This is a genomic window from Nonomuraea sp. NPDC023979 (genome assembly GCF_040639085.1).
Lineage (GTDB): Bacteria > Actinomycetota > Actinomycetes > Streptosporangiales > Streptosporangiaceae > Nonomuraea > Nonomuraea ceibae.
In genome coordinates this window covers 19,769-75,557 of the sequence record NZ_JBEZZG010000042.1, presented here as the reverse complement: position 1 = coordinate 75,557, position 55,789 = coordinate 19,769, and the positions used below count along the sequence as shown (strand labels likewise).

Annotated in this window: 55 protein-coding genes (1 of these 55 only partly in view); 25 read left to right on the top strand and 30 right to left on the bottom strand. The window is 73.0% G+C overall.

Annotated elements, in window-relative coordinates:
• The 7 genes from trpC to AB0G11_RS43145 form a co-directional block, all read right to left on the bottom strand.
• Positions 1-184 carry the 5' end (the start) of an indole-3-glycerol phosphate synthase TrpC gene (trpC, locus tag AB0G11_RS43175; protein WP_219502450.1) on the bottom strand. It extends 656 nt beyond the left edge of the window, so only the first 184 of its 840 coding nucleotides appear in the window; it begins with the start codon at positions 182-184; its stop codon lies beyond the left edge, outside the window.
• 121 nt (positions 185-305) lie between these two features.
• The gene (locus AB0G11_RS43170; protein WP_219502447.1) at positions 306-737 is read right to left on the bottom strand and encodes a DUF2752 domain-containing protein; all 432 of its coding nucleotides are present in this window, start codon (positions 735-737) and stop codon (positions 306-308) included.
• 2 nt (positions 738-739) lie between these two features.
• Complete coding sequence (locus AB0G11_RS43165; RefSeq protein WP_219502445.1) at positions 740-1,285, bottom strand: CD225/dispanin family protein; 546 nt, start codon at positions 1,283-1,285, stop codon at positions 740-742.
• Between the two features lie 156 nt (positions 1,286-1,441).
• Positions 1,442-2,059, bottom strand: a complete 618-nt coding sequence (locus AB0G11_RS43160; RefSeq protein WP_357592672.1) for a DUF4190 domain-containing protein — start codon at positions 2,057-2,059, stop codon at positions 1,442-1,444.
• 62 nt (positions 2,060-2,121) lie between these two features.
• On the bottom strand, positions 2,122-2,826 hold the full coding sequence (locus AB0G11_RS43155) for a Trp biosynthesis-associated membrane protein (RefSeq protein WP_357592670.1): 705 nt from the start codon (positions 2,824-2,826) through the stop codon (positions 2,122-2,124).
• Positions 2,826-3,182: a phosphoribosyl-AMP cyclohydrolase gene (hisI, locus tag AB0G11_RS43150; protein WP_219502418.1), complete on the bottom strand. Its 357-nt coding sequence runs from the start codon at positions 3,180-3,182 to the stop codon at positions 2,826-2,828. Before hisI ends, AB0G11_RS43155 begins: the two co-directional genes overlap by 1 nt.
• Positions 3,183-3,223: 41 nt before the next feature.
• A complete protein-coding gene (locus AB0G11_RS43145; RefSeq protein ID WP_219502415.1) occupies positions 3,224-3,559 on the bottom strand; it encodes an STAS domain-containing protein in 336 nt (111 codons plus the stop codon).
• Positions 3,560-3,709: 150 nt separating this feature from the next.
• Between AB0G11_RS43145 and AB0G11_RS43140 the strand changes: the two genes are divergently transcribed.
• The gene (locus tag AB0G11_RS43140; RefSeq protein ID WP_219502412.1) at positions 3,710-4,540 is read left to right on the top strand and encodes an MEDS domain-containing protein; all 831 of its coding nucleotides are present in this window, start codon (positions 3,710-3,712) and stop codon (positions 4,538-4,540) included.
• The gene (locus tag AB0G11_RS43135; RefSeq protein WP_357592668.1) at positions 4,533-4,919 is read left to right on the top strand and encodes an ATP-binding protein; all 387 of its coding nucleotides are present in this window, start codon (positions 4,533-4,535) and stop codon (positions 4,917-4,919) included. Before AB0G11_RS43140 ends, AB0G11_RS43135 begins: the two co-directional genes overlap by 8 nt.
• 9 nt (positions 4,920-4,928) lie before the next feature.
• On the opposite strand, the gene AB0G11_RS43130 is transcribed toward AB0G11_RS43135, so the two are convergent.
• Positions 4,929-6,731 (bottom strand): ABC transporter ATP-binding protein, encoded by a 1,803-nt coding sequence (locus AB0G11_RS43130; protein ID WP_357592666.1) that lies wholly within the window; start codon positions 6,729-6,731, stop codon positions 4,929-4,931.
• Positions 6,728-8,536, bottom strand: coding sequence for an ABC transporter ATP-binding protein (locus tag AB0G11_RS43125; RefSeq protein ID WP_357592678.1), 1,809 nt, complete (start codon positions 8,534-8,536; stop codon positions 6,728-6,730). The genes AB0G11_RS43130 and AB0G11_RS43125 overlap by 4 nt, the downstream gene beginning before the upstream one ends.
• A gap of 117 nt (positions 8,537-8,653) precedes the next feature.
• Between AB0G11_RS43125 and AB0G11_RS43120 the strand changes: the two genes are divergently transcribed.
• Positions 8,654-9,295, top strand: a complete 642-nt coding sequence (locus AB0G11_RS43120; RefSeq protein WP_357592664.1) for a TIGR03085 family metal-binding protein — start codon at positions 8,654-8,656, stop codon at positions 9,293-9,295.
• A gap of 22 nt (positions 9,296-9,317) precedes the next feature.
• On the opposite strand, the gene AB0G11_RS43115 is transcribed toward AB0G11_RS43120, so the two are convergent.
• The gene (locus AB0G11_RS43115; RefSeq protein ID WP_357592676.1) at positions 9,318-9,950 is read right to left on the bottom strand and encodes a MerR family transcriptional regulator; all 633 of its coding nucleotides are present in this window, start codon (positions 9,948-9,950) and stop codon (positions 9,318-9,320) included.
• Between the two features lie 258 nt (positions 9,951-10,208).
• Between AB0G11_RS43115 and AB0G11_RS43110 the strand changes: the two genes are divergently transcribed.
• Together AB0G11_RS43110 and AB0G11_RS43105 are read left to right on the top strand one after the other, a co-directional pair.
• Positions 10,209-10,370: a hypothetical protein gene (locus tag AB0G11_RS43110; protein WP_197094029.1), complete on the top strand. Its 162-nt coding sequence runs from the start codon at positions 10,209-10,211 to the stop codon at positions 10,368-10,370.
• 62 nt (positions 10,371-10,432) lie between these two features.
• Complete coding sequence (locus tag AB0G11_RS43105; protein WP_357592662.1) at positions 10,433-11,806, top strand: glutamine synthetase family protein; 1,374 nt, start codon at positions 10,433-10,435, stop codon at positions 11,804-11,806.
• On the opposite strand, the gene hisF is transcribed toward AB0G11_RS43105, so the two are convergent.
• The 9 genes from hisF to hisD are packed head-to-tail and all read right to left on the bottom strand — an operon-like array spanning position 11,803 to position 17,775.
• Complete coding sequence (hisF, locus tag AB0G11_RS43100; RefSeq protein ID WP_219502399.1) at positions 11,803-12,564, bottom strand: imidazole glycerol phosphate synthase subunit HisF; 762 nt, start codon at positions 12,562-12,564, stop codon at positions 11,803-11,805. The genes AB0G11_RS43105 and hisF overlap by 4 nt on opposite strands.
• Entirely contained in the window at positions 12,561-12,956 is a 396-nt protein-coding gene (locus AB0G11_RS43095) for a Rid family hydrolase (protein ID WP_246644356.1), read from the bottom strand. The genes hisF and AB0G11_RS43095 overlap by 4 nt, the downstream gene beginning before the upstream one ends.
• Before the next feature lie 29 nt (positions 12,957-12,985).
• Positions 12,986-13,708 (bottom strand): bifunctional 1-(5-phosphoribosyl)-5-((5-phosphoribosylamino)methylideneamino)imidazole-4-carboxamide isomerase/phosphoribosylanthranilate isomerase PriA, encoded by a 723-nt coding sequence (gene priA, locus AB0G11_RS43090; protein ID WP_219502393.1) that lies wholly within the window; start codon positions 13,706-13,708, stop codon positions 12,986-12,988.
• Entirely contained in the window at positions 13,708-14,037 is a 330-nt protein-coding gene (locus tag AB0G11_RS43085) for a hypothetical protein (RefSeq protein ID WP_219502390.1), read from the bottom strand. Before AB0G11_RS43085 ends, priA begins: the two co-directional genes overlap by 1 nt.
• Positions 14,030-14,665: an imidazole glycerol phosphate synthase subunit HisH gene (hisH, locus tag AB0G11_RS43080; RefSeq protein WP_219502387.1), complete on the bottom strand. Its 636-nt coding sequence runs from the start codon at positions 14,663-14,665 to the stop codon at positions 14,030-14,032. The genes AB0G11_RS43085 and hisH overlap by 8 nt, the downstream gene beginning before the upstream one ends.
• Positions 14,659-14,814: a hypothetical protein gene (locus tag AB0G11_RS43075; RefSeq protein WP_219502385.1), complete on the bottom strand. Its 156-nt coding sequence runs from the start codon at positions 14,812-14,814 to the stop codon at positions 14,659-14,661. Before AB0G11_RS43075 ends, hisH begins: the two co-directional genes overlap by 7 nt.
• A complete protein-coding gene (gene hisB / locus AB0G11_RS43070) occupies positions 14,811-15,404 on the bottom strand; it encodes an imidazoleglycerol-phosphate dehydratase HisB (RefSeq protein WP_219502383.1) in 594 nt (197 codons plus the stop codon). Before hisB ends, AB0G11_RS43075 begins: the two co-directional genes overlap by 4 nt.
• Positions 15,401-16,471, bottom strand: coding sequence for a histidinol-phosphate transaminase (locus tag AB0G11_RS43065; RefSeq protein WP_219502381.1), 1,071 nt, complete (start codon positions 16,469-16,471; stop codon positions 15,401-15,403). Before AB0G11_RS43065 ends, hisB begins: the two co-directional genes overlap by 4 nt.
• A complete protein-coding gene (gene hisD / locus AB0G11_RS43060; RefSeq protein ID WP_219502379.1) occupies positions 16,468-17,775 on the bottom strand; it encodes a histidinol dehydrogenase in 1,308 nt (435 codons plus the stop codon). Before hisD ends, AB0G11_RS43065 begins: the two co-directional genes overlap by 4 nt.
• Before the next feature lie 370 nt (positions 17,776-18,145).
• Between hisD and AB0G11_RS43055 the strand changes: the two genes are divergently transcribed.
• Both AB0G11_RS43055 and ligD read left to right on the top strand, forming a co-directional pair.
• Entirely contained in the window at positions 18,146-18,340 is a 195-nt protein-coding gene (locus AB0G11_RS43055; RefSeq protein WP_219502377.1) for a hypothetical protein, read from the top strand.
• A gap of 58 nt (positions 18,341-18,398) precedes the next feature.
• Positions 18,399-19,400, top strand: a complete 1,002-nt coding sequence (ligD, locus tag AB0G11_RS43050) for a non-homologous end-joining DNA ligase (RefSeq protein WP_357592660.1) — start codon at positions 18,399-18,401, stop codon at positions 19,398-19,400.
• Positions 19,401-19,404: 4 nt separating this feature from the next.
• Here the strand turns inward: ligD and AB0G11_RS43045 are convergent, their stop codons facing one another.
• Positions 19,405-20,562: an MFS transporter gene (locus tag AB0G11_RS43045; protein WP_357592658.1), complete on the bottom strand. Its 1,158-nt coding sequence runs from the start codon at positions 20,560-20,562 to the stop codon at positions 19,405-19,407.
• Between the two features lie 58 nt (positions 20,563-20,620).
• On the opposite strand from AB0G11_RS43045, the gene AB0G11_RS43040 reads away from it, so the two are divergent.
• The 4 genes from AB0G11_RS43040 to AB0G11_RS43025 all read left to right on the top strand — a co-directional run bounded on the left by AB0G11_RS43040 (position 20,621) and on the right by AB0G11_RS43025 (position 24,768).
• Positions 20,621-21,427: a helix-turn-helix transcriptional regulator gene (locus AB0G11_RS43040; protein WP_219502373.1), complete on the top strand. Its 807-nt coding sequence runs from the start codon at positions 20,621-20,623 to the stop codon at positions 21,425-21,427.
• A gap of 20 nt (positions 21,428-21,447) precedes the next feature.
• On the top strand, positions 21,448-21,942 hold the full coding sequence (ybaK, locus tag AB0G11_RS43035) for a Cys-tRNA(Pro) deacylase (RefSeq protein ID WP_308125672.1): 495 nt from the start codon (positions 21,448-21,450) through the stop codon (positions 21,940-21,942).
• A 106-nt stretch (positions 21,943-22,048) separates the two neighbouring features.
• Positions 22,049-23,314 (top strand): MFS transporter, encoded by a 1,266-nt coding sequence (locus tag AB0G11_RS43030; RefSeq protein ID WP_357592656.1) that lies wholly within the window; start codon positions 22,049-22,051, stop codon positions 23,312-23,314.
• Positions 23,311-24,768 carry an amidohydrolase family protein gene (locus AB0G11_RS43025; RefSeq protein WP_357592654.1) on the top strand — a complete coding sequence of 486 codons (1,458 nt, stop codon included), beginning with the start codon at positions 23,311-23,313 and terminating at the stop codon, positions 24,766-24,768. The genes AB0G11_RS43030 and AB0G11_RS43025 overlap by 4 nt, the downstream gene beginning before the upstream one ends.
• A gap of 57 nt (positions 24,769-24,825) precedes the next feature.
• Here the strand turns inward: AB0G11_RS43025 and AB0G11_RS43020 are convergent, their stop codons facing one another.
• Together AB0G11_RS43020 and murA are read right to left on the bottom strand one after the other, a co-directional pair.
• Positions 24,826-27,162: a transglycosylase domain-containing protein gene (locus AB0G11_RS43020; protein WP_357592652.1), complete on the bottom strand. Its 2,337-nt coding sequence runs from the start codon at positions 27,160-27,162 to the stop codon at positions 24,826-24,828.
• A 52-nt stretch (positions 27,163-27,214) separates the two neighbouring features.
• The gene (gene murA, locus AB0G11_RS43015; RefSeq protein WP_357592650.1) at positions 27,215-28,525 is read right to left on the bottom strand and encodes a UDP-N-acetylglucosamine 1-carboxyvinyltransferase; all 1,311 of its coding nucleotides are present in this window, start codon (positions 28,523-28,525) and stop codon (positions 27,215-27,217) included.
• Positions 28,526-28,589: 64 nt separating this feature from the next.
• Here murA and AB0G11_RS43010 point away from each other — a divergent pair, with 64 nt between their 5' ends.
• Complete coding sequence (locus AB0G11_RS43010) at positions 28,590-29,123, top strand: hypothetical protein (RefSeq protein ID WP_357592648.1); 534 nt, start codon at positions 28,590-28,592, stop codon at positions 29,121-29,123.
• A gap of 11 nt (positions 29,124-29,134) precedes the next feature.
• Here the strand turns inward: AB0G11_RS43010 and AB0G11_RS43005 are convergent, their stop codons facing one another.
• On the bottom strand, positions 29,135-30,556 hold the full coding sequence (locus AB0G11_RS43005) for an amidase (RefSeq protein WP_357592646.1): 1,422 nt from the start codon (positions 30,554-30,556) through the stop codon (positions 29,135-29,137).
• Between the two features lie 16 nt (positions 30,557-30,572).
• On the opposite strand from AB0G11_RS43005, the gene AB0G11_RS43000 reads away from it, so the two are divergent.
• The gene (locus AB0G11_RS43000; protein WP_219502345.1) at positions 30,573-31,229 is read left to right on the top strand and encodes a class I SAM-dependent methyltransferase; all 657 of its coding nucleotides are present in this window, start codon (positions 30,573-30,575) and stop codon (positions 31,227-31,229) included.
• A 116-nt stretch (positions 31,230-31,345) separates the two neighbouring features.
• On the opposite strand, the gene AB0G11_RS42995 is transcribed toward AB0G11_RS43000, so the two are convergent.
• Positions 31,346-31,966 (bottom strand): TIGR03086 family metal-binding protein, encoded by a 621-nt coding sequence (locus tag AB0G11_RS42995; RefSeq protein WP_357592644.1) that lies wholly within the window; start codon positions 31,964-31,966, stop codon positions 31,346-31,348.
• Positions 31,967-32,092: 126 nt separating this feature from the next.
• Positions 32,093-35,620 carry a DNA polymerase III subunit alpha gene (gene dnaE, locus AB0G11_RS42990; protein ID WP_219502344.1) on the bottom strand — a complete coding sequence of 1,176 codons (3,528 nt, stop codon included), beginning with the start codon at positions 35,618-35,620 and terminating at the stop codon, positions 32,093-32,095.
• Positions 35,621-35,767: 147 nt separating this feature from the next.
• On the opposite strand from dnaE, the gene AB0G11_RS42985 reads away from it, so the two are divergent.
• Positions 35,768-37,138, top strand: a complete 1,371-nt coding sequence (locus AB0G11_RS42985; RefSeq protein ID WP_219502343.1) for an amino acid permease — start codon at positions 35,768-35,770, stop codon at positions 37,136-37,138.
• Between the two features lie 7 nt (positions 37,139-37,145).
• Here the strand turns inward: AB0G11_RS42985 and AB0G11_RS42980 are convergent, their stop codons facing one another.
• The gene (locus AB0G11_RS42980; protein WP_357592642.1) at positions 37,146-38,051 is read right to left on the bottom strand and encodes an RNA polymerase sigma-70 factor; all 906 of its coding nucleotides are present in this window, start codon (positions 38,049-38,051) and stop codon (positions 37,146-37,148) included.
• A 191-nt stretch (positions 38,052-38,242) separates the two neighbouring features.
• On the opposite strand from AB0G11_RS42980, the gene AB0G11_RS42975 reads away from it, so the two are divergent.
• Both AB0G11_RS42975 and AB0G11_RS42970 read left to right on the top strand, forming a co-directional pair.
• Positions 38,243-39,094 (top strand): SDR family NAD(P)-dependent oxidoreductase, encoded by an 852-nt coding sequence (locus AB0G11_RS42975; RefSeq protein WP_357592640.1) that lies wholly within the window; start codon positions 38,243-38,245, stop codon positions 39,092-39,094.
• Between the two features lie 175 nt (positions 39,095-39,269).
• Positions 39,270-40,271, top strand: coding sequence for an SGNH/GDSL hydrolase family protein (locus tag AB0G11_RS42970; protein WP_357592638.1), 1,002 nt, complete (start codon positions 39,270-39,272; stop codon positions 40,269-40,271).
• 16 nt (positions 40,272-40,287) lie between these two features.
• Here the strand turns inward: AB0G11_RS42970 and AB0G11_RS42965 are convergent, their stop codons facing one another.
• Entirely contained in the window at positions 40,288-41,190 is a 903-nt protein-coding gene (locus AB0G11_RS42965; protein ID WP_219502336.1) for a chorismate mutase, read from the bottom strand.
• A gap of 286 nt (positions 41,191-41,476) precedes the next feature.
• Here AB0G11_RS42965 and AB0G11_RS42960 point away from each other — a divergent pair, with 286 nt between their 5' ends.
• Genes AB0G11_RS42960 through AB0G11_RS42935 form a run of 6 tightly spaced genes read left to right on the top strand, consistent with a single transcriptional unit; the run spans position 41,477 to position 48,610 of the window.
• Positions 41,477-43,429: a protein kinase gene (locus AB0G11_RS42960; protein WP_357592636.1), complete on the top strand. Its 1,953-nt coding sequence runs from the start codon at positions 41,477-41,479 to the stop codon at positions 43,427-43,429.
• Positions 43,430-43,439: 10 nt separating this feature from the next.
• A complete protein-coding gene (locus tag AB0G11_RS42955) occupies positions 43,440-45,365 on the top strand; it encodes a protein kinase (RefSeq protein WP_357592634.1) in 1,926 nt (641 codons plus the stop codon).
• Positions 45,362-46,192, top strand: coding sequence for an AraC family transcriptional regulator (locus AB0G11_RS42950; protein WP_308125668.1), 831 nt, complete (start codon positions 45,362-45,364; stop codon positions 46,190-46,192). The genes AB0G11_RS42955 and AB0G11_RS42950 overlap by 4 nt, the downstream gene beginning before the upstream one ends.
• Before the next feature lie 22 nt (positions 46,193-46,214).
• Positions 46,215-46,877 (top strand): AzlC family ABC transporter permease, encoded by a 663-nt coding sequence (locus tag AB0G11_RS42945; RefSeq protein WP_219502332.1) that lies wholly within the window; start codon positions 46,215-46,217, stop codon positions 46,875-46,877.
• Entirely contained in the window at positions 46,874-47,185 is a 312-nt protein-coding gene (locus AB0G11_RS42940) for an AzlD domain-containing protein (RefSeq protein WP_219502330.1), read from the top strand. Before AB0G11_RS42945 ends, AB0G11_RS42940 begins: the two co-directional genes overlap by 4 nt.
• Positions 47,186-47,194: 9 nt before the next feature.
• Positions 47,195-48,610, top strand: a complete 1,416-nt coding sequence (locus AB0G11_RS42935) for a protein kinase (RefSeq protein ID WP_357592632.1) — start codon at positions 47,195-47,197, stop codon at positions 48,608-48,610.
• A gap of 4 nt (positions 48,611-48,614) precedes the next feature.
• Here AB0G11_RS42935 and AB0G11_RS42930 read toward each other — a convergent pair whose 3' ends face one another.
• From AB0G11_RS42930 to AB0G11_RS42920, 3 genes are read right to left on the bottom strand one after another with little or no spacing between them, the layout of a single operon-like run.
• Positions 48,615-49,544, bottom strand: a complete 930-nt coding sequence (locus AB0G11_RS42930; RefSeq protein WP_219502325.1) for an RluA family pseudouridine synthase — start codon at positions 49,542-49,544, stop codon at positions 48,615-48,617.
• Positions 49,528-50,118, bottom strand: a complete 591-nt coding sequence (lspA, locus tag AB0G11_RS42925) for a signal peptidase II (RefSeq protein ID WP_308125667.1) — start codon at positions 50,116-50,118, stop codon at positions 49,528-49,530. The genes AB0G11_RS42930 and lspA overlap by 17 nt, the downstream gene beginning before the upstream one ends.
• Complete coding sequence (locus AB0G11_RS42920; protein WP_246644367.1) at positions 50,082-50,486, bottom strand: TraR/DksA C4-type zinc finger protein; 405 nt, start codon at positions 50,484-50,486, stop codon at positions 50,082-50,084. The genes lspA and AB0G11_RS42920 overlap by 37 nt, the downstream gene beginning before the upstream one ends.
• Positions 50,487-50,906: 420 nt before the next feature.
• On the opposite strand from AB0G11_RS42920, the gene ileS reads away from it, so the two are divergent.
• From ileS to AB0G11_RS42905, 3 genes are all read left to right on the top strand, one after another.
• Positions 50,907-54,056 (top strand): isoleucine--tRNA ligase, encoded by a 3,150-nt coding sequence (ileS, locus tag AB0G11_RS42915; RefSeq protein ID WP_357592630.1) that lies wholly within the window; start codon positions 50,907-50,909, stop codon positions 54,054-54,056.
• Between the two features lie 137 nt (positions 54,057-54,193).
• Positions 54,194-55,036 (top strand): alpha/beta hydrolase, encoded by an 843-nt coding sequence (locus AB0G11_RS42910; protein WP_357592628.1) that lies wholly within the window; start codon positions 54,194-54,196, stop codon positions 55,034-55,036.
• On the top strand, positions 55,033-55,647 hold the full coding sequence (locus AB0G11_RS42905) for a TetR/AcrR family transcriptional regulator (protein WP_357592626.1): 615 nt from the start codon (positions 55,033-55,035) through the stop codon (positions 55,645-55,647). Before AB0G11_RS42910 ends, AB0G11_RS42905 begins: the two co-directional genes overlap by 4 nt.
• The last annotated feature ends 142 nt before the right edge of the window (positions 55,648-55,789 follow it).

Sequence of the window (55,789 nt, the reverse complement as noted above, 5' to 3'; positions counted from 1 at the left end):
CCTCGGCGATCACCGAGACGCGGTCGCCGCCGAGCGCGGCGAGCGCGTCACGCGACGCGGGGGCCCGCTCGGCCCGCTGCTTGAGCTCGTCAAGCGGCACGGCCTGCTGACGTGTGGCGAGGTCGGCGCGCACCCCGTCGAGGATGTCGTCGAGGACACTCGGTCCTTCGGTCCGCTCACTCACGCGCTTGGGGTCCCTCCGGTCGGCAGTGGGGGTGGAGGCCGGGAGTTCGCTTCGCGTCCGCTCCCTGCCTTGTCTTGCGATGGTATCGGCCCGGCGGGCCCACATCGTCACAGGGCTCGCCTTACGGGGCCAGGAACGCCCCGAACGGAAGGTTGCGGACCACCCAGTAGACCAGCACGACCGCCAGGAACGCCCACAGCCAGGCGGGATGCGCCAGCGTGGTGCGTCTCGGCCTGCCCTGCCAGGAGCGCACCAGCCACCGCCCCCACCAGAACAGCAGGAACGGCACCATGGCCAGCGCGAGCGGGTTGAGCCCCGCCGCCGCCACCGGGTCGAGGTGCGCCAGCGCGTGGATCGTCCGCAGCGTCCCGCATCCCGGGCAGTACAGGCCGGTCGCCCACAGGAACGGGCAGGTCGGATAGTGCCCCGGTTCGTTGGGGTCGATCAGGCCCACGACGCCGAACACGGCTCCCGCCGCGGCCGCCACGCCGAGCGGCGCGAGCACGGACCTGAGCCGGTCGGTGCCGCGCCGCTCGATGTTCGCGTCAGGCATGGTCATCCGTAGTAGCTGCTGCTGGTGCTGGCAACGAGGACGACGAAGAACAGGACGTACGCCACCACGATGAGCACCTCGGCGATGAGGCCGAAGATCAGCGCGCGCTTCCACCACGTCTTGGCCTCCTCGGAGGCCTCCACCGCACCCTGGTAGTCGCCGGCCGCCCACTTCTGGTTGACCTGCGACGACTTGACGATCGAGACGATGCCGAGCGGGAGGCAGCAGAAGATGGTGGTCAGGATGGCCGCCACCAGGTGGTTGTCCGGCGGCGTCTGCGGTGCGCCGTAGCCGCCCGCGCCGTAGCCGCCACCGCTCGGGGGCTGCTGACCGTAACCGCCGTAGCCGCCGCTGGGCGGCTGCTGGCCATAGCCACCCCCGCTCGGGGGCTGCTGACCGTAACCGCCGCCGCTCGGCGGCTGCTGGCCATAGCCGCCACCGCTGGGGGGCTGCTGGCCATAGCCGCCACCGCTCGGCGGCTGCTGACCGTAGCCGCCGCCCGGGGGCTGGGCGCCGTAACCGCCTTCGCCCTGATTTCCGTAACTCATCCTTAGAACTCCTCATGTCGTCATGTTCGCGGCGACTTGCGCGCGGCAGCCTAGCGACAAACCATCGGCGACATGCAACAACGTTCACCTTGCGGACAACTTGTAATCTGCCTGCATTCGTGGCGTTACCGCAAGTTATTCCAGGTCAGGCGGTCGTCAACTGGCGTAGGAGGCGGACGAGGCGATCCCGAGGAACGCCAGCCACATCCCGCCGAAGAAGATCCACAGGATCAGCCACAGCACGATCGTGATGTAGGAGGTGATCAGGCCGGCCACCGCCATGCCCTGACCCTGCTCCCCGGTGCGCTTGATGCGCGCCATCGCGATGTGGCCGACGATGGCGCCCGGGATGCTCGTCAGGCCGCAGAAGAGCAGGCCCACGATGCCGAGCACCAGCGACGTGACCGCCATCCCGTTCGTCGGCCGCGGCGCGTACGGCGGCGGGTAGCCCGGGCCGGGCGGCGGCTGCTGGCCGTAGCCGTACGAGCCGCTCGGGGGCTGCTGACCATAGCTGTACGGGCCGCCGCTGGGCGGCTGCTGACCGTATCCGCCGCTGTAGGGCTGCTGACCGTACCCGCCCCCGCTCGGCGGCTGCTGACCGTAGCCCCCGCTGGGCGGCTGCTGACCGTAACCGCCTCCGCTGGGCGGCTGCTGGCCATAACCGCCTCCGCTGGGCGGCTGCTGGCCGTATCCGCCCCCGGTGGGGGGCTGCTGACCGTAACCACCGCCGGGCGGCTGAGCTCCGTAGCCGCTGCCCTGGTCCCCGTAGCTCATCCGTCCGACTCCTCGTGTGGTCGCCCCGCGGCGACGAATCCGACCATCAAACGAACGCAAACCTAGCGCGATTCGGTCGGATCGTCTCCACGGTCGAGCGCATCCCACAGAGCTCTGTCGCCGTCGGCAGCACGGGGCGCGCGGCCCGGGTCGCGCTCGTAGCGGGCGGACATCCCGGCCCACCGGCCGCCACGCACCACGACGGCCAGCCCGCCGGCGAGCACCAGCGCGGCGCCGAGCCCGCACAGCACCGGCCACACCACCACGTCGTCCCACGTCAGCCCGGCCGTCCCGGCGAGCACGTTGCGCTCCCGCAGCCAGTCCACCACCCCGTCGGCGCCCGTGGCCGCCCACGTCGCGGCGCCGGCGGCCAGCCCGCACAGCGCGAGCAGCGCGCCCATCAGGCGGCGGCCCGCCCCCTTCGTGGCCAGCACGGCCACCACGCCGGCCAGCCCGGCCAGCGCGAGCGGCGTCAACGCCGGCCCCAGGTCCCCGCCGGTCGGCGCCACGAGCTCCGCCGCCGCCCCGGCCTCCCGCACCCCTGCGGCCCACGGGCGGCTGGCGGCCAGCAGCACCAGCAGGCACCCGCCCGCCGCCACGGCCAGCCACACCCACCGCTCCCGGACGGCGCCACCCGTCACAGGGGACGCGGCCCGTACGGCGTCACCCGCCGCAGGGGACCCCGCCGGCACGCCCGGTCCCTCAGGGGACGGCGAGCTCGTGGGGGCGGAGGGGCGGTCCGGGGTGGGGTGGTCGGGGGTGGCCATCAGGTCGCCTGGGGCTCGGCGACGGGCAGGGGGGCGGCGTCGAAGCAGGTGCGGTCGCCCGTGTGGCAGGCGGCGCCGACCTGGTCGACCTGGAGCAGCACGGTGTCGCCGTCGCAGTCGAGGGCGGCGGACTTGACGTGCTGGACGTGGCCGGAGGTGTCGCCCTTGACCCAGTAGGCGGCGCGGCTGCGGGACCAGTAGGTGGCCCTGCCGGTGGTCAGGGTGCGGTGCAGCGCCTCGTCGTCCATCCAGGCGAGCATGAGCACCTCGCCGGTGTCGTACTGCTGGACGATCGCGGGCACCAGCCCGTCGCCGTTGCGCTTGAGCCGCGCGGCGATGGTGGGGTCAAGGGACATGCCCTCATTCAACCAGGCGTCCGCCGCGGTCCCGGCGGCGGTCAGGCGAGGGCCTGCGACAGCGTGTCGTAGATGGGGAACAGCGGCGCCAGGTTGGTGCGGCGCAGCCGGCGCAGCACCTGGCCGTCGGGGGCGACGAGCGCCATGGTGCCGTCGCGGTCGCGCAGGCTGGCGAGCTGGCGCACGAGGACGCCGAGCCCGGTGGTGTCGATGAAGGTGAGCTTGCTGAGGTCGACGACGAGGCGCGGCCCGTGGGTCCGGACGGCCTGGTCGAGGCATTCGCGCACCTCGGTCACGTTGTCGGCGTCGACCTCTCCGGCGAGGCTGACGACCACCATCTCGCCGTGCCGCCGACGGGTCATCTGCAGAATGTCCAACGCCATGCTCCTCACGCCCCGCCGTAAGGCGGCCCGCGATGAAGGTACACCTTACCGCGCGCCGTCACCGTGTGTTTTACACAGAACGCGGTACGTGATGACGCTCCGGAGAGTAGTTTCAGGGCGACCTACGGTAGGGGGTGCGCCATCGTGTCACCGGGCTCCGTTCTCGATCCCGAGCTGGGCGATCATGTGTGCCTGCCGTTGCGCGGTGAGGGCGAGCGGCGGGCGGCGGCCCGGCTGTTCACGCTCAACGGGCTGCGCCGCCGGGCGAAGGTGCTGCTGATCACGCATGCCGACTCGCCGGGGCTGACGCGGGAGTGGCTGGGGCCGCTGGTGCCGGGGTTCGCGGCGGCGGAGTCGTCGGGGCGGATCGAGATCCTGGACGGGGCGGGCACGCACTTCACCGACGGGCGGCTCGATCCGGGCAAGGCGCTGGGCGGGCTGGCGGCGGCGGTGGAGCTGGCGGGCAAGCAGGGCTGCCGGGGGCTCTACGCGCTGGTGGACGCGTCGTGGGGGGCCTGCGACCCGCCGGGGCAGGTGGCGCTGGAGTCGGCGGCCAACGCGCTGTTCGGGCGGCATCGGATGGCTCTGGTGTGCCAGTACGACCGGCGGGTGTTCACGCGGGAGGCGGTGGAGCGGGCGGCTTCGGCCCATCCGATCACGCCGGGGCAGGCGGCGCTGCGTTATGCGGCGCCGGGCGGGGCGGCGGCGCTGCGGCTGTGGGGCGACGTCGATCTGACGAACCGGCAGGCGTTCGCGTCGGTGCTGGAGCCGTTGCGGGAGGAGCCGGGTGAGGTGGTGATCGACGCGGCGGGGCTGGCGTTCGCCGACGCGGGCTCGGCGCGGCTTCTGGTGGCGATGGCGGTGCGCAGGCCGCCGGGGCGGACGGTGGTGGTGTGCGGGGCGCGGCTGGCCAGGCTGCTGCAGCTCATCAAGGGGGACGAGGTCGTCACCGTCCGCCGGGTCGGCGATGTGTAGACAGGTGCTGTGCGCCTCGTTCGCCCGGGGGCGCATCACGGCGCTGCGCCGCACGCTGGCCGAGCGGGTGGCGGGTGAGGGGCTGGGCGGGCGCCGCCTGGAGGACTTCGTGGTGGCGGTCAACGAGGTGATCACGAACGCGGTGCTGCACGGCGGGGGCGGCGGGACGGTGCGCGTGTGGTGGCAGCACGGGCGGCTGTGGTGCGAGGTGGCCGACGAGGGGCCGGGCATGGGGAGCTGGAGCAGCGCCCTGCCGCCGCCGTCGGGGTTCGAGGCGGGCGGCAGGGGGCTGTGGCTGGTGCGGCTGCTGTGCGAGCACGTGACGATCGTGTCGGGGCCGGTCGGCACGACGGTGACCTTCAGCGTCACGCGGGGGTGAGCCCGCGGGTCACGAGCGGGCGGCCGACACCCAGGAGGCGTGCAGGTCGGCGTAGACGCCGGCTTCGGTCACGAGCTCGGCGTGCGGGCCGCGCTGGACGAGCCGGCCGCCGTCGAACACGAACACCTCGTCGGCGTTCTCGGCCGTCGACAGGCGGTGCGCGATCGACACGGCGGTGCGCCCGCGTGTGACGCCTTCGAGGGCGCGGGCCAGCCGCACCTCGGTGGCGGGGTCGACGGCGGAGGTGGCCTCGTCGAGCAGCAGCAGGTCGGGGTCGGCCAGGTAGGCGCGGGCCAGCGCGACGAGCTGCCGCTCCCCCGCCGACAGCGACTCGCCGCGCTGCCCGACGGGCGTGTCGAGGCCGGCGGGCAGGCCGTCGAGCCAGTCGGCCAGGCCCAGCTCCGTCAGCGCGAGCAGGATCTCCTCACGGGTGGCGTCCGGCTTGCCGTACCGGATGTTGTCCTCCAGCGTGCCGTCGAACAGGAACCCGTCCTGCGGGACCATCACGATCCGCTCGCGCAGCGAGGAGAAGCGGATGTCGCGCAGGTCGTGACCGTCGACGGTGACGCGCCCGCCGACGGGGTCCATGAGCCGGGTGAGGAGCTTGGCGAACGTGGTCTTGCCGGAGCCGGTCTCGCCGACGACGGCGACGCGCGAGCGCGGCGGGATCTCCACCGACAGCTCGCGCAGCACGGGCGGGCCGCCGGGGTAGGCGAAGTGGACGTCCTCGAAGGCGACGGAGATGGGGCCGCGCGGCAGCTCGACGCCGTTCTCGCCGGGGTCGGCGACGTCGGCGGGGGTGTCGATGACGCCGAGGATGCGCCGCCAGCCGGCGACGGCGTTCTGCGCCTCGTTGAGCACCTCGGTGGCGGTCTGCATGGGTGAGACGAACAGCGTGATGAGGAACAGGAACGCGATCAGCCGCCCCTGCGTGATGTCGCCGGACAGGCCGAGCCGGACGCCGAGGAGCACGATGCCGGCGATGGCCAGGGCGGCGACGATCTCGGTCAGCGGGAAGACGAACCCGACGATGGTCTGCGCCTTGACCTGGGCGGCGCGGTTGGCGTTCACGGCCTTGTCGATGCGCTCGGCGGTGCGCCGCTCGGTGGCGTACGCCCGGATGACGGCCGCGCCGACGACGGACTCGCTGACGGCGGCGAGCATGTCGCCGGTGCGCTCGCGGACGGTGGTGTACGCGCGCGACAGCCAGCGCTGGAAGCGCGGCAGCGCGATCATCAGCGGGACGAAGCACAGCCACACGAGCAGGGTGAGCTCCCAGGAGTAGACGAGCATGAGCACGCTGGCGACCAGGAGCTGGCCGAGCGCGACGATGATCATCAGCCCGCCCCACTGCATGAACGTGCTGATCTGGTCGATGTCGTTGGTGACGCGGGAGACGAGCGCGCCGCGCCGCTCGGTGTTCTGGGTGAGCACCGACAGGTCGTGGACGTGGCGGAAGCCGCGCACCCGCAGCGTCGCCAGCGACGCCTCGGTGGCCTTGTAGAGGCGGACGTTCATGATGTACGCGGCCAGCGCGGTCAGCAGCACGGCGGCGGCGCACAGGGCGACGGTCCGGTAGATGTAGGGCAGGTCGGGGACGCCGTCCTTGAGCCCGGTGTCGATCGTCTGCTGGACGGCGATCGGCACGATGATCTTGCCGATGGTGGCGACGACGGCGAGGGCGAGCGTGACCGCCAGCCCCTGGCGGAACTCGGGGGTGAGCGAGAGCCCCCGGCGGATGGTCGCCCAGGCGGAGCTGTCGGCGTTCGCGCCGATGCCCTGGCGCACGTTCTCGGCGGTCTCGGCGGTCACGCGCTGACCCCTTCCTCTTCGGCGTCGGTGCCGAGTTGAGTGCTGCCGTCGAGGTCGAGGGCGGCCCGTTCGGCCTCCTCGCGCTCGTAGGCCGTCACCAGGTTGCGGTAGCCCTCGCACCGCTTGATCAGTTCGTCGTGGGTCCCGCGGTCGGCGACGCGGCCGTGCTCCAGGAAGACGACCTCGTCGGCGAGGGCGATGGTGGCCATCCGGTAGGCGACGACCACGACGGTCGAGGCCTGTGCCCGGTCCCGGAGCCCGTACAGGATCTTGGCCTCGACCTGCGGGTCCACGCTGGAGGTGGCGTCGTCGAGGATGAGCAGGCGGGGGCGTCGGACGACGGCGCGGGCCAGCGCGAGGCGCTGGCGCTGGCCGCCGGACAGGGAGGCGCCGCGCTCGCCGACGCGGGTGTCGAGCCCGTCGCCGAGGCGGGTGACGAAGCCGTCGGCCTGGGCGACGCGCAGCGCGCCCCACACCTCGTCGTCGTCGAGGGGCAGGTCGAGCGCGACGTTGCCGCGTACGGAGTCGTCGAACAGGAACGTCTGCTGCGGCACCAGCGCGACCGACTCGGCGAGCTTGCCGTACGCGAGGTCGCGCAGGTCGACGCCGTCGAGCGCGACGCGGCCCGAGTCGGGGTCGACGAGGCGGACGAGCAGCTGGACGAGCGTGGACTTGCCGGAGCCTGTGGGGCCGACGAGCGCGACGGTGCGCCCGGCGGGCACGTCGAAGGTGACGTCGTGCAGCACCTCGGCGTCGCCGTAGGAGTAGGAGACGCCGGAGACGGCCAGGGCGGCGGGCTCGTCGCGGTCGGCGGCGGCCTGGCCGTAGTCCATCGAGCCCTCGGCGTCGAGCACGGCCTGGACGCGGGTCCAGCCGACGACGCTGCGCGGCAGCTCGGCCAGCACCCAGCCGAGCGCCCGGATCGGGAACGACAGCAGCGTGAACAGGTAGGCGACCTGGACGAGCTGGCCGGCCTCGATGGAGCCGGTGGACAGCCGCAGCGCGCCGACGGCCAGGACGGCGAGCACGCCGAGCGTGGGCAGCGCCTCCAGCAACGGGTCGAACAGGCCGCGCACCTTGCCGACGGCGATGTTGGCGTCGCGCAGCTCGTGGGCGCGGCGGCGGAAGCGGTCGGTCTCCAGGTCCTCGCGGCCGAGCGTCTTGACGACGAGGGCGCCGTCGAAGCTCTCGTGCGCGATCTCGCTGACCTCGGCGCGCAACTGCTGGGCCCGGGTGGCGAGCGGGCTGAGCCTGCGCTGGTAGACGAGGTTGAGCACGGCGATGGCCGGGAAGATGAGGAAGCCGACCAGGGCGAGCATGAGGTCGGTGAGCAGCATGCCGACGGCCGCGGTGAGCAGCATGACGACGACGCCGACGGCCATCGGCAGCGGCGCGAGCGGCGCCCAGGCGGCCTCGGCGTCGGCGCTGGCGTTGGACAGCAGCTGGCCGGTGGGGTGGCGGTGGTGCCAGGCGAGCGGCAGCCGCAGATACTGCTTGGTGACGTCGCGGCGGGAGCGGGCCTGCATCCGGTACTGGATGACACCGGCCAGGATGCGCCGCCCGGCCACGCCGATGGACTTGAGCAGGGCGGTGCCGAGGATGAGCAGCACGCCGGTCCACATCGCGCCCGCCGCGGTCTCGCCGGCGGTGAACGCGGGCATCACGACGTGCTCCGTGGCCCACCCGAGTGCCCATGCCGAGGCGACGGTCATGCCGCCGTAGAGCGCGCTCGCCACGACCGCGGCGGCGAACATCGCCTTCTCCGTACGAATGGCCACCCCAAGGACACGCAGCCCTTGACGCATGACGGCCGAGGTGACCTTGTTCGCCACTCCTGAAGCTTCCCTTCACTGCCCGCTATAACTACGTAAGTCAGTATCACGTCTGATCATCCCGTTATTCCCCTGGCGTAAGGTTGGCATGTGACTCATGCTCGTGACGAACGCGCGGCGCTCTGCGATCTGTTCGACCGGCTCGGCCCCGGCGCCCCGACGCTCTGCGCGGGATGGGACTCCTACGACCTGGCCGCCCACCTGGTGTTGCGCGAGCGCAGGCTCGACGCGCTGCCCGGCATCGCGATCCGGGCGCTGTCGGGCCGCACGGCCTCGGTGCAGCAGTCGCTGAAGGACCGCCACCCCTTCCCCGAGCTGGTCGCCCTCGTCCGGAAGCCCGGCGGCGTCTACGGGCTGGCGCCCTTCCTCGACTCGGCCGTCAACACGCTGGAGTACTTCGTCCACCACGAGGACGTGCGCCGCGCCCAGCCCTCCTGGGAGCCGCGCGAGCTGCCCGCGGACTTCGACGACCACATCTGGAAGCGGCTGTCGGCCATGGCCAAGCTGATGCTGCGCCGCGCCCCCGTGGGCGTGGTGCTGCACCGGCGCGGCTCCGGCGGGGCGCGCTCGGTGCTGCTCGGCGGCGCGGGCGAGGGCCCCAAGGTCGAGGTGACGGGCGACGCGGGCGAGCTGCTGCTGTTCTGCTTCGGCCGCCAGGCGCACGCCAGGGTCGACCTGACCGGCGACCCTGGCGCCGTCGAGCGGCTGCGCAGCGCCCGCCTGGGCGTCTAGTCCCCCGTACGTCTAGCTACGTCTAGCTCTGGTACGTGTCCTCCGCCAGGCGGGCCTGGGCGAGCCTGCGCAGGGCGGCGATGAGCGTGTCGCCGAGCAGGGTGCCGAGCGCCACGACCTCGACCGCCCGCTCCCGGTCGGTCACGTCCCCCAGGATGCGCACGTCGGCCGAGGCCGCCGCCTCGGCAGCTCCGGCGTAGTCGTCCAGCCCCTCGAGCACGTCGTCGAGCCCCAGCTCCAGGAGGCTCGCCACGACGCCGGTGAGCGTGGCCGCCGACGGATGATCCGCCAGGCCGTCCCAGCCCTTCCTGGCCAGCAGGGTGGCCACCTGGTCCCGCGCCCGCTCCGCCGCGGCGCCGGAGCCGGAGGCGGGGCCTGGCTCCTGGGGCGCGGCCACGGCGGGCTGCGCCTCGGCCAGCAGCTCGCCCGCGCTCACGCCCGGGTCGTCCAGGTGGCGCACCAGCCCGGCGATCGCGGCGATGCTCAGCCCGCCGTAGTCGGCCAGCGCCCGGACCAGCTTCAGCCGCCGCACGTGCACGGGCCCGTACTCGGCCTGGTTGCGGGCCAGCGGCCGGCCGGGCGCCAGCAGCCCCTCCCTCAGGTAGTACTTGATCGTCGGCACCGGCACCCCGGTGGCGGCGCTCAGACCGGCCATGCGCACGCTCGCGGCTCCCTTCTCGCGGATTGCGGAAAGTCTAGCCATTGGAGAGTGTCGCTATCCATCCAGGGTCTGTCGCTCCCGTCACATCACCGAACCACCGGCCCGTATGGCGCCCCCGCCACGCCCGCAGGCCGTACGATGACACAGGAAACAAGCCCCCCGGTTAGGATCATGAACATCTTCACAGAAGATGCCTAGTGACCGCCCAGATCCGGGTATATACGGCTGGGAATGGACTGCAGGAGGCCCCCCATGCAGGTCAAGAAGGTGATCACGTACGTGGCCGTCGCGTTCGTGATCTTCTACCTGTTCACCCGGCCGGCCGAAGCCGCCGCCGCGGTCAACGGTGTGTTCGATGGGATCGTCCAAGGAGCCAATCAACTGGCTGTCTTCTTCAGCAGTGTTTTGACCTGAAGCGCGGTCCTGTCTGCGTCAATTGGCTTCCCCGCGCTGCCAAGTCGTGTTACGCAGACAGGATGAGAGATCGCCCAGCCGTTGCCAAGCCCGTCCAGCCTGACCCCGCGGTCAGGCGGATCCTCGAGCGCACCGAGCTCGAGGGCGTCGAGCTGATCCGGTTCCTGTACGCCGACCACGGCGGCGTCATCCGGGGCAAGGCCGCCTCGCGGTCGCGCCTCGCGGAACGGCTCAACACGGGCATCGGGCACACGGTGGCCATGATGGCGATGAACATGCTCGACCAGTTGCAGGAGGTCGAGCACCTGGGTCCGGTGGGCGAGGTCCGCATCGTCCCCGACCCCTCGACGTACGTCCCGCTCCCCCACGCGCCGGGGGCCGCGGCCATGCTGTCGGATCTGCGCCTTCCCGACGGCTCGCCCTGGGCCGCCTGCCCGCGCACCTTCCTCAAGGACGCGATCGCGCTGCTCGCCGGCGAGGGCTACACGCTGCTGGCCGCGTTCGAGCCGGAGTTCACGCTGGGGCGGCGGCTGCCCGACCCGTCCGGCGGGCCCGACCGGCTGGTGCCGCTCGACGACTCGCTGTGCTACGCCGGTCACGGCTTCGACACCGCCCACGACTACACGATCAAGCTGGTCCGCGCCCTGGAGACGCAGGGGCTGCGGGTCGAGCACTACCATCCGGAGCTCGGCCCCGGCCAGCAGGAGCTGACCGTGCGGCACGCGCCCGCGCTGCGGGCCGCCGACAACCACGTCCTCTACCGCGAGACCGTGCGCGGCGTGGCGCTGCGCATGTCCATGTGGGCGTCGCTGGCCCCCAAGCCGCTGGCCGACCAGGCGGGCAACGGCGCGCACCTGCACCTGTCCCTGTGGCGCGAATCCCGTAACCTCTTCGACGGTGACAGTGGCGGCGAGGGAGCTGTGCGTGACTGGTTCGTCGGCGGGCTGCTCGCCCACCTGCCCGCGCTGACCGCGCTCACCTGCGGCAGCGTCAACAGCTTCCGCCGCCTGGCGCCGCGCATGTGGGCCGGCGCCTACGCCGTGCACGGCCCCGACAACCGCGAGGCCGCCGTACGGATCTGCTCCCCGCTCGGCGAGAGCGGCGAGCCCAACCTGGAGCTGAAGCCCTCCGACTCCTCGGCCAACCCCTACCTGGCCCTCGGCGCGGTCATCCACGCCGGGCTCGACGGCGTCCGCCGCAGGCTCGACCCGGGCGAGGCCGTGGACGTCGACCCCGACACCCGGCCCGGCCGCTACCCGCGGCTGCCGTCGTCGCTGACCGAGGCCCTCGACGCGCTGGAGGCCGACCCGGTGCTCATGGAGGCGCTCGGGCCGCTGCGCGCCTCCGCCTACCTGGCCGTCAAACGGTCCGAGGCGGCGGCGTTCGCCGCCCGCGACGCCTCCTACGAGCTGTTCCAGCACATGCGGGTCTTCTAGCGGACCGGGTGGCCCGCCGTCCGCAGCGTCTCCTTCACCTCGCCGATCTTCAGCGTGCCGAAGTGGAAGACGCTGGCCGCCAGCACCGCGTCGGCGCCCGCGGCGACGGCCGGCGGGAAGTCCTCCAGCCGCCCCGCGCCACCGCTGGCGATCACCGGCACCCGCACGGCGGCCCGCACCGCGCGCAGCATCTCCAGGTCGTAGCCGTCGAGCGTGCCGTCGCCGTCCATGGAGTTGAGCAGGATCTCGCCCACGCCCAGCTCCTCGCCCCGGGCGGCCCACTCCACCGCGTCGATGCCGGTGCCGCGCCGGCCACCGTGGGTGGTCACCTCGAAGCCGCTCGCCGTGCCCGGCGCCCGCCGCGCGTCGACCGACAGCACCACGCACTGCGCGCCGAAGCGCCGCGACGCCTCGGTCAGCAGCTCCGGCCTGGCGATCGCGGCGGTGTTGAGCGACACCTTGTCGGCCCCGGCCCGCAGCAGCCGGTTGACGTCGTCGACCGAACGCACCCCGCCGCCGACGGTCAGCGGGATGAACACCTGCTCGGCGGTGCGGCGCACCACGTCGAGCATGGTCTCGCGCTCGCCCGACGAGGCGGTGATGTCGAGGAAGGTGAGCTCGTCCGCGCCCTCCTCGTCATAGCGCCTGGCCAGCTCGACCGGGTCGCCCGCGTCACGCAGGTTCGCGAAGTTGACGCCCTTGACGACCCTGCCGGCGTCGACGTCCAGGCAGGGGATCACCCTCACGGCTACGGTCATGCTCGGTGTGCCTCTATCTCGATCTCGACAAGCATCCGCGGGTCCACCAGCCCGGCCACCCGCACCCCGGTGCAGGCGGGCCGCACGTCGCCGAACGACTCGGCGATGGCCTGGCCGGCCAGGTCGAAGTGACGGTGCTCGACCACGTAGTAGCGGACCATGACGACGTCCTGGCGGGACAGCCCGCCCATCTCCACGGCCTCCAGCGCGATCTGGATCGCGGTGCGGCTCTGCCGGTAGGCGTCGCCGACGTGACGGACCTCGCCGTCGACGGTGGAGGTGCAGCCCGAGACGATGACCCGGTTGCCCACGACCACCGCGCGCGCGTAACCGTACTTCTCCTCCCAGACGCCTCCGGAGAACACCCGCATGCCGGTGCTTTCCATGCTCATGGTGCCCATCACGCCCCCTCCCGGCGTCACTACTCGCCCACCGCGGCCAGCGCGCTTTCCAGCGTGAACGCCCGGGCGTACAGGGCCCTGCCCACGATGGCACCTTCCACGCCGACGGGAACGAGAGAAGACAGTGCCACCAGATCGTCGAGAGACGAGACTCCGCCGCTGGCCACGACGGGTTTGTCGGTGCGCGAGCACACCTCCCGCAGCAGGTCGAGGTTGGGGCCGCGCAGGGTGCCGTCCTTGGTGACGTCGGTGACCACGTAGCGCTGGCAGCCGTCGGCCTCCAGCCGCTCCAGCACCTCCCACAGGTCGCCGGCGTCCTCGGTCCAGCCCCGGGCGGCGAGCGTGGTGCCGCGCACGTCCAGGCCGACCGCGATCTTGTCGCCGTGCTCGGCGATGATCCGGCGGCACCACTCGGGGTTCTCCAGCGCGGCCGTGCCGATGTTGACGCGGCGGCAGCCGGTCGCCAGCGCCGCGGCGAGCGAGGCGTCGTCGCGGATGCCGCCGGACAGCTCCACGTTCACGTCCAGCCGGCCGATCAGGTCGGTGATCAGCTCACGGTTGGAGCCCCGGCCGAACGCGGCGTCGAGGTCGACCAGATGGATCCACTCGGCGCCCGCCTCCTGCCAGGCCAGCGCGGCGGCCAGCGGCTCGCCGTAGCCGGTCTCGGTGCCGGCCTCACCCTGGACGAGGCGTACGGCCTGGCCGTCGGCCACGTCCACGGCGGGGAGCAAAACGAGCGACATCAGGTCCTCCGGTCGAAAGCGAGGGTCACGAGCACGGGAAAGAGCAGCAGTGAGAAGACGAGGACGCCGAAGCTCAGCAACGGCGAGCCCCACAGCAGCCAGGCGAGCGCCTGGACGAGCAGGAAAGCGAGCGCGACGACCGCGTTCTGCGCGCGGTGGCGGCGGGCGAGCAGGCCGCCCTGGCGGGCCACCCGCACCGGGCGTGGGACGAGCCGGGTCAGGCGGGCGCGGCGGCGCGCCCGGCGGGCCTGGCGCTCCTCGTTGATCCGCATGGCCCGGGCCCGTTCGGCCTCACGCTCGGCGCGGCGGCGCGCCCGCTCCTTACTCAAGGGTGCCGAGCCAGTTGGCCAGCAGCGCGGCCCCGGCGTCGCCGGACTTCTCCGGGTGGAACTGGGTGGCCATGAGCGGGCCGTTCTCGACGGCGGCGACGAACGGCACGCCGTGCTCGGCCCAGGTCACCACCGGCTCGGCGAACCCGTCGCCGGGTCGCAGCTCCCACTCGCGCACGCCGTAGGAGTGCACGAAGTAGAAGCGGGTGGCGGCGTCGAGGCCGGCGAACAGCACGCTGCCCTGGGGGGCCTTGACGGTGTTCCAGCCCATGTGGGGCAGCACCGGCGCCTCCAGGCGCTCGACCGCGCCGGGCCACTCACCGCAGCCCTCGGTCTCCACGCCGTGCTCGACGCCGCGGGCGAACAGGATCTGCATGCCGACGCAGATGCCGAGCACGGGCCGGCCGCCGGCCAGCCGCCTGCCGATGATCTGCTCGCCGCGCACGCCCTTGAGCCCGGCCATGCAGGCGGCGAACGCGCCGACGCCGGGCACGACGAGGCCGTCGGCCTCCAGCGCGGCGTCGAAGTCGGCGGTGACCGTGACGTCGGCGCCGACCCTGGCCAGCGCACGCTCAGCCGAGCGCAGGTTGCCCGACCCGTAGTCGAGCACGACGACGCGGCTCACCACCACATCACCCCCGCGGTGATCGCCATGGCGGCGCCGACGCCGCAGATCGCGGCGCCGATCTTGAGCCCCTGCTTGTACAGCGAGACCACGCCGCCGACCAGGAACATGCCGAGGAACACCATGACGACGGCTATCACGTTGCCGGTCACAGCACGCCCTTGGTGCTGGGCACGCCGGTGGCGCGCGGGTCGCGCTCGGAGGCGGCCCGCAGTGCCCTGGCCAGCGCCTTGAACTGGGCCTCGACGATGTGGTGCGCGTTGCGCCCGTAGGGGACGCGCACGTGCAGGCAGATCGCCGCCTGGGCGACGAACGACTCCAGGATGTGGCGGGTCATGGTCGTGTCGTAGTCGGGCCCGATCATCGGCGCCATGCCCTCGGGCTCGGAGTGCACCAGGTAGGGGCGGCCGGACAGGTCGACGGTGACCTCGGCGAGCGACTCGTCGAGCGGGCACGACGCATTGCCGAACCGCCTGATGCCCGACTTGTCGCCCAGCGCCTCGCGGAACGCCGCCCCCAGGGCCAGCGCGGTGTCCTCGATCGTGTGGTGGGAGTCGATGTGCAGGTCGCCCTCGGTCTTGACCGTCAGGTCGAACAGCCCGTGCTTGCCCAGCTGGGCCAGCATGTGGTCGTAGAAGCCGACCCCGGTCGACACGTCCACCGTGCCGGTGCCGTCGAGACCCACCTCGACCAGGACCGACGTCTCCTTCGTCGTACGCTCGACGCGGCCTACGCGACTCACAGGACTCCCTCCAGGGCGGCGCGGAAGGCCGCCATCTCCTCGCCGGTGCCGATCGACACCCGAAGCCATTGTGGCGGGCCCACCTCACGGATGAGCACGCCCCGGGCCAGCAGCCCCTCCCACACCGCGCGCCGGTCGGGGAAGCGCCCGAACAGCACGAAGTTGGCGTCGGAGTCGGCGACCGCCAGCCCCTTGGACCGCAGCCACGCCACCGTGTCGTCACGCTCGCGGCGCAGCGCGTCGACGGTGCCGAGCAGCTCGGCCCGGTGCCGCAGCGCCACCCGCGCCGCCGTCTGCGTGAGCGCCGACAGATGGTACGGCAGCCGCACCAGCAGCAGCGCCTCCACCACGGCCGGGTGGGCGGCCAGGTAGCCCAGCCGGGTGCCCGCCATGGCGAACGCCTTGGACATCGTCCGGGTGACGATCAGCCGGGGGTGACGCGGCAGCAGGGTGAGCGCCGACGGCGTGCCCTCGCGGGCGAACTCGGCGTAGGCCTCGTCGACCACCACCATGCCGGGGGCGGCCTCCAGGATCGCCTCGATCACCGCCAGCGGCTGCGCGGTGCCGGTCGGGTTGTTGGGCGAGGCCAGGAAGACGACGTCGGGCCGGTGCTCGCCGATCGCCGCGACGGCCTTGCCGGGGTCGAGCGAGAAGTCGTCCTCGCGCGCCGCCCTGATCCACTCGGTGTTGGTGCCGGTCGTGATGATCGGGTGCATCGAGTAGGACGGCTCGAAGCCGAGCGCGGTGCGGCCGTGGCCGCCGAACGCCTGGAGGATCTGCTGGATGATCTCGTTGGAGCCGTTGGCCGCCCACACCTGCTCGGTGGTCAGGCCGTGGCCCAGGTAGGCGGCCAGCCCGGCGCGCAGCTCGACGGCGTCGCGGTCGGGGTAGCGGTTGAGGCCGCCCGCCACCCGCCCGACCTCCTCGGCCAGGTCGGCGACCAGCTCGGGAGAGGGCGGGTAGGGGTTCTCGTTGGTGTTGAGCCGGACCGGGACGTCGATCTGCGGCGCGCCGTAGGGCGACTTGCCGCGCAGGTCGTCGCGGATGGGCAGGTCGGAGAGGTTCACGACGGCACCTGCCCGTCGAAGCGGGCGCGCACGGCGGCGCCGTGCGCGGGCAGGTCCTCGGCGTCGGCCAGCACCGACACGTGCGCGGCCGCGCCGGCCAGCGCCTCGCGGGTGTAGTCGACGACGTGGATGCCGCGCAGGAACGACTGCACCGACAGGCCGCTGGAGTGGCAGGCGCAGCCGCCGGTGGGCAGCACGTGGTTGGACCCGGCGAGGTAGTCGCCGAGCGAGACCGGCGACCAGGGGCCGACGAAGATCGCGCCGGCGTTGCGCACCCGGGCGGCCACCGCGGCGGCGTCGGCGGTGTGGATCTCCAGGTGCTCGGCGGCGTAGGCGTCGACGACCTTGAGCCCGTCGTCGAGGCTGTCGACGAGCACGATGCCCGACTGGCGGCCGGCCAGCGCCTCGGTGATGCGCTCGGAGTGGCGGGTGGCCGCCACCTGGCCGGGCAGCTCCTTCTCGACCGCGTCGGCGAGCTCGGGGCTGGTGGTGACCAGGACGGCGGCGGCGATCACGTCGTGCTCGGCCTGGCTGATCAGGTCGGCCGCCACGTGGACGGGGTCGGCCGTCTCGTCGGCCAGGATCGCGATCTCGGTGGGGCCGGCCTCGGAGTCGATGCCGATGCGGCCCTTGAGCAGCCGCTTGGCCGCGGCGACCCAGATGTTGCCGGGCCCGGTGACCATGGTGGCGGGCTCGCACTCCTCGGTGCCGTAGGCGAACATGGCCACGGCCTGGGCGCCGCCCGCCGAGTAGACCTCGTCGACGCCGAGCAGCGCGCACGCGGCCAGGATCGTCGGGTGCGGCAGGCCGTCGTGCTCCTTCTGGGCGGGGCTGGTGACGGCCAGCGAGGCCACCCCGGCCTCCTGCGCGGGCACGACGTTCATGACCACGCTCGACGGGTAGACGGCGCGTCCGCCGGGGACGTAGAGGCCGACCCGGTCGACGGGCACCCACCGCTCGGTGACGGTGCCGCCGGGCACGACCTCGGTGGTGACGTCGCTGCGCCGCTGGTCGCGGTGGACGAGCCTGGCCCGCCTGATCGACTCCTCCAGCGCCGCCCGGACCGCGGGGTCCAGCTCGTCCAGCGCGCGGGCGATGGCCTCGGCGGGGACGCGGGTGGTGGCGATCTCGACTCCGTCGAACCTGGCGGTCAGCTCCCGTACGGCTGCCGCCCCGCGATGGCGCACGTCCTCGCAGATGGGCCGCACCTTCTCCAGGGCGGCCTCGACGTCGAGCTCGGCGCGGGGCAGCACGTCGCGCAGGTTCGCCGGCAGGGAACCGCGCATGTCGATACGGGAAATCACCCTGACAGTCTACGGAGTCCGATCCCCGGATCCGGATCTGTCCACACTACGGACAGTCGCGTGGCGCGACGGGGACGGGACAGTGGCGGCACGGGGGTGGCGCAGGGGTGACGCGGGTGGCCCGGTCGTGAGGTCGCGACGGGGGCACGCGACCTCACGACCGTTTCCGCCCTGGCCCGGGCCGAGCGCCAGTGCGGGGCGCCGTGGGCGGTGGATCCACGGCTGGGGTGAAGCTTGGGCCGGGTGCTGCCCGGCGGGGTCGCGGGCAAACACGTCCACGGTTTGGCCAGGGTTTTTCCCTGGCCCGGGACACTTGAAACGTACTTTGACATTACTTGTCCTTTATGTTCCCTCCCGTACGCTTGCCCGCATGGGAATCTGGCGTGGGCCCGACGGCGTCGTCGTCGAGGCCATCGTGCTCGGCGACCGGCCGGTGCTCCGGGTCTCTCACCAGGTCGGCGGGCGCGCCTACCTCCAGGGCTACTGCTCGTCCGTCGACGAGCTCGGCCGGCACGGCGTCGACCTGGCCCAGCTCGTCGAGGAGAAGCCCGACCCCGTGGCTTGACCATCTGTAAACCCCCGGCGATCACTGGCGGCGCGCGCGCCGGGGTATGCCTGGGTGCATGGCGCCGCTGCCCACCTACGCGCCGATGCTCGCCCAGCTCGGTTCCCTGCCCACCACCGACGAGGACGACTGGGCCGTCGAGATGAAGTGGGACGGCGTCCGCGCCCTCGCCTACGTCGACGGCGGCGCCGTCCGCCTCATGTCGCGCAACGCCAAGGACATCACCGCCGCCTACCCCGAGCTCCAGCTCATGGCCGGGGCCACCGGCGGCCGGCCCGCCGTGGTCGACGGCGAGATCGTCGCCTTCGACGAGGCGGGCAGGCCCAGCTTCGGCGCCCTGCAGCCGCGCATGCACCAGCGCAACCCGCTGAGCGTCGCCGAGCTCGCCCGCACCGTCCCCGTCACGTTCCTGGCCTTCGACATCCTGCACCTCGGCGACGACCCCGCCATCGCCCTCCCCTACACCGCCCGGCGCGACCTGCTGGAGAGCACGCTCACGCCCGGCTTCCGCTGGCAGGTCCCGGTCTGGTTCCATGACCACGCCGAGGACGCCTTCGCCTCCTCCCGCCGCCTCGGCCTCGAAGGCGTCGTGTGCAAACGGCTCACCTCCCCCTACCGGCCCGGCCGGCGCACCGCCGAGTGGACCAAGGTCAAGAACGTCAGCGCCGTCGAGGTCGTCGTCGGCGGCTGGAAGCCGGGCGCCGGCCGCCGGGCCGGGACGATCGGGTCGCTGCTGCTCGGCTCCTACGACGACGGCGGCAGACTGCTGTTCGTCGGGCACGTCGGCACCGGCTTCACCCAGGCCATGCTCCGCGACCTGCACCGCAGGCTCGCCCCGCTGGAACGGCCCGACCCGCCCTTCGACGAGCCCGTCCCGCGCGAGCACGCCCGCGACGCGCACTGGGTCAGCCCCGTCCTGGTCGGCGAGGTGCAGTACGCCGAGATGACCGGCGACAACCGGCTGCGCCACCCGTCCTGGCGCGGTCTGCGCCCCGACCGCGAGCCCCGTGAGGTCCGCGCGCCCGGCGGCGAGAGCCCGGGCGCGTCCGCGACAGGCTGACCGGTCAGCGCTGATCGGCGGCAGGGGCGCCGGCAGGGGCGTCGGCCCGGACCGGCTCGGCCAGCGTGAGCGACAGCAGCCACGCCAGCACCGGGAACGCGATCAGGCAGCCCAGCGCCAGCCGCAGCGACGTCGCCTCCGCCACCGCCCCCACCAGCGGGCTCGCCAGCCCGCCGACGCTCACCGCCAGCCCCAGCGTCACCCCGCTCGCCGTGCCCACGCGGCGCGGCAGGAAGTCCTGGCCCAGCGTCACGTGCAGGGAGAAGGGCGCGTACAGGGTGATCGACGCCGCCGCCACGAACACGTACGCGGCCGGTCCGGGCGCCAGCACCACGCCCGCCACCGCCGGGACGCTCAGCGCGTACGCGAGCCGCATCGCCCGCACCCGCCCCATCCGCGCCGCCAGCCTGCCGCCCAGCACCGTGCCCACCGCGCCGCCCGCGAACAGCACGAACAGCGCCACCGCGCCCGCCGCCCCGCCCCCCAGGTACAGGGCCACGAACGCGCTCAGCCCCACGTACACCACCGACCGGAACACGATCACCAGCGTCAGCCGGGCGAACGACGGCCAGTCGTCACACCCCCGCGCCGGCCCGGCCGCGCGCCCCCGCTCCCCCGGCCCCGCCAGCGAGCGCATCACCACCAGCGTCAGCACCGCCCCGGCCACGCCCGGCACCACCAGGAACGGCGACGCCGCCAGCCCGCCCGCCGCCAGCAGCGGCGTCACCAGGATCGGCGCCGAGGCGAACCCCAGCGTGCCGCCCAGCGAGAACCAGCTCATCCGCACGTCGCTGCCCTCGCTGGCGATCCGCGCCAGCCGCGCCGACTCCGGATGGTAGGCCGCCACCCCCAGCCCCGACAGCGCCACCGCCAGCCACGTCAGCGGGTACGACTCCGACACCCCGCTCAACGCCACGCCGAGCCCTGCCGTCGTCATGCTGACCGGGATCAGCCACGGCATCCGCCACCGGTCCGTCAGCGCCCCGAACACCGGCTGCACGATCGACGACAGCAGCGTCGCCGCCAGCACCACCCCCGACGCGGCCACGTACCCGTAACCCCGCTCGGCCACCAGGAACGGCACCATCGCCGGAACCGCGCCCTGATACACGTCCACGCCCGCATGCCCGGCGGCCAGCACCGCGACCCTGTTCACCCGCACGCCCCCGATCGTGCCGCCGGGCGGTCGTGGCCCGCTTCCGATAAAATGCCAATCAGTCATGAAAATCCGCCATCTGTCGCGTGCGCCCACCGGCATCCGCCCGCTCGCGGCCGGCGCGGGCATCGACGCCCACCGGCACGACACCCACCAGATCGTGTACGCGCGCCACGGCGTCCTGTCGGTCACCACCGACGCCGGCACCTGGGTCGCCCCGGCCAACCGGGCGATCTGGATCCCGGCCGGGACCGTCCACGAGCACCGCGCTCACGGCAGCACGGACCTGCGGCTGATCGGGCTCACCGGCAACCCGCCCGGCCTGACGCGCCCCGCCGTGCTCGCGGTCGGGCCGCTGCTGCGCGAGCTGATCATCGCCTACACCGACCTGCCGGACGACGACGCCGCCGCGACCGGGGACACCGCGGACGAAGGCCCCGCGGACAAAGGCTTCACGGCAGGAGGCTTCACGGCAGGAGGGGAGCGGGCGAGATTGCTGGCCGTGCTGGTCGATCAGCTCCGGCGGGCGCCCGAGCAGCCGTTCCACCTGCCGACCCCGCGTGACGCGCGGCTGGCGGCCGTGTGCGCGGCGCTGCACGCCGACCCGGCCGACAACCGGACGCTGGCCAGGCTCGCCGCCCACGCAGGCACCAGCGACCGGACGCTGGCCCGGCTGTTCCGGGCCGAGCTGGGCATGACGTTCCCGCAGTGGCGCACCCAGCTCCGGCTGCACCACGCGCTGCTGCTGCTCGCCGACGGGGTGAGCGTCACAACCGTGGCGCACCGGTGCGGCTGGGCGTCGGCCAGCGCGTTCATCGACGCGTTCCGGCGGGCGCTCGGGTACACCCCGGGCCGCGCCTTTACAATGTAGATTCGCTACACTGGGTCTCCGTGAGCAAGAAGAGCAAGGGCGGCGGCACGCCGGCCACCGTGGCGCTCGACAAGGCCAAGGCGGAGTTCACCCTCCACCCCTACGAGCACGACGCCTCGGCGCAGGCCTACGGCGAGGAGGCGGCCGACGCGCTCGGCGTCCCCCACGAGCGGATCTTCAAGACGCTGGTCGCCGAGGTCGAGAGCGGCCTGGCCGTGGCCGTGGTGCCCGTGGCCGGCAAGCTCGACCTCAAGGCGCTGGCCGCCGCCACCGGCAGCAAGCGGGCCGCGATGGCCGACGCCGCCAAGGTCGAGCGCGTCACCGGCTACGTCGTCGGCGGCATCAGCCCGCTCGGGCAGCGCAAGCTCCTGCCCACCGTGGTCGACTCCTCGGCGCTGGAGTTCGACACGATCTACTTCTCGGCGGGCAAGCGCGGGCTGCAGATCGAGACCGCCCCCGCCAACCTGATCGCGCTGACCCGGGCGGTGACCGCGCCCATCGGAAAGACGGGCTGACCTCGTCGCAGCGCACAACACCTGGGCCGACTTTCGTCCGGACGCACCAAGCGGTCGCGGCGTTTCCGTATGAACAATGCAGAAACGCCGCAACACCGGAGACCGTATGGGACTGGCCGAAAACACCCCGGCAACCACCTGGACGCCCGCCAAGATCCGCAAGACCGCCACGCTGACCATCGCGCTGCTCGCCGGCGTGTGGGTGATCGACTACGTCGACCGCGTCATGATGGCGGTCGCGCTGCCGTTCATCGGCGCGGAGTTCGCGCTCACCAAGACCGAGCAGGGCTGGCTGATCACCGTCTTCTCGCTGGTCTACCTGCTGTGCCAGATCCCCGGCGGCATGCTCGCCGACCGGTTCGGGGCGCGCCGGCTGCTCGTCGCCTCCCTGCTGCTGTGGTCGGCGTTCACCGCGCTGACCGGGCTCGCGTGGGGGCTGGCCGCGCTGCTGGTGATCCGGGCGCTGTTCGGCGTCGGCCAGGGACTGTTCCCCGGCGCGTCGTTCAAGGCCATCGCCGAACGCACCACGCCCGAGCGGCGGGCCACCGCCGCCGGCGCGATGCTCGCCTCCAACGTGCTCGGCGGCGGGCTCGCCCCGCTGATCGCCGCGCCGCTGCTGCTGGTGTTCGGCTGGCGTGACACGTTCCTCGTGGCGGCCGTGGCCGGCGTCGCGATCGGCGTGCTGCTGTGGTCGCTGCTCCCCCGCGCGCTGCCCGCCCACCTCACCGGCGCCGCCCAGGACACCGGCCCCGCCGCCCGGCCCGTCATCCCGCTCGCGGCCGTGCTGCGCTCGGCCGCCGTGTGGAAGTTCGCCGCGCTGTTCTGCGCCACGAACATGCTCGGCTACGGCATGATCACCTGGGTGCCCAGCTACCTCATGGAGGCCCGCGGCATCTCCCTGCTCAACACCGGCTTCCTCGCCGCGCTCCCCCAGCTCGTCATGACCGCGACGACGCTGCTCGGCGGCTGGCTGTTCGACCGCTACTTCCACGACCGGGCCAGGCTGTACGTGATCCCGCTGCTGCTGTGCACCGCCGTGCTGCTGCTCGTCATGATCAACGCCGAGACCGCCGCCGGGTTCACGCTCTTCCAGACGCTGGCGATGGCCGTGGCCGGGCTGTCCACCATGGGCATCCTCGGCATGCCGGTCCGCGCCCTGCCGCCCGAGGTGATCGGCTCCGGCATGGGCGTCGTCAACGTCGGCGGGCAGCTCGCCGGCGTGATCGCGCCGGTGCTCATGGGCTGGCTCGTCGACCAGTACTCCTACAGCGCCGCGTTCGGGCTGCTCATCGGCACCACCGTGCTCGGCGCGCTGATCGCGCTCATCGTGCCGCAGCGCGCCGACCGCTTCACCCTCGGGAGGGCCTCGTGACCACGTACGACCTGGTGATCTCCCGGGGGCGGGTGATCGACCCCGAGACCGGGCTCGACGGGATCCGCGACGTCGGCGTCAGCGGCGGCACGATCCGGGAGGTGTCGGCCGGACCGCTGCACGGCGTCACCCGCGTCGACGCCACCGGGCTGACCGTCTGCCCCGGCTTCGTCGACCTGCACAGCCACAGCGCCGACCTCGCCGGGCACCGGCTCCAGGCGCTCGACGGCGTCACCACCGTGCTGGAGCTGGAGGCCGGCAGCCTGCCCGTGTCGGCCGCCTACCGCGCCGCCGCCGAGGAGGGACGGCCGCTCAACTACGGCTTCGCCACCTCGTGGGCGGCCGCCCGGATGGCCGTGCTCGCCGGCGTCGAGCCCACCGGCAGGCTGGAGACGCTGTTCGCCAACATCGCCGTCGACGCCTGGCAGCGGCCCGCGACCCCTGAGCAGGTCGCGCGGATCGTCGGCCTCCTTGAGGCCGACCTCGCCGACGGCGCCCTCGGCATCGGCGTCCTCGTCGGCTACGCGCCCCGCACCGGGCCGGACGAGTATCTGGCCGTCGCCGCGCTCGCCGCCCGCGCCGGACGGCCCACGTACACCCATGCCCGCGAGCTCGTCGAGATGGACGCCGGCACGCCCGTCGACGGCGCCGAGGAGATCGTCCGCGCCGCCGTCGAGACCGGCGCGCACATGCACTACTGCCACGTCAACAGCACCTCCATCCGGCACGTCGACCGCGTCCTCGCCCTGGTCGAACGCGTGCGCGCCGAAGGGGCGCGGGTCACCACCGAGGCGTACCCGTACGGCGCCGGCATGACCGGCGTCGGCGCCGCCTTCCTCGCGCCCGAGCTGCTGCACCGGCGCGGGCTCACCCCGCACTCCATCGGGCTGCTGTCCACCGGGCGGCGCATGGCCGACGCCGCCGAGCTCCGCCGCGTCCGGCAGGAGGAGCCCGGGTCGGCGGCGTTCGTGCACCTGCTGGACGAGGACTCGCCCGCCGAGTTCGCCTACATCCGGCGGGCGCTCGACTTCGAGGACGCGGCGGTCGCCACCGACGCCGTGCCGCTGCTGTGGCGCGAGGGCGGCGACCCGGCGCGGCGGCTGGAATGGCCGCTGCCGCCGGACGCCGTCACCCACCCGCGCACCGCCGGCACGTACGGGCGCACCCTGCGGCTCGTGCGCGAGCAGGGGATGCTCGGGCTCGCCGAGGCCGTGCGGCGGTGCACGCTCGTGCCCGCCCAGGTCGCCGGGCTGGCGCGCAAGGGGCGGGTCCAGCCGGGGGCCGACGCCGACCTCACGGTCTTCGACCCGGACACGGTCACCGACCGGGCCACCTACGCGGCCACGGCGCTCCCCTCCACGGGGTTCCGGCACGTGCTGGTGGGCGGCGTCCCGGTCGTCCAGGACGGCGCCCTCCTCCCGGACGCCCGGCCCGGCCGCCCCGTCCGCGCCTGACCTCCACCGGGTGACGGCCCGCCACCGGGCGCGGCCCCGACCCCCTGAGCGGGCAGGTCAGTGGCGGTCGCGGCGGTGCCGGGGGGCGGCGTCGCGGCGGTGGCCGTCACCGTGGCGGCGGCGGGCCTCCGGCGGGCGGCCCTCACGGAGCGGGCCCTCGTACGGGCGCGACTCGTGGGGGCGCGACTCGTGGGCGCGCGACTCGTGGGGGCGGGCGCCGTGGCCGAAGAGCCAGCGGAGAAGCTTGCGGTGGCGCTTGGCGTACGCGCGGTGCCGGCCACGGCGGCCGTTCTCCTCGCCTGCTTCCTCCTCGCCCTCCTCCAGGCCCGGCGTGTTGCCGCCGCCGAAGCGGCTCATGTCGGGCCCCGGGAACCCCTTGGCCTCGGTGTGGCGCAGGGCGGCGCGCATGGAGTCCACCCAGATGGGCCCCGGCAGCGAGGCGCCCTGGACGGAGCCGTAGTACTGGTCGCCGATGCGCACGTCGGTGAGCGGGTGCTTGTAGGAGCCGCGGATGTCGCCGACGCTCACCGCCGCCGCCAGATGGGGCGTGTAGCCGGCGAACCAGGCGGAGGTGTAGCCGTTGTTGGTGCCGGTCTTGCCGGCGGCGGGCCGGTCCAGGTCCTGGCCCTTCATCGTGCCCTTGTCGAACACGCCGGTGAGCACCCAGTTGACAGCGTCGGCCACCTGCCGGTCGATCACCTGCTCGCAGGCGGGCGAGACGTGGGTGCGCCGCCCGTCGCGGTCGACGATCTCGGTGATGGCGAGCGGCTCGCAGTAGCGCCCCCGGGCGGCGAAGGCGGCGAACGACGCGGCCACGGTGAGCGGGTCCATCTCGTTGACGCCGAGCGTGAAGGTCGGCACCTCGCGCAGCGGCGTCCCGTCGGCGCGGGTCACGCCGAGCGCCTTGGCGGTCTTGACCACGTTGCAGAGCCCGACCTTGCGCTCCAGCATCATGTAGAAGATGTTGACGGACTTCCAGGTGCCGGTGGAGATGCTGTGCGGGCCGCCCTTGCCCTCGCCGCTGGCGTTGTGGATCTCGGTGCCGGGGTCGTTGACGGGCCGTCCCGAGCAGTCGCGGTAGCCCTGTGCCGGGGTCATCACGCCGGGGGTGTCGAAGCCGTCGTCGAAGCGCCAGCCCTGCTGGAGCGCCGTGGCGAGGGTGAACACCTTGAACGTGGAGCCCGCCTGGAGTCCCTGGCCGCCGCCGTGCCGCACGTCGGCGACGAGGTTGAACGTGGTCCTCGGCCCGTTCTTCTTGTTGCCGGGGTTGCGGCCGAACCGCTTGCTGGCGGCCATCGCCTTGATCCAGCCGGTGCCGGGCTCGATCATGGCCTCGGCGGCCACCTCGGTGTCCTCGGCGGAGACCCGCTGGCGGATGGCCTGGTCGGCGGCCCGTTGCGCGCGCGGGTCGAGGCTGGTCCTGACGACGAGGCCGCCTCGGGCGAGCCGCGCCCGGCGCACGTCCGCCGTGGCGCCGAACACCTCGTTCGTCATCAGCTCGCGGTGCACGTACAGGCAGTAGTAGGGGTGGTCGCTCTGCGCGCAGCCGCCGGGCTCGGGGCGCAGGCGGATGTTCAGCGGGCTGGCCTTGGCCTCGGCCGCCTGCGCCTGGGTGATGAGCTTGAGCCCGGCCATCCGGTCGAGGACGAGGTCGCGGCGCATCTTCAGGCGGGCGCGGTGCTCCTGGCCGATGGACGGGTCGGTGGAGTACGGGGCGCGGACGGCGCCGGCGAGGGTGGCCGCCTGGGTGAGCGTCAGCTCGGCGGCCGTGGTGGAGAAGAACCGCCTGGCCGCGGCCTCGACGCCGTGGGCGCCCGCGCCGAAGTAGGCGATGTTGAGGTACTTCTCCAGGATCTCGTCCTTGCGGTACTTGCGTTCCAGGGCGAGCGCCAGCCGCAGCTCGGTGATCTTGCGGGCGAGGTTGGGGGCGCGGGCCCTGTCGCGTTCCGCCTCGGTGCGGGCGCTCTCGACGAGGATGTTCTTGACGAGCTGCTGGGTGAGCGAGGAGCCGCCCTGCTTGATGCCGCCCGCCTGGGTGTTGGTGATCAGCGCCCGGAGCGTGCCGATGACGTCGAGGCCGCCGTGCTCGTAGAAGCGGGCGTCCTCGATGGCGACGATGGCGCGGCGCATCACCGCCGACACCTTGTCCAGCGGGACGACGGTGCGGTTGGCCTCGTAGAACTGGGCGAACGTCCGGCCGGTGCGGTCGACCAGCCGGGTGACCTGCGACAGCGGCTCCTCCCGGGGTGCGGGCGGCAGGTCGTTGAAGGTGTCGGCGACGCTCTTGGCGCCGATCCCGGCTCCGCTCACGACGGGCGCGGCCAGTGCCGCGACCAGCACCCCGCTGAGCGCCCCCGCCGCCCCGAGCCTGGTGATGGATTTGAGCACAGTCACGCAGATGATCTGCTACCACCCGATCACCGGCAAACGACCCGCTCTTAACTCTTTACTCTCCTCTGCGGATGTTCAGACCAAGCGACTCGAACTGCTCGAACGGGCGGTGGTAGCCGCGCTCGATGTGGTGCACGCCGCGCAGCGTCGACTGCCCGTCGGCCACGGCCGCCGCCAGCACCGCGGAGAAGCCGGCCCGGATGTCGGGCAGCACCACGTCGGCGCCCTTGAGCTGCGACACGCCGCGCACCACGGCCGAGTGGCGGGCGTTGGTGTCGTGGTAGCGGCAGGCGGGACCGCCCAGGCACTGGTCGAACACCTCGATCTCGCAGCCCATGCTCTGCAGCGCGGGCACGTACACGAGCCTGTTCTCGAAGACCGTCTCGTGCAGCACCGACATGCCCTGGCTCTGCGTGAACAGCACCATGAGCGGCGTCTGCCAGTCGGTCATGAAGCCGGGGTGGGTGTCGGTCTGCACCGCCGCCGCGCGCAGCCCCTCGGGCGGGGCGGTCGCGCACACGTACTCGTCGTTGATGTCGAACTGGGCGCCCATCCGGGCCAGCGTGGTGATCGCGGTGACCAGCCGGTCCTGCGGGCAGCCGTGCACGCGCACCTCGCCGCCCGTCACGAGCCCGGCGGCCAGGTACGAGAACGCCTCGATGCGGTCGCCGGCCAGCCAGGTGGAGGCGCCGCGCAGCCGTTCGACGCCCTCGATGACGATGCGCCGGTCGGGCGACAGCTCGATGCGGGCGCCCATCCGCTGCAGGAACAGCGCCAGCTCCACGACCTCGGGCTCCATCGCGGCGTTCTTCACCACGGTCTTGCCCTCGGCCAGCACCGCCGACATGAGGATCGTCTCGGTCGCGCCGACGCTCGGGTACGGCAGCTCCAGCCGGGTGCCGTTGAGCCGCTTGGCCTTGGCGTAGATGCCGGTGTCGCCGACCTCCACCTCGGCGCCCATCGCGCGCAGCGCCTCCACGTGGAAGTTGACCGGCCGCCGCCCGATCGGGTCGCCGCCCACCAGCGGCACGAACGCCTCGCCCGCCAGGTGCAGCAGCGGGCCGAGCATGAGGATCGGGATGCGGTTCAGTCCGGTGAACGCGTCGGGCACCCGGGGCCTGATCTCCGGGCCGCGCCCGATGCGGATCTCCGTCCGGCCGATCTCCACGCTGATGCCCAGGGCGCGCAGCATGTCGGCGGTGATGCCGACCTCGCCCACCTCGGGGGCGTTGTGGATGCTGCTCTCGCCGCTGCCCAGCATGGCGGCGACCATGTGCTTGGACACGCCGTTCTTGGAGCCGCGCACGACGACGTCGCCCCGGAGCGGGCCGGAGGGTTCGATGAGCCAGACCTTCTCTTCAATCACGAAGTGAGCCTAACCGGGAGATACCATCGGTCTGGCAGAGACTCAGAACGCGAAGGGGAGTGGCGTGGCGAGGGAAGTACGCGTTTTCGCGGTCACTGTCCTCTCCCTCGCCGCACTGGGGGTGCCCGCCGGGCTGGTGTGGTCGGCCCTGTCACCCCGGCCGCCGTACCTGGTCACCCAGGAGGCGACCGTGCTCGCCGACCCGTCCACGCAGGCGCTGATCGCCGCCGACGGCTGGTTCGCCACCGTGACCGGCGCGCTCGGGCTCGCGTGCGGGGCCCTCGCCTGGTTCCTGAGCCGCCGCCGCCAGCTCGCGGCGCTGCTCGGGCTCTGCGCGGGCGGGGTCCTGGGCGCGTACGTGACGCTCTGGGTGGGGTCGGCGTTCACGATCGGCGTGGTCACGGTGGAGGCCGCGGCGGCGCCGGGCGCGCAGCTGACGCCGGGGCCGCTGCACCTGACGGCCAAGGGCGTGCTGGTGTTCTGGCCGCTGCTGGCGGTGGGGCTGTTCGGGCTGCTGGAGGGCATGCACGGCTACCGCGACTCGCCGCTGCGGCGGCCGTACGGGCTGGCGCCGCCGCTGCCGCCGCCGGACCGCTGACCGCCTGCTCCTCAGAGCGGCGGGCGGCGCAGGCCGTGGCCGGTGGCCTGCTCGAACGCCCCGGCCACCCGCAGGACCTTGGCGTCCTCGAACGGCGCCCCCACGATCTGCACCCCGACCGGCAGCCCCTCCGGCGTGAACCCGGCGGGCACGGACGCGGCGGGCGCGTGCAGCACGCTCACCCAGTACGCCGACCGCATCCAGGTCAGGTAGTCGGGCAGCTCGATCCCGTTGATCTCGCGCACGTACGGGTCCTCGACCGGGAACGGCGGCACCTGGCTGACGGGCGCGATCAGCACGTCGTGGTCGTCGAAGAAGGCGGCCATCCGCTGGTAGAGGCGGCTGCGGGCGCGCTCGGCGCGGGCCAGGTCGGCGCCGGTCACCGTGCGGCCCTGCTCGACGTTCCACGCGGTGTTGGCGCCCAGCCCGTCGAGGTCGCCGTAGGCGAGCGCGTAGAACCAGGCCCGGTAGGTGCGGAAGGCGTCGTCGGCGTCGCTCAGGTCGAGCTCCACCTGCTCCACCCGCGCGCCGAGCCGTTCGAGCACGGCGGGCGCGGTCGCGGTGACCGCCGCCGTCGCGGCGTCGACCGGCAGCCCGCCGAGGTCCGGGCTCCACGCCACCCGCAGCCCGGCGACGCCCTCCTCGGGGTCGGGGGTGAAAGGCTCCCTGATCGCGTACGGTGACCGCCGATCGAATCCCGAAATGACCGACATCATCAGGGTGAGGTCGTCGACCGTCCTGGCCATCGGCCCCGGCACCGACAGCGTGTACCAGGCGGCGATCTCGGACGGGCTCGGCACCCGGCCCGGCGTCGGCCGCAGCCCCACCACGTTGCAGAACGACGCCGGGTTGCGCAGCGACCCGCCCATGTCGGAGCCGTCCGCCAGCGGCGTCATCCCGCAGGCGAGCGCCGCCGCCGCGCCCCCGCTGCTCCCCCCGGCCGACCGGCTCAGGTCGTACGGGTTGCGGGTCACCCCGAAGACCTCGTTGACCGTGTGGGAGCCGGTGCCGAACTCGGGCGTGTTCGTCTTGCCGAGCGAGACGGCGCCCGCCTCCTTCAACCGCCGGACGACGAGCGCGTCCTGGTCCGGCACGTGACCCGCGTACAGCGTCGAGCCGTACGTGGTGCGGATCCCGGCCGTGTCGGCCAGGTCCTTGTGCGCGACCGGCACCCCGTGCAGCGGGCCCGCGGGCTCCGCCGCGTCGGCCGCCTTGGCCGCGTCGAGCGCCTGCTCGGCGGCCAGCGTGACGATCGCGTTGACCTGCGGGTTCGCCTGCTCGATGCGGTCCAGGTGCGCCTGGAGCAGCTCGACGGCGCTCACCTGGCGGGTCCTGACGAGGCGGGCCATCTCGGTCGCGGTCAGGTAGTGCAGCTCGCTCATCCTGCGATCCTCCCGCACCCCCTCGGGGGCGGCGACGGCAAGGGTTGCCATCTCCTAGGATGCCGGAATGTCCGAAACGCTCTCTCCCCCGCCGGGCAGCGCCGCCTCCGTCGCCCACCTATGGGACGCCCGCGCCGACCGCTACCTCGAGCTGTTCCGCCACGAACTGGCCGGCAAGCCCCACGACCGCGAGGTCCTGGCGGCGTTCGCCGGGCGTGTCGGCCCGGGCGGGCGGGTCTGCGACGCCGGCTGCGGGCCCTGCGGGCACGTCACCGCGCTGCTCGCCGGGCACGGCCTGGACGTGCTGGGCGTCGACCTGTCGCCGCGCTGCGTCGAACTGGCCGCGCGCGAGCAGCCCGGGTGCCGGTTCGCGGTGATGGACCAGCGCGACGTGACCGGCGGGCTCGACGGGCTGGTCTCGTACTACTCGCTGCACGACCAGCCGAAACGCGAGCTGCCCGGCACCCTCGCGGCATGGGCGCGAGCCCTGCGGCCCGGCGGCGAGCTCCTCGTCGTGGCCAAGCAGGGCGACGGCGACGGCGTCATCGACGACCCCCTCGGCACCGGGCTGCGCGTCTACTGGGCCGAGTTCACGCCTGGCGAGCTGGAGACGGCGGCCCGGGCCGCCGGGTTCACGATCGGCGAGATCACGGTACGGGAGGCGTACGAGGACGAGATCGCCGCCCGGCGCATCTACCTGACCGCCACCACCCGCCACCCCTGACCAGCACGACCACCCACCCGGCGGCACCTGACCAGAACCCCCGGCGGAGGGCCCCTGCTCAGGACGGCCCGCCCGAGCCGCTGCCCGGAAGCCCCCACTCCGTCCGGGGTGCCCGGTCAGGGGTGCCAGTGGGGGTCGCGGCCGATGAAGGCGAGGAGGCGGTCCTGGGTGGAGGCGTCGTCGCCCACCGGCACTTCGGGGCCGAACACCTCGACACCGGAACCGAAGGCGCCCGGCTCGCGGAACTTCGCCACGAGGTCGGCAGGCAGCGCCCGCATGGCGGCCCAGCCCTGTTCGACGTCCTCGGGGTCGATCGTGGCGTCCTGGGAGGTGGCGACCGCGAGGTCCCAGCCGTGCAGCGGCAGGTCGGCGCTGACCACCTGGTCGATGTGCTCGGCCGCGGTGAGCCTGCCCGCGGGCGTGTCGCAGAGGCGGCCGGCGAGCGCGGGATCGGCCAGGATCGCCTCCACGTCGGCGCGGGCGGCGCGGTAGGCGGCCACCGGGTCCTCGGCGGCCGGCGGGGCCGGGCTGAGGCCGCGGTCGAACGGCCGCAGCATCACCGCGTGCATGTCGATGATGTGCCGCAGCACGTCCAGGACCGTCCACTTGGCGCACGGGGTCGGCCCGTCCCACTGCCCGGGCCGTACGGCGACGACCTTGCGCTCGAACGCGTCGGCCCTGCGCCGGTAGCGGGCGGCGATCTCGGCGACCCTCTCGGCGGTGATCTCGCTGGTCACGGGACTTCCCCTTTCCTGGCGGACGGTGCTGCCTGACGTGCGGCTCTCTGCCCGGACAACTCCCTCGGACCGACCCCCTGGGGAAGCGGCCCGAGGTGGCCGTCCGCAGGGAAGCGGTCCCGGAGGTCAGGCGCCCAGGCAGGCGGGGCCCAGGAGTTCCTTCAGGTCGCCCATGAGGGCCGGGGAGGGCGCCACGCGGAGCCGGTCGTCGACCCGCATGACGGTGGTCTTGGGGCCGTTGTGCACCTGCAGGTGGACCTCGGAGGTGCCCGGATGCGTGGTGAGGATCTCCTTCAGCCGGCTCACCACCGGCGGCGTGCAGCGGGTCAGCGGCAGGCTCACCAGCAGCGGCCCGCCCGCCTCCTGGGTCAGGTCGGGGGCCGTCACCTCCATGGCGATGATCTTGGCGACGTCCTCCCGCTTGTCGATGCGCCCCTTGACGAAGACGATCGCGTCCTCGGCGAGGATGGTCGAGCACAGCTGGTAGGCCGACGGGAAGATCATCACCTCGATGGCGCCTTCGAGGTCCTCCAGCTGGGTGAGCACCCAGGTGTCGCCCTTCTTGGTGACCTTGCGCTGGACGCCGCTGAGGATGCCGCCGAGGGTGACGACCTGGCCGTCGGCGCGGCTCTCGTCCTGGACGGCGGCGATGGAGCAGTCGGCGCCCGAGGCGAGGATGTGCTCGACGCCGAACAGCGGGTGGTCCGACACGTACAGGCCGAGCATCTCCCGCTCGAACTGCAGCAGCGTGTTCTTGTCCCATTCGCCGACGGGGATCTGCACGTCGAAGGTCTGGTCCTCGCCGCCGTCGATGGCGCCGAACAGGGAGTCCTGGCCGATGGCCTCGTTCTTCTTGATGTCGATGATCGCGTCGACGGCCTGTTCGTGCACCATGACCAGGCCCTTGCGGACGTGGCCGAGGGAGTCGAAGGCGCCCGCCTTGATCAGCGACTCGATGACGCGCTTGTTGCAGACGATCGCCGGGACCTTGCGCAGGAACTCCTTGAAGTCGGCGAAGCGGCCCTTCTCCTTGCGGGCGGTGAGGATGCCGTCGACGACGTTGCCGCCCACGTTGCGCACGGCCGACAGGCCGAACCGGATGTCGGTGCCGCGCGGGGTGAAGTCGAAGTCGGAGTCGTTGACGTCCGGTGGGAACACCTTGATGCCCATGCGGCGGCACTCGTTGAGGTAGAGGGCCGACTTGTCCTTGTCGTCCTTGACCGACGAGAGCAGCGCGGCCATGTAGGCGGCCGGGTGGTTGGCCTTGAGGTAGGCCGTCCAGTAAGCGATGAGGCCATAGGCGGCGGTGTGCGCCTTGTTGAAGGCGTAGTCGGAGAACGGCAGCAGGATGTCCCAGAGCGCCTTGATGGCGGCGTCGGGGAAGCCGTTGTCCTTCATGCCCTTTTCGAAGGAGGCGTACTGCTTGTCCAGCTCCGACTTCTTCTTCTTGCCCATCGCGCGGCGCAGCAGGTCGGCGCTGCCGAGCGAGTAACCGGCCACCCGCTGGGCGATGGCCATGACCTGCTCCTGGTAGATGATCAGGCCGTAGGTGGTGTCGAGGATGTCGCGCAGCGGCTCCTCGAGCGCCGGGTGGATCGGCGTGATCTCCTGCTGGCCGTTCTTGCGCAGGGCGTAGTTGGTGTGCGAGTTGGCGCCCATCGGGCCGGGCCGGTAGAGCGCTAGGGCGGCGGAGATGTCCTCGAAGTTGTCGGGGCGCATGAGCCGCAGCAGCGAGCGCATGCCGCCGCCGTCGAGCTGGAACACGCCCAGCGTGTCGCCCTTGGACAGCAGCTCGTAGCTCTTGCGGTCGTCGAGCGGCAGCCCGAGCAGGTCGACCTTCTCACCCGTGGTCGCCTCGATCATCTTGAGGCAGTCGTCCATGATGGTGAGGTTGCGCAGGCCCAGGAAGTCCATCTTGAGCAGGCCGAGCGTCTCGCAGGTCGGGTAGTCGAACTGCGTGATGATCGCGCCGTCGGAGTCGCGGCGCATGATCGGGATGTGGTCGGTCAGCACCTCGGCCGACATGATCACGCCGGCGGCGTGCACGCCGGTCTGCCGGATCAGCCCCTCCAGGCCCTTGCCGAGGTCCATCGTCGCCTTGACGTCGACGTCCTCCTCGTAGAGCCTGCGCAGCTCGCCCGCCTCGTTGTAGCGCGGGTGGTCCTTGTCGAAGATGCCCGCCAGCGGGATGTCCTTGCCCATGACGGCGGGCGGGAACGCCTTGGACACCTTGTCGCCGAGCGCGTAGGGGTAGCCCAGGACGCGGCCGGCGTCCTTGATGGCGGCCTTCGCCTTGATGGTGCCGAACGTGGCGATCATGGCGACCTTGTCGGCGCCCCACTTCTCCGTCACGTAGCGGATGACGTCGCCGCGCCTGCGCTCGTCGAAGTCGATGTCGACGTCGGGCATGGAGACGCGCTCGGGGTTGAGGAACCGCTCGAAGATCAGGCCGTGCGGCAGCGGGTCGAGGTCGGTGATGCCCATCGCGTACGCCACCAGCGACCCGGCGGCCGAGCCTCGGCCGGGGCCGACCGGGATGCCGTTCTCCTTGGCCCACATGATGAAGTCGGCGACCACGAGGAAGTAGCTCGGGAAGCCCATCTGCTCGATGATGCCGATCTCGTACTCGGCCTGCCTGCGGTGCTCGTCGTCGTAGCCCTCCGGCCAGCGCCGGTCCATGCCCTCCCAGACGGTCTTGCGGAAGAACTCGCTCTCCGTCATGCCGTCGGGGATCGGGTAGGTGGGCATCAGGTTCTTGAACTCGAAGAACCCGGACGGGTCGACCTTCTCGGCCACGAGCAGCGTGTTGCGGCAGCCCTCGGCCCACAGGTCGGAGGAGTCGACGGCGCGCATCTCGTCGGCGGTCTTGATGTAGTAGCCGCTGCCGTCGAAGCGGAACCGGTCGGGGTCGGAGAGCTGCTTGCCCGTCTGGATGCACAGCAGGGCGTCGTGCGAGGCGGCGTCGGACTCGTAGGTGTAGTGCGAGTCGTTGGTGACCAGCGGCGGGATGCCCAGCTCCTTGCTGATGCGGGTCAGCCCGTCGCGGACGCGGCGCTCGATGTCGAGGCCGTGGTCCATGATCTCCAGGTAGAAGTTGTCCTTGCCGAAGATCTCCTGGTATTTGGCGGCGGCCTTGACCGCCTCGTCGTACTGGCCGAGCCGCAGGCGCGTCTGCACCTCGCCCGACGGGCACCCGGTGGTCGCCATCAGGCCCTCGGAGTGCTCGGCGAGGATCTCGGCGTCCATCCGCGCCCACTTGCGGACGAATCCCTCGGTGTAGGCGCGCGAGGACAGCCGCATCAGGTTGTGCAGGCCCGTCTTGTTGCGCGCCCAGATCGTCATGTGGGTGTAGTAGCCGCCCGCGGAGACGTCGTCCTTCTTCTGGTGCGGCTCGCCCCACAGCACCGGCTTCTTGTTGTGGCGCAGCTCGGGCGCCACGTAGGCCTCGATGCCGATGATCGGCTTGATGCCGGCGCCGGTCGCCTGCTTGAAGAAGTCGTAGGCGCCGTGCATGTTGCCGTGGTCGGTGATCGCGATCGCCGGCATGCCCAGGTCGCCGACCTGTTTGAACATCTGCTTGAGGCGCGCGGCACCGTCGAGCATGGAGTATTCGGTGTGCACATGCAGATGGACGAACGAGTCGCTGGACGACATGGAGCGGCGCCTCCCCGGTCTGAATGTGGTTGTGCGCTCCGACTCTAGTGGTCCCCGCCGACACTCCGGGCGCGGCGTGCCGCACCCCGCCCGGAGCCGCCGCGCCGATATCGTCGCCGTCACGGACCGTGACGAAGGAGACACCCAGTGCCTGCCGAGACGGACGAGGGATACAGGCCCGCGCTGGGCAACCGCCAGGTGCAGATGATCGCGATCGGCGGGGCGATCGGCGTGGGGCTGTTCCTCGGCGCGGGCGGCCGGCTGGCCGCCTCGGGCCCCGCGCTCGTGCTGTCGTACGCCGCCGCCGGCGTCGCCGCGTTCTTCGTCATGCGGGCGCTGGGCGAGCTCGTGCTCTACCGGCCCGCCTCCGGGTCGTTCGTCGAGTACGCGGGCGAGTTCGTCGGGCCGTGGGCCGCCTTCGCCAGCGGCTGGATGTACTGGCTGAACTGGGCGTTCACCGGCATCGCCGAGCTGACCGCGATCGCCGCGTACGTGCACTACTGGGCGCCGGCGTTCCCCCAGTGGGCGACCGCGCTGCTGGCGCTGGCGTTCGTGCTCGTCGTCAACCTGCTGTCGGTCCGGCTCTTCGGCGAGCTGGAGTTCTGGTTCGCGCTGCTGAAGGTGCTGGCCATCGTCACGTTCCTGGTGGTCGGGCTGGTGCTGGTGGTGTTCGCCGTCGGGCAGGCCGGGCCTGGCAACCTGGTGGCGCACGGCGGTTTCCTGCCGGCCGGGTTCCCGATGGTGCTGATGAGCCTGCAGTCGGTGGTGTTCGCGTACGCCTCCATCGAGCTCGTCGGGATCGCCGCGGGCGAGACCGCCAGGCCGCGCGAGGTCATCCCGAAGGCCGTCAACGGCGTCGTGTGGCGCATCGCGATCTTCTACGTGGGCTCGGTGCTGCTGCTGGCGATGGTGCTGCCGTGGACCGCGTACGAGGCGGGCACCTCGCCGTTCGTGACCGTCTTCGCCGGGCTGGGGGTGCCGTGGGCGGCCGACGCGATGAACCTCGTGGTGATCACCGCGGCGCTGTCGTCGTGCAACTCCGGCCTGTACGCGACGGGCCGCATCCTGCGCTCGATGGCCCGCAAGCGGGAGGCGCCCGGGTTCGCCGCGGCGCTCAGCTCGCGGCACGTGCCGGTCGGCGGCGTGGTGTTCACCGCCGCGATGTTCCTGGGAGGCGTGGCGCTGTTCTACTTCCTGCCCGCGCGGGCGTTCAACATCGCCACCGCCGCCGCCTCCCTCGGCGTGATCACCACCTGGGGCACGCTGGTCTACTGCCAGCTCCGGCTGCGCGCCACCGGGCACCGCTCGGCGTTCCCGATGCCCGGCAGCCCGTACACCAACTGGCTGACGCTGGCGTTCCTGGCGCTGGTCGTCGTGCTGATGCCGTTCGCCGACGAGGACCAGCGGGTGGCGTTCTTCCTGCTGCCGGTGGTGGCGGCGGCGATCGCGGCGGGCTGGGCGGCGCTCAGGCGGCGGGGGCGCGCCGCCGCGCCCGCCGATCCGGCCGTGGCCGACTGAGCGGGGTTCAGCGGAGGGTGAGCCGGACCTCCGACTCGATGCGGGTCAGCTTGTGCGGGTTGCGGACGTAGTACAGGCCGGTGATGCGGGCCCCCTCGACCTGGAGGGCGATGACGCCGTCCGTCTCGCCGTCCACGCGCACGACCAGGCCGGGGGCGCCGTTGATCACCGTGGGCTCGCCGGTGAGCGTGACCTGTGCCTTGCCGATGCCGCCGACGATGTAACGGGCCACCTTGCCGGCTCCGCTGATCGGCCTCGGCGCGGCCTGGCGGACGCCGCCGCCGTCGCTCAGCAGGACGACGTCGGGGGCGAGCACGTCGAGCAGGCCCTGCGTGTCGCCGGTCTCCAGGGCGCGCAGGAACGACTCCATCACCGCGCGGGTCTCGTCCGGCGAGACCGTCTCGCGGGGGCGGCGGGCCTCGACGTGCCTGCGGGCCCGGTGCGCGATCTGTCGGACGGTGGCGGGGGTCTTGCCGACGGCCTCCGCGATCTCGTCGTACGCGACGTCGAACACCTCGCGCAGCACGAACACGGCCCGCTCGGTCGGCGACAGGGTCTCCAGGACGAGCATGAGCGCCATCGACAGGCTCTCGGCGAGCTCCACGTCCTCGGCCACGTCGGGCGTGGTGAGCAGCGGCTCGGGCAGCCACGGGCCGACGTACGCCTCCTTGCGCCGCTTCAGCGTGCGCAGCCGGTCGAGCGCCCGCCTGGTCGTGATCCGCACCAGGTAGGCGCGCTCGTCGCGCACCTGCTCCAGGTCGATCCTCGTCCAGCGCAGCCAGGCCTCCTGAAGGACGTCCTCGGCGTCGGCCGCCGAGCCGAGCATCTCGTACGCGACCGTGAACAGCAGGTTGCGATGGGTGAGGAACGCAGCGGTCGCCTGGTCCGTCGTCGGGTCGCTGTGCTCGTCCATCTCCGGCTCCTGTCCGTCCCGCTGTGTCTCATGCACAAGGCGCCGGCCGGGGCCCCGGCGTGACAGCCGTAACCGGTGACACACGTCACACCATCGCGGCTGTCACAGCCGCCAGGGGGCCGGCGACTCATGGGCGTCAGCGTGCCGCACGGCACACACCCCTGACGACTGAGCATGAACGGGAGAACGCCATGAGCAAGGTCTGGTTCATCACCGGCACGTCCCGCGGCCTGGGCCGTGAGTTCGCCGAGGCGGCGCTGTCGCGCGGCGACCGGGTGGCCGCGGCCGCCCGTGACCCCAGGAGCCTGGAGGCGCTGGTGGACGCCCACGGTGACGCGGTGCTCCCCCTCGCCCTGGACGTGACCGACAGGGCCGCCGCCTTCGAGAGCGTCAGGCGCGCCCAGGAGCGGTTCGGCCGCCTGGACGTCATCGTGAACAACGCCGGGTACGCCCAGGTCGGCGCGGTCGAGGAGCTGACCGAGCGGGAGCTGCGCGACCAGATGGAGACGAACCTGTTCGGCGCCGTGTGGGTGGTCCAGGCCGCGCTGCCGTATCTGCGCGAGCAGCGTTCCGGGCACATCGTCCAGCTCTCGTCGGCGGCCGGGCTCATCGCCATGCCGCTCGGCGGCGCCTACCACGCCTCCAAGTGGGCGCTCGAAGGGCTCAACGAGGCCCTGGCCGGCGAGGTCGCCGGGTTCGGCGTCAAGGTGACCGTCATCGAGCCCGGCGGCTTCGCCACCCGCGACGGCAAGAACCCGGACCCGCTGGCCAACGGTCACATGGCCAGGATGGACCCGGCCTACGACGAGCTGCGGCAGCGGCTCGGCGCCGCCGCCGGGAGCCAGCCCGCCGGTGACCCGGCCGCCGCGGCCCAGGCGCTGCTCACGCTGGTCGACCTGGACAACCCGCCGCTGCGGGTGCTGTTCGGGCTGGGCTTCCAGCCGATGATCGAGCGCGCCTACGCCGACCGGCTCAAGACCTGGGCCGACTGGCAGGACCTCTCGGCGCGGGCGCAGGGAGCCGGGGCGAGCGCCCGCGCCTGATCATCCGGTGTTCTAGGCTCGGTGGCGGAATGGCCGTCACCGGGGGGAGGCAGCGCTGGACGGGGCGAGGACGCGCACGGAGCGGTGGGCGGGGCTGAAGACAGCGATACGCGGGTCAGCCTGGATCGCCGGGCCGGCGGGGAAGGTCAGGCTCGCCCTGGTCGCCCGGATCGGTGTGGCCGTGGTGGCGGGGGCGGCGCTGGCGCTGTCGGTGGTGCCGCTCGGGCTGCACACCATGCTCGGCTGCGCCGTCCTCGACGTCGGCTGCGCCCCGGCCGAGCCGCGCGGGCGGCTGCCGGAGCTGACCCGGCTGACGCCCGTGGAGGTGGCGCTGAGCGGCGGCTACGTGGCGCTCGGCGACTCCTACTCCTCCGGCGAGGGCGTCTACGACGGCGCGGGGGCGCCCGCCGGTGACGGCGCGGCGCGCTGCCACCGCTCCGAGGGCTCCTACGCGCCGCAGGTCGCGGGCGCGCACGCGTTCGGCGGCGAGGCGGGCTTCTGGGCGTGCAGCGGCGCCACCACCGGCCAGCTCCTGCGCGGCCAGCACGGCCACGCGCCCCAGGTCAGCCGCGTCAGCGCCGGGACGAGCCTGGTGACGCTGAGCATCGGCGGCAACGACGCGGGGTTCGCCCCCGTGCTCACCGAGTGCATCGCCAAGCTGCCGTGGTCGTCGGCCTGCGTCGACCAGGACGCCCGGGTGCGGCAGCGCATCGACGAGCTGCGGCCCCGGCTGCGCCAGGTGCTGGCCGGGATCCGGGCGCGGGCGCCCGAGGCGCGGGTGATCGTGCTCGGCTACCCGAGGCCGTTCCCCGCCGCGCCGTCGAAGACCGTCACCAACCTCTCCGCCGCCGACCAGCGCTGGCTCAACGGCGTCACCCGCCTGCTCAACGACGCCGTGGGGGCGGTGGCGCGGGAGTTCGAGCAGCTGATCACCGCGTTCGGCGCGCCGGGGAGCGTCGAGTACGTGGACGCCTACGACGCCTTCGACGGGCACGAGGTGGGGCAGCCGCGCCCGTACCTGAACGGGCTGGTCGTGGACCTCGGCGAGCTGACCGTCAACGCGCGCAGCTTCCATCCCACCGCCGACGGCTACCGCCGCTTCGCCGAGCTGGTCAACGAGCGCATCGCCGCCGGGCCCGGCCGCCCGATGAACAACTTCCGCCTCGCCACCCCCTGACCCCGCCCGGGACGGGTCACCGGCGGGCGCGCTCTTCGGCGAGGTGGAGTCCGGCCTCGATGACGGCGTTCATGACGGGGGCCAGGCGGGCCTCGCCGAGCTCCGGGGCGCGCTGCGCCATCCGGGTCACCAGGGCGCGCTCGCGGGCCGGGTCGCGGCCGGCGAAACCGCCGACCGGCTTGAGGCGCTGCACAATTCCCGCCAGCTCGGCGCGGCGCTCCAGGAGGGTGGCCAGCGCGGCGTCGACCCGGTCGATGGCCTGGCGGCAGTCGGCGAGCGTGCCGGGCGCCTCGGGGCGCAGCAGCGCGCCGACGAGCGTCACGGCCTCCTCGGCCAGGGCGCGCTCCTCGGCGGAACCGTCGACGACGAGCCCGTCGGCCCCCGCCGCCACGGCCGCCGCGCTCAGCTCCGCGCCGAGCCGCACGCCCTGCGCGCCGCCGCCCGGAGCAGGGTCGGGGCTCGTGCTGATATTTCCGGACAAGTCGGCGAACACCGGCAGGCCGGACGCCTCCCGGGCGGCACGCATCAGCCCCAGGTCGGCGCTCTCGCACAGGATGACCTGGTCATTGCCCTCGGCGGCCACGTAAGCGGCCACCCCCAGCCACTCCTCCAGCGTCGCCGACGGGCGGCGCTCCACCACGACCGGCAGCCCCAGCGCGGCCACCGCCCGGATCAGCGGGATGTCGCGCGTCCACGCCGACCCGATCACCACGCCTCCGGCCCGCGCCGCGATCGCGGGCAGGTCGGCGGCGCCGGCGGGCTCGGCCAGCGTCACCCCGTCGCGCAGCCGTTCGGCGGCGTCCGCGCCGCGCCCGCCGCGCTCACGCAGGCTCACCCGGTCGCTGATCACCACGGCGGGGCCCTCGCCCACCCGCAGCCCGCCCAGCGTGACCACGTGCCGTTCCAAGGTCGATGACATCTCGGCTCCCCAATCGGCCGGCTCTCCTGGAACCGGCGGAAAAACCAAAAAGGCAGAGACGCGGCGTCTCTGCCTTGTGCCGACTCCAGGTGGTCGCTAGCTGACGACCGGCCCTCCCGGAGCCGGCTCGGTAAACGCGTAGCGACAAGTCATGTCTGAACCTTACACCCGTCATCCACCTGCCGGGACATCGTTCCCGAATGGTGGACTGGCCTTCCGGCGAGTCGCCGTTGATCCGTGCCTATGGGAGTATTTCTTGGCCGAGAGGGAGGGTTTGAGGCCGTTGATGTCGGATCGCAAGCAGGACGGACGCCGCATCGCCGGCCGGTACCACCTGCAGGAGCCCATCGGCAAGGGCGGCATGGGCATCGTGTGGCGCGCCCATGACGAGCTCCTTGACCGCACCGTCGCTGTCAAGGAAGTCAGGTACGCCGCCGCCCTGGGTGACGAGGTGCAACTGCTGAACCGGCGGACGATGCGCGAGGCACGGGCCGCCGCCAGGTTCGAGCATCCGAACGTGATCGTCGTCCACGACGTGATCGAGGAGGACGGCCGGCCCTGGATCGTCATGCAGCTCGTCCAGTCGCGCTCGCTCGGCACGGTGATCAAGCAGGACGGGCCGCTGCCCCCCGCCCGCGTGGCGGAGATCGGCCTGGCGGTGCTCGACGCCCTGCACCGCGCGCACGAGTCCGGCGTGCTCCACCGCGACGTCAAGCCCGAGAACGTGCTGCTGGCCGACGACGGCCGGGTGGTGCTGACCGACTTCGGCATCGCCACGCTGGAGACCGAGACGCAGCTGACCGTGACGGGCCTGGCGGGCACCCCGGCGTTCATCGCGCCGGAGCGGCTCAAGGGCCTGCCCGCGCGGCGCGAGTCCGACCTGTGGGCGCTCGGCGCGACGCTCTACACCGCCGTGGAGGGACGCTCCCCGCACGAGCGCGGGATGGCCCTGGCCACCATGCACGCGGTGCTCACCGACGAGCCCGACCCCGCCCCGCACGCGGGGCCGCTGGCGCCGGTGATCGCGGGCCTGCTGGCCAAGGAGCCGGTGCAGCGGCTCACGTACGAGGAGACCGCGCGGATGCTGCGGCGGATCAGCCAGTCCGGCGGCGGCGAGCCCCGGGCGGTCCCCCGCGCCGACCCGCCCACGCGGGTGCAGCCGGCGACGCGGGTCCAGCCCGCGATCGAGGACGACATGCCGACGGACCCGAACCTGGCGCCCGTCCAGCCCGCGCAGCCTGTCCGGCCCGTGCAGCCCGTCCCGCCCGCGCGGCCGTCCCGTCCCGCGCCCTTCGCCGAGACCGGGGCGCGCTTCCCCGAGCCCGGCGCGAACCGTCCCCAGGGCGGCTCCCGCGCGGCCGAGACCCGCGCCCGCCACGAGGACCGCGACGGCGGCTTCCCCCAGGCGGGCGGCGCCGGCCGCTCCCCGCGCGAGGTCGAGGAGCGCCGCCCGGAGAGCGAGTCGCTGTTCGCCGAGGCCGCCGACCGGTTCGGGCCCGCGACCGCCGACCCGGTGACCGGCGACCCGACGCGGCTGAGCGGCGACGGCAAACGGCAGGCCGTGCCCGTGGTCGTCGCCGTCGTCGCCGTCGTGCTGATCGCGGCCGTAGGCGGCTATCTCGGCCTGCGTTCCACCGCCGGCGACACGCCGGAGGAGCAGCAGACGGCCGCCGCGAGCACCGCCGCCACGCCCGGCGGCACCGGATCGCCGGCGCGGCCGTCGTCCGAGCCGTCGAGCACCGCCCCCACCCCGTCCGAGACCGCGGAGAAGGAGGAGGACCCCGCCTCCGCCCTGCCCGACGGCTGGAAGCTCTACAAGGACAAGAAGCTCGACTTCACCATGGCGCTGCCCAAGGGCTGGGAGGAGTTCAAGCGCGAGGGCAACCAGGTCTTCTTCCGCGGCCCCGGCGCCGCGTCCAACGCCTTCGTGTCGGTCGACCGGGCCTCCAACCCGGGCTCCGACCCGTACAAGGACTGGAAGAAGCAGGAGAAGACGGCCCGCTACGGGTTCGGCGGCTACAAGCTCATCGGCATCAAGAAGGTCGACTACCAGAAGGCCGCCGCCGACTGGGACTTCACCTGGCGCACCAACACGGGCCTGACCCGGGTCCGCAACCGCGGCTTCGTCACCGAGAACGGCCGCGGCTACGCGATCTACTGGCACAACCTCAACAGCCGCTGGAAGAAGGACTACCACTTCTTCGAGACGTTCTGCGCGACGTTCAAACCCGACCAGTAGGCTGCGGGCGATGGACAGGCAGGTTGGCAACCGCTACCGCCTCATCGAGCCCATCGGCGAGGGCGGGATGGGCGTGGTCTGGCGCGCCCACGACCAGCTCCTCGACCGCACGGTCGCGATCAAGGAGGTCCGCTACACGGGCGTCGGCGACGCCCAGCGGGCCGCGCTCAACCGGCGCACCATCCGGGAGGCGCGGGCGGCGGGGCGGCTCGACCACCCCTCGGTGGTCGTCGTCCACGACGTCGTCGAGGAGGACGGGCGGCCGTGGATCGTCATGCAGCTCGTCCGCTCCCGCTCGCTCGCCGAGACGATCCGCGACGGCGGGCCGCTGCCGGCGGCGCGGGTGGCGGCGATCGGCGCCCGCGTCCTCGACGCGCTGCGCGCCGCGCACGCCACCGGGGTGCTGCACCGCGACGTCAAGCCCGAGAACGTGCTGCTGGCCGACGGCGGCCGGGTGGTGCTGACCGACTTCGGCATCGCCGCCGTGGAGACCGACGCCGGGCTGACCGCGACCGGCGGGCTGGTGGGCACGCCCGCGTACATGCCGCCGGAGCGCCTCAACGGCGAGGCCGCGCGGCCCGAGTCGGACCTGTGGTCGCTGGGGGCGACGCTGTACGCGGCGGTGGAGGGCGCGCCGCCGTACCGGCGCGACACGTGGGCGGCCACCGTGGCGGCGATCCTGCGCGACCCGCTGGTGCCGCCGGCCCACGCCGGGCCCCTCGCGCCGGTCATCACCGGGCTGCTGGCCCGCGACCCGGCCACGCGCATGCCCGCCGCCGAGGCGGCCCGGCTCCTGGAGTCGATCGCCGCCCAGCCTGCCTACCCGGGCCCCGTCCCCGGGCAACCGGCCGGAGGGGCGTACCCGGGGGTCACGCCCTCCCCGGCAGGCCCGCCCCCGCATGGGGGCGCGCCCGATCATGGGGGCGTGCTCGCCTATGACGGCACGCCCAGCCACGGCGGCGTGCTCGCCCACGGCGGCGGGTCCTCCCAGGGCGGCGGGTCCTCCTGGAGTGGCGCGCCCCTTCAGGGCGACGCACCCTCCCAGCACCGCGCACCCACCCAGGGCGGCGCGGCCGGTCATGGTGGGACGCCCGCTCACGGGGAGGCGTGGCGCGAGGAGACGGCCGGTCAGCTCGGCGGGATGCCGACCGGGGGTGTGCCGGGTGGGGACACCGTCCCCGTGCCCCGGGGACGGCGGTGGGCGGGGATCGGCGTGGCCGTGGTGGCAGCGGCGGCCCTGGGCGCGGGCGGCGTGCTGGTGGCGCTGGAGCTGAGGTCGCCGAGCTCGGACGTCGCCGCCCGGGCCACGCCGACCGGCGCCTCGACCGGCATCTCGGCGGACACCCCGACGGGCACCCCGACAGGCAGCCCGGCAGGCGACCCCACGGGCGCCCCGACCAGCAGTCCGACCGGCAGCTCGGCCGAGCCGACCGCCTCGGCCTCCGGGGAGCCCACGGCCACCGGGTCCGCGCGCCCGCCCGCCGGGTGGCGGACGTACCGCAACGCCGCCGGCGGGTTCTCCATCGCCCTGCCGCGCGGCTGGCGGGCCGCCAAGAGTCCCACGCGCGACAGCGTCACCCTGTCCGGCCCCGGCACCGCCGGGAAGATGGTCGTCGAGTGGACCGTGCCCGAGGTGCGTCACAGCACCCCGGAGGCGCACTGGCGGGCGCTGGAGCGGGAGATCAGGGACAAGGGCGAGTTCCCCGGCTACCGGCGGATCGGCATCACGCCGCTGACGTACCTGGGGGTCCCGGCGGCCGACTGGGAGTTCGTCAGGCCGCGTGACGGCGCCCTGCTGCACGTGGTGAACCGGGGTTTCCACACGGCCGACGGCCGCCCGTTCGCCCTCTACTGGGAGACGGCCCACACCCGGTGGGAGCGCGACCGGCACTACGTCGAGGCGTTCCTGCGCACGTTCCGCCCGGTGCCGAAGTGAAGGAGCAGGCGCGGTTCTGGCGGCATCCGGCGGTGCCGGAGGTCGACCTGCTCAAGGCCCGGTACGTCACCCACCGCTTCTCGCGGCACGTGCACGACGGTTACGCGATCGGCGTGATCACGTCCGGGGTGGAGGAGTTCGACTACCGGGGCACGCTGCACCGGGCGGGGGCCGGTGAGATCGTGCTGGTCAATCCCGACTCGATGCACACCGGCCAGGCGGGCGTGGAGGACGGCTGGTCGTACCGGATGCTCTACCCGACGGTGGAGGCGGTCGCGGAGGTAGCGGCGGAGCTGGGCGTGACGTACGGGACGCCGTACTTCCCGCAGCAGGTGGTCGGCGACCGGGAGATGGCGGCGGCGCTGGCGGCGGCGCACCGGGCCGCGGAGGTGGGCGACCGGCTGGCGGCCTCGACGCTGACGCGGACGCTGTTCGCGGGGCTGCTGACCCGGCACGCGGCGGGGCGGCCGGCGGTGGCGCTGGCGCCGGAGGGGCTGCGGGCGGTGCGGGAGGCGATGGGCGTGCTGCGCGAGCGGCTGGTGGACCCGCCGGCGCTGGAGGACCTGGCGCTAGCGGTGGGGGCCAGGCCGTTCCCGCTGCTGCGGGCGTTCAAGGCGGCGACGGGGCTGCCGCCGCACGCCTATCTGACGTCGCTGCGGGTGCGGCAGGCGCGCCGGCTGCTGCGGTCGGGCATCCCGGCGGCGCGGGTGGCCGCCGACGTGGGCTTCACCGACCAGGCGCACCTCACCCGGCACTTCAAGCGGATCGTGGGCGTGCCGCCCGCGGCGTACCAGCGGGCCGCAGGAACGTACAAGAAACACGGCTGACCTGCCCATACCCTCGTATGACATGGAAAGAACGACATATCGCTCGGCCGCGATCCGGGACGGCCTGGGGGTGGGCCTGGCCGTGGGCCTGTCGGGCGTCGCCTTCGGCGCGGCGGCGATCACCGCGGGCCTGAGCGTGCCGCAGGCGTGCGTGCTCAGCCTGCTGGCCTTCACCGGGGCCTCGCAGTTCGCGCTCACGGGCGCGGTGGGGGCGGGCGGCGACCTGGTCGCCGCCGCGTCGGGGGCGCTGCTGCTGGGCGGCCGCAACACGCTGTACGGGCTGCGCCTGGCCGACCTGCTGGGGGTACGGGGGCCGCGCAGGCTGGTGGTCGCGCACGGCGTCATCGACGAGACGACGGCCGTGGCGCTGGCCCAGCCGTCGCCGGAGTCGTCCCGTACGGGATTCGTGACGACGTTCGCCACCCTGTACGTGACGTGGAACATCACGACGCTGGCCGGGGCGCTCGGCACGTCGGCGCTGGGCGATCCGGGCATGCTGGGGCTGGACGTGGTGGGGCCCGCGACGTTCCTGGCGATCCTGTGGCCGCGCCTGGCGGGCAGCGGCGAGCTGCGGCTGCTGGCGGCGGCCGGGGCGGGGATCGCGCTGCTGGCGACGCCGTTCCTGCCGCCTGGGGTGCCGGTGCTGCTGTCGGCGTTCGCGGTGCTGGTGGTGATGGCGCGATGACGCTGTGGTGGGCGATCGCGGCGGTGTGCCTGGGCTGTTACGCGCTCAAGCTGGCCGGGCTGGCGGCGCCGCGTCAGGTGCTGGACCATCCGGCGGTGCGGCGCTTCGCCGAGCTGGTGCCGGTGGCGCTGCTGTCGGCGCTGATCGCCGTGCAGACGTTCACGGCGGACGGGGCGCTGGCCTTCGACCTGGCCAGGACGGCGGGGCTGGTGGCGGCGGTGGTGGCGCTGGTGCTGCGGGCGCCGTTCCTCGTGGTGCTGATCGCGGCGGCGGCCACAACCGGGGTTGTCAGGCTCTTTCTCGGGTAGGCGCCCCGCATGTCCGATTCTGCGGGGATTGTTGGGGGCCGCTACCGGCTGGTGCGGACGATCGGCCGTGGCGGCATGGGCACCGTGTGGCAGGCGCACGACGAGGTGCTCGGCAGGGACGTGGCCCTGAAGGAGGTCCTCCCGCCCCCCGAGCTGACAGGGCCGGAACGCGAGGTGTTCACCACCCGGACGTTCCGCGAGGCGCGAGCGGCCGGGCGGGTGGCCCATCCGTGCGTGGCGGCCGTCTACGACGTGCTGGAGGAGCACGGGCACCCGTGGATCGTGATGCAGCTCGTCCGCTCCCGCACGCTGGGCGAGCTGGTGCGCGACGACGGCCCGATGTCCCCCGCCGAGGCCGCGCACCTGGGGCTGCAACTGCTGGAGGCGCTGCGGGCCGCGCACACGGCCGGGGTGCTGCACCGTGACGTCAAGCCCGACAACGTGCTGCTGACCGAGGACGGCCGGGCGGTGCTGACGGATTTCGGCATCGCGACCACCGAGGACGAGGCCCCGGTCACCCGCACCGGGATGCTGATCGGCACGCCGGCGTTCATGGCGCCGGAGCGGGCGGCGGGCGGGCAGGCGCGCCCGGAGTCGGACCTGTGGTCGCTGGGCGTGACGATGTACGTCGCGGTGGAGGGCCACTCCCCCTTTCACCGCTCGAACGCGCTGGCCACGCTGGGCGCGGTCATGCACGCGGAGCCGGCTCCGCTGGCGCGGGCGGGGGTGCTGGCCCCGGTGCTGCTCGGGCTGCTGCGCAAGGACCCGGCGGAGCGGATGTCGCTGGAGGAGGCGGAGGCGCGGCTGACGGCGATCATCGCGGGCAGCCCGCCGGAGCCGACGGGGCCCGTCCCGGTGCCGGTCCCGGCGCCGCAGGCCGAGCCGCCGCCGGGCCGCACCCGGCCGCCGCTGCTCGCGCTGGGCGTCGGGTCGCTGCTGGTGGCGCTGGTGACGGGCGGGTGGGCGTGGTGGTCGAACCGGCCGCCGGAGACGGCCAGACCGCCCGCCGTGCCGGCCGTGGTGAGCACGCCCAGCTCCGCCGGGCCCGCCGAACCCTCGTCCCCCGCCGACGCGCCGTCGTCGTCCCCGCGCTCCGGCCTGCCGCCCACCGGCTCCGACCCCACGTACGCGACACCGCGCGACGAGGAGACCGGCGAGCAGGCGAGACCGTCGGACCGCCCGTCGGACCGCAAGCCCGACCCGAAGCCCACGAAGTCCCCCAAGCCCAGCGACTCCGCCGACCCCCAGGAGCCGGAGAACCCCGAAGGCACGGACGAGCCGGACGGCCCGTCGCCGACCAAGCCGGGTCAGGTGGACCCGGAGCCGGACGGCGGCGACCAGGCGCAGGCCCATCCCGAGAAGCCCGGCAAGTCCGCGAAGTCCGCCAAGAACGCGAAGAACGCAAAAAAGGCGGAGAAGACCTGACCGGCTAGGACTCGGCGCGCACGACGTCGAGCGCGTGGCGCAGGTCGTCCGGGTAGTCGGTGGTGAACGACATCCACTCGCCGCTGGAAGGGTGCTCGAACCCGAGCGACACCGCGTGCAGCCACTGCCGGGTGACGCCCAGCCGGGCGGCGATCGTCGGGTCGGCGCCGTACATGAGGTCGCCGACGCACGGGTGGCGCAGCGCGGACATGTGCACCCGGATCTGGTGGGTGCGGCCGGTCTCCAGCTTGATGTCGAGCAGCGAGGCCGCCCGGAACGCCTCGATCGTGTCGTAGTGGGTGATGGACGGCTTGCCGCCCGCGACCACCGCGAACCTGCCGTCACCCGAGGGGTGGCGGTCGATCGGCGCGTCGACGGTGCCCCGGAACGGGTCGGGATGCCCCTGGACCAGCGCGTGGTAGCGCTTGTCGACGGTGCGCTCCTTGAAGGCGCGCTTGAGGAAGGAGTAGGCGTGCTCGCTCTTGGCCACGGCCATCGCCCCGGTGGTGTTGGCGTCGAGGCGGTGCACGATGCCCTGCCGCTCGGCCGCGCCGCTGGTGGCGATCGTGTGGCCGGCGCCGAGCAGGCCGCCGATCACGGTCGGGCCGGTCCAGCCGACGGTCGGGTGGGCGGCGACGCCGATCGGCTTGTTGACCACGACGATGTCGTCGTCCTCGTACACGATCGTCATGCCTGGGACGGGCTCGGCCACCGGCATCGGGGTCGCCACCGGAGGCGGCAGCGTCACCTCCAGCCAGGCTCCGGCGTGGACCCGGTCGGACTTGGCCGGCTCGCGGCCGTCGACCATGACCTCCCCGGCGCCGATGAGCTCGGCCGCGCGGGTGCGCGAGAATCCGAACAGCCGGGAGAGCGCGGCGTCGAGCCGCTCGCCCTCCAGCCCGTCGGGCACGGGCAGACTACGCTGCTCGGCCACTCTTGCCCTCCCTCGTTCCGTCGATCTGGTAGCCACGCCAGGCCAGGACGACCGCCACGATGCCGCCGCACACGATCGCCGAGTCGGCGACGTTGAACACCGGGAAGTAGTCGATCACCGGGAAGTTGCCGGGCAGCACCTCGACGAAGTCGACCACGTGCCCCTGGAACTGGGTGGACCTGCCGAAACCGGAAGGGTAGCGCAACAGCCGGTCGGTGAGGTTGCCGAGCGCGCCGCCCAGCAGCAGCCCGAGCGTGATCGCCCAGGGCATGCTGCGGAGCTTGCGCGCCGTGCGGATGATCGCGACGACCACGCCGGCGGCGATGAAGGTGAAGACGAACGTCATCCCGGTGCCGATGCTGAAGGCGGCCCCGGAGTTGAAGATCACCCGGAACTGCAGGACTCCCGGGATGACGACCAGCGGCGGCTCGCCCTCCAGCGTCCGCAGCACCACCGTCTTGGTGACGAGGTCGGACACGTACAGGACGGCCGCCAGGCAGGCCAGGACCGCGATCAGGCGGCCCCGGCGCCCGCCTGCTACCGGCGTTCCTCCTTCTGCTTGCAGGCCACGCACAGCGTCGCCCTCGGGAACGCCTGAAGGCGTTCCTTGCCGATCGGCTTGTGGCACGATTCGCACACTCCATAGGTCCCTGCGTCGATCCTGGCGATCGCACGTTCGTTCTGCGCGACCAGGTCGCGTGCATTCAGGGTAAGGGCGATCTCGCGTTCCCGCTCGTACGTCTTGGCGCCGGCGTCCGCCTGGTCGTCGCCCGCTCCCTGGGTGACGTCACCCGAGGCGATCTCCGTCTCGTGGCGGCGGATGTCGGCGTTGAGCTCGTCGATCTCCGTCTGCAGACTGCCGCGTACCTCGGCCAGCTCCTGTTTCGACCACATCGACGGTGTTGCGGTGGTCTGCGTGACTGCCACCATGGCTGCCTCCATGCTGATCAAGGCCGTGAATGGTGCGGGCAGCTTAGGTCTCCGATAACGGAACGGCAAACGACCCGCCGGACGGTTTACCTCTGCCGTACTATCCCGCCCCGCAGTTCTCACTCCTGCTCAGTGGACTCCATTCCCACAACTTTGTCGCTTGCAGGCACTTCCACGGCACGAGGAAAGGCGGAAGCGACCGGCCTCCGCTCTGCGTTAAGGTGTGAAGCTGCAAGGCGTTGATGGGGCCCTCGTGTGAGGGATATCACCCCGGAGCCGCCGGAAGAACGGCTCGCCTCGAGCTCACTAGACCCGGCAGCAGCCAAACGAAGAGGGCCCCTCAGGGGCCAAGAAGGGTGGTACCGCGGAGCCCGTGCGGCTTCGTCCCTTCACGCCGGTCCGTCCAGTCGACGCGTGGAGGTCCCACCCGAAATGTCTTCGCCATCATTCCGCTCTCTTCCCGCGCAGGTCGACCTGCCCGCGCTCGAGCGCGAGGTCCTGGACCGCTGGCGGGACGGGAAGATCTTCGAGCGGTCGATCCAGCAGAACGAGGGCAACCCGTCCTGGGTCTTCTACGAGGGCCCGCCCACCGCCAACGGCCTGCCCGGCGTGCACCACGTCGAGGCGCGCGTGTTCAAGGACCTGTTCCCGCGCTACAAGTCGATGCGCGGCTTCAGCGTCCCCCGCAAGGCCGGCTGGGACTGCCACGGCCTGCCCGTCGAGGTCGGCATCGAGAAAGAGCTCGGCCTGTCCGGCAAGCGCGACATCGAGGCCTACGGCATCGCCGAGTTCAACGCCAAGTGCCGCGAGTCGGTGCTGCGCCACGTCGACGCGTTCGAGCAGCTCACCGAGCGGATGGGCTACTGGATCGACCTGTCGACGGCCTACCGGACCATGGACCCGGCCTACGTCGAGGCCGTGTGGTGGTCGCTCAAGGTCGTCTTCGACAAGGGCCTGCTGTTCCGCGACTTCCGCATCACGCCCTACTGCCCGCGCTGCGGCACCGGCCTGTCCGACCACGAGCTAGGCCAGCCCGGCGGCTACGAGACCGTCACCAGCCCGTCGGTCTACGTCCGCATGCCCGCGACCTCCGGCCCGCTGGCCGAGCTGGGCGCCTCGCTGCTGATCTGGACCACCACGCCGTGGACGCTGGTGTCCAACACCGCCGTCGCCGTGCACCCCGACGTCACGTACGTCGCCGCCCGCACCGCCGACGGCGAGGTGCTGGTCGTGGCCGAGCCGCTGCTGACCGCCGTGCTCGGCGAGGACGCCACGGAGCTGGCCCGCTTCACCGGCCGCGAGCTGGAGCGCACCACGTACGAGCGGCCGTTCGAGCTGGTCGACATCCCCGACGCCCACTACGTGGTGCTCGGCGACTACGTCACCGTCGAGGACGGCACCGGCCTGGTCCACCAGGCGCCCGCCTTCGGCGCCGACGACATGGCCGTCATCAAGCGCTACGACATGCCGGTCGTCAACCCGATCGGCCCCGACGGGCGCTTCCTGGACGACGTGCCGATGGTCGGCGGCGTGTTCTTCAAGGACGCCGACGAGCGGCTGACCGACGACCTGCGCGGGCGCGGGCTGCTGTTCCGCGGCGGCCACTTCGACCACAGCTACCCGCACTGCTGGCGCTGCCACACGCCGCTGCTCTACTACGCGCTCCCGTCGTGGTACATCCGCACCACCGCGGTCAAGGACCAGATGCTGGCCGAGAACGCCCGCACCAACTGGTACCCCGACACGGTCAAGTGGGGCCGCTTCGGCGAGTGGCTGCGCAACAACGTCGACTGGGCGCTGTCGCGCTCGCGCTACTGGGGCACGCCGCTGCCGCTGTGGGTGTGCTCCGCCGACGAGAGCCACGTGACCTGCGTCGGCTCGCTGGCCGAGCTGGGCGAGCTGGCCGGGCAGGACCTGTCGGCCCTCGACCCGCACCGGCCGTTCGTCGACGACGTGGCCTTCCCCTGCCCGACGTGCTCGGCCGAGGCCCGCCGGGTGCCCGACGTCATCGACGCCTGGTACGACTCCGGCTCGATGCCGTTCGCCCAGTGGGGCCGCCCCGGCAAGCCCGAGGGCGTCTACCCGGCGCAGTTCATCTGCGAGGCCACCGACCAGACGCGCGGGTGGTTCTACTCGCTGATGGCCGTGGGCACGCTGGTGTTCGGGCAGTCCTCGTACGAGAACGTGCTCTGCCTGGGGCTCATCCTGGCCGAGGACGGGCGCAAGATGAGCAAGCACCTGGGCAACATCCTGGAGCCGATGCCGCTGATGGACCAGCACGGCGCCGACGCGCTGCGCTGGTTCATGGCCTGCTCCGGCTCGCCGTGGGCGGCCCGCCGGGTCGGCCACAACGCGCTGGAGGAGATCGTCCGCAAGGTCCTGCTGACCTACTGGAACACCGCCTCGTTCTTCACCCTGTACGCCAACGCCGAGTCGTGGTCGCCCGCCATGCTCGCCGACGCCCCGCCGGCCGCCGAGCGCCCGCTGCTCGACCGGTGGGCGCTGGCCGAGCTGCACCGCACGGTGGCCGAGGTCACGGCGGCGCTGGACGAGTACGACACCCAGCGGGCCGGGCGCAGGCTGGCCGAGTTCCTCGACGACCTGTCCAACTGGTACGTGCGCCGCTCGCGCCGCCGGTTCTGGCAGGGGTCGCGGGAGGCGTTCGCCACTCTGTACGAGTGCCTGGAGACGGTCACGCGGCTGATGGCGCCGATGACGCCGTTCGTCACCGACTACCTGTGGGACGTGCTGCGCGGCGAGGACGCGCCCTCCTCGGTGCACCTGGCCTCCTGGCCGGCCGTGCGCGAGGACCTGCTCGACCCTGCGCTGTCGGAGCGGATGGCGCTGGTGCGGCGGCTGGTGGAGCTGGGCCGCTCGGCCCGCGCCTCCTCCGGCGTCAAGACGCGTCAGCCGCTCGGCCGCGCCCTCGTCGGCGCGCAGGGCTGGCCGTCGCTGCCGGGCGAGCTGCGTGACCTGGTCGCCGACGAGCTGAACGTCCAGGCTTTGGAGGACATGTCCGGCTTCAGCGCCGATCTCGTGTCCTACACGGTCAAGCCGAACTTCCGGGCGCTCGGCAAGCGGTTCGGGTCCCAGACCAAGCTCGTGGCCGCCGCCGTGGCCGCCGCCGACGCCACCGCGCTGGCCCGAGGGCTGCGCTCCGGCGCCGCGGTGACCGTGGACGCGGGCGAGCTCGGCCAGGTCGAGCTCGGACCGGACGAGGTCATCGTCACCGAGCAGCCGCGCTCCGGCTGGGCGGTGGAGACCGGCGCCGTCGACACCGGCACCGGCGAGACGGTCGCGCTCGACCTGGAGCTGACCGACGAGCTGCGCCGCGCCGGGCTGCTGCGCGAGGTCATCCGCCTGGTGCAGGACGCGCGCAAGTCGAGCGGCCTGTCCATCACCGACCGCATCGACCTGTGGTGGACGGCCTCGGGCCCGGACCTGGCGCAGGCGCTGCGCTCGGGCGGCGGCTCGGTCGCCGACGAGGTGCTGGCCTCCTCGGTCACCGAGGGCGCCGAGCCCGGCCTGCCCGAGCACACCGACCCCGACCTGGGGCTCACCTTCCAGCTCCGCCGCGCCTGAGACGTCCCGCGCTCCCTCCCGGGCGGCGGTAGGGCCTGCCCTACCACCGCCCGGGGGGAGCGCCTTCCTTGTCCGGGAACCGGGCCCCCGCAAGACTTGGCCAAGCGCCCATTTGCTTCCGGAAGGAGCTCGTCCCCATGCGAGTCCAGGTCAACGGCACCACCCTGTACGTCGACGTCGAAGGCGCCGCTCTGGAGCCCGACGGCTGCACGATGCGGGAGAAGCCCACGCTCGTGCTGCTGCACGGCGGCCCCGGCCACGACCACACCATCTTCAAGCCCGCCTACCGGCAGCTCGCCGACGTGGCCCAGCTCGTCTACGTCGACCAGCGCGGCAACGGCCGCAGCCAGGACTCCGACCCGGCGACCTGGCACCTCGACCAGTGGGCCGACGACGTACGCGCCCTCTGCGACACCCTCGGCATCGTCAGCCCGATCGTCCTCGGCTGGTCCTGGGGGGGCGCCGTCGCCATGAACTACGCCGCCCGCCACCCCGGCCACCCCGCCAAACTGATCCTGCAGAGCACCGTCGCCCGCTGGGACGTGGACCGCGTCGTCGAGGGCTTCCGCGCCGAAGCGGGCGAGGAGGCCGCGCTGGCCGCCAAGGCGTTCCTCACCGAGGGCACGCCGGAGACGTTCGCCGCCTTCGGACGGCTCTGCGCCCCCGCCTACAGCCCCGACCCGGCCTTCCCCTCGGAGGCCGACATCCAGGCGATGGCCCGCATGACCCCCAACCCGGAGCTGACCATGAGCTTCATGTCCACCGCCCGCTTCGACCTGCGCGACCGGCTCGCCGCAATCCGCTGCCCGACGCTCGTCGTGGCGGGCTCCCGCGACCCGATCACGCCCCTGGACACCGCCCAGGAGATCGCCGCCGGCGTGCCCGGGGCCCGGCTGGAGGTGTTCGGGGGCTCCGGCCACTTCGTCCCCGACACCGAGGGCGAGCGGTTCTTCTCCCTGCTGCGCGCGTTCGTCGCATGACGTACCTGCCGGCCGGGGAGCGGCGCCGGCTCATCGCCGACGCGGCCATCGAGGTGATCGCCGAGGAAGGGCTCGCGCACGCCACCACCCGGCGCATCGCCGAACGCGCCGGCACGCCGCGCGCCACCATCCACTACTGCTTCCGGGGCAAGGACGAGCTCATCATGCTCGTCCTGGAACGCGCCGGCGCCACCATGCGCGCCGCCTTCGACGGCCTCGACCCCGCCGCCGGGCTGGAGGCCACCCTGCGCGCCCTCGTCGCCACCTACTGGCGGTGGATCCGCGACCACCCCGGCCTGCACCTGGCCCTCATGGAGCTGACCATGTGGGTCATCCGCAACAAGGACAGCGTGCTGCCCGGCTCCCAGGACGTGTGGGAGGCCGTCAACGGGCCGCTCGGCGGCGACCTCATCCGGTCCGCCCTGAACGCCGCCGCCGACGCCGACGGCATCCGGCCCGCCGTGCCGACCGGGGAGCTGACGCGCTTCCTCATCCACCGGATGGACGGGCTCGTCTTCGAGTACGCCGAGACAGGCGACCCGGCCGCCTGCGAACGCCAGGCCACCCTCCTGGCCGACGCCCTGGTCACCCTGACCCGAGCCCACCCCTGAGCGAGCCCACCCCCCGCACCCGGCCTCACACCACGGCCGGGGTGTGAGGCCGGGGTGTGAGGCCGGGGTGTGAGGCCGGGGTGTGAGGCCGGGGTGTGAGGCCGGGGTGTGAGGCCGGGGTGTGAGGCCGGGGTGTGAGGCC

What these genes read in the sequence shown, in the direction of transcription:
- AB0G11_RS43170 (WP_219502447.1), bottom strand. Translation starts at nt 737, where the DNA reads ATGCCTGACGCGAACATCGAGCGGCGCGGCACCGACCGGCTCAGGTCC.
- AB0G11_RS43165 (WP_219502445.1), bottom strand. Translation starts at nt 1,285, where the DNA reads ATGAGTTACGGAAATCAGGGCGAAGGCGGTTACGGCGCCCAGCCCCCG.
- AB0G11_RS43160 (WP_357592672.1), bottom strand. Translation starts at nt 2,059, where the DNA reads ATGAGCTACGGGGACCAGGGCAGCGGCTACGGAGCTCAGCCGCCCGGC.
- AB0G11_RS43155 (WP_357592670.1), bottom strand. Translation starts at nt 2,826, where the DNA reads ATGGCCACCCCCGACCACCCCACCCCGGACCGCCCCTCCGCCCCCACG.
- hisI (WP_219502418.1), bottom strand. Translation starts at nt 3,182, where the DNA reads ATGTCCCTTGACCCCACCATCGCCGCGCGGCTCAAGCGCAACGGCGAC.
- AB0G11_RS43135 (WP_357592668.1), top strand. Translation starts at nt 4,533, where the DNA reads ATGTGTAGACAGGTGCTGTGCGCCTCGTTCGCCCGGGGGCGCATCACG.
- AB0G11_RS43125 (WP_357592678.1), bottom strand. Translation starts at nt 8,536, where the DNA reads ATGCGTCAAGGGCTGCGTGTCCTTGGGGTGGCCATTCGTACGGAGAAG.
- AB0G11_RS43115 (WP_357592676.1), bottom strand. Translation starts at nt 9,950, where the DNA reads ATGGCCGGTCTGAGCGCCGCCACCGGGGTGCCGGTGCCGACGATCAAG.
- AB0G11_RS43110 (WP_197094029.1), top strand. Translation starts at nt 10,209, where the DNA reads ATGCAGGTCAAGAAGGTGATCACGTACGTGGCCGTCGCGTTCGTGATC.
- AB0G11_RS43105 (WP_357592662.1), top strand. Translation starts at nt 10,433, where the DNA reads ATGAGAGATCGCCCAGCCGTTGCCAAGCCCGTCCAGCCTGACCCCGCG.
- hisF (WP_219502399.1), bottom strand. Translation starts at nt 12,564, where the DNA reads ATGACCGTAGCCGTGAGGGTGATCCCCTGCCTGGACGTCGACGCCGGC.
- AB0G11_RS43095 (WP_246644356.1), bottom strand. Translation starts at nt 12,956, where the DNA reads ATGAGCATGGAAAGCACCGGCATGCGGGTGTTCTCCGGAGGCGTCTGG.
- priA (WP_219502393.1), bottom strand. Translation starts at nt 13,708, where the DNA reads ATGTCGCTCGTTTTGCTCCCCGCCGTGGACGTGGCCGACGGCCAGGCC.
- AB0G11_RS43055 (WP_219502377.1), top strand. Translation starts at nt 18,146, where the DNA reads ATGGGAATCTGGCGTGGGCCCGACGGCGTCGTCGTCGAGGCCATCGTG.
- ligD (WP_357592660.1), top strand. Translation starts at nt 18,399, where the DNA reads ATGGCGCCGCTGCCCACCTACGCGCCGATGCTCGCCCAGCTCGGTTCC.
- AB0G11_RS43040 (WP_219502373.1), top strand. Translation starts at nt 20,621, where the DNA reads ATGAAAATCCGCCATCTGTCGCGTGCGCCCACCGGCATCCGCCCGCTC.
- AB0G11_RS43030 (WP_357592656.1), top strand. Translation starts at nt 22,049, where the DNA reads ATGGGACTGGCCGAAAACACCCCGGCAACCACCTGGACGCCCGCCAAG.
- AB0G11_RS43005 (WP_357592646.1), bottom strand. Translation starts at nt 30,556, where the DNA reads ATGGCAACCCTTGCCGTCGCCGCCCCCGAGGGGGTGCGGGAGGATCGC.
- AB0G11_RS43000 (WP_219502345.1), top strand. Translation starts at nt 30,573, where the DNA reads ATGTCCGAAACGCTCTCTCCCCCGCCGGGCAGCGCCGCCTCCGTCGCC.
- dnaE (WP_219502344.1), bottom strand. Translation starts at nt 35,620, where the DNA reads ATGTCGTCCAGCGACTCGTTCGTCCATCTGCATGTGCACACCGAATAC.
- AB0G11_RS42980 (WP_357592642.1), bottom strand. Translation starts at nt 38,051, where the DNA reads ATGGACGAGCACAGCGACCCGACGACGGACCAGGCGACCGCTGCGTTC.
- AB0G11_RS42975 (WP_357592640.1), top strand. Translation starts at nt 38,243, where the DNA reads ATGAGCAAGGTCTGGTTCATCACCGGCACGTCCCGCGGCCTGGGCCGT.
- AB0G11_RS42965 (WP_219502336.1), bottom strand. Translation starts at nt 41,190, where the DNA reads ATGTCATCGACCTTGGAACGGCACGTGGTCACGCTGGGCGGGCTGCGG.
- AB0G11_RS42960 (WP_357592636.1), top strand. Translation starts at nt 41,477, where the DNA reads ATGTCGGATCGCAAGCAGGACGGACGCCGCATCGCCGGCCGGTACCAC.
- AB0G11_RS42955 (WP_357592634.1), top strand. Translation starts at nt 43,440, where the DNA reads ATGGACAGGCAGGTTGGCAACCGCTACCGCCTCATCGAGCCCATCGGC.
- AB0G11_RS42945 (WP_219502332.1), top strand. Translation starts at nt 46,215, where the DNA reads ATGGAAAGAACGACATATCGCTCGGCCGCGATCCGGGACGGCCTGGGG.
- AB0G11_RS42940 (WP_219502330.1), top strand. Translation starts at nt 46,874, where the DNA reads ATGACGCTGTGGTGGGCGATCGCGGCGGTGTGCCTGGGCTGTTACGCG.
- AB0G11_RS42935 (WP_357592632.1), top strand. Translation starts at nt 47,195, where the DNA reads ATGTCCGATTCTGCGGGGATTGTTGGGGGCCGCTACCGGCTGGTGCGG.
- AB0G11_RS42920 (WP_246644367.1), bottom strand. Translation starts at nt 50,486, where the DNA reads ATGGAGGCAGCCATGGTGGCAGTCACGCAGACCACCGCAACACCGTCG.
- ileS (WP_357592630.1), top strand. Translation starts at nt 50,907, where the DNA reads ATGTCTTCGCCATCATTCCGCTCTCTTCCCGCGCAGGTCGACCTGCCC.
- AB0G11_RS42910 (WP_357592628.1), top strand. Translation starts at nt 54,194, where the DNA reads ATGCGAGTCCAGGTCAACGGCACCACCCTGTACGTCGACGTCGAAGGC.
- AB0G11_RS42905 (WP_357592626.1), top strand. Translation starts at nt 55,033, where the DNA reads ATGACGTACCTGCCGGCCGGGGAGCGGCGCCGGCTCATCGCCGACGCG.